Origin of the sequence: Actinocorallia sp. A-T 12471, assembly GCF_033875155.1 — a bacterium.
Lineage (GTDB): Bacteria > Actinomycetota > Actinomycetes > Streptosporangiales > Streptosporangiaceae > Actinocorallia.
On record NZ_JAWZTE010000001.1, the window covers coordinates 738,326 to 795,729 of the forward strand.

Consider the following 57,404-nt stretch of genomic DNA (forward strand, 5'->3'; position numbering starts at 1 on the left):
CTGACCGTCAAGCTCGGCGGCCAGATAGCCGTGGAGAACGCGATCAACACGCGCGTCTCCAGCGACATCGCCCGTGTGGACGCCATATCCCTGCCGATCCTGCTCGTCCTCCTGCTCGTCATCTTCGGCGGCGTCGTCGCGGCCTCCCTTCCCCTCGTCATAGGCGGCATCGCCATCCTCGGCTCCTTCACCGCCCTGCACGTCCTCACCTACCTCACCGACGTCTCCACGTTCTCCATCTCCATCACCACGTTCCTCGGCCTCGGCCTGGCCATCGACTACGGGCTGTTCATGGTCTGGCGCTTCCGCGAGGAACTCGCCCGCGCCGACGGCGACGTCGAGACGGCCACCGCGCGGACCATGACGACCGCGGGCCGTACCGTCATCGTCTCGGGCGTCACCGTCGCGGTCTCCCTCGCCGGGCTCCTTGTCTTCGAGCAGAACTTCCTGCGGTCCATGGGCATGGGCGGTATCGGCACCGTCGTCGTCGCGATGCTCGCCGCGGTGGTCGTCCTGCCCGCCCTCATGGCGGTGCTCGGCCCGCGCGTCAACGGTCGGCGGGCCCGGCGCGCGAAGGCGGGCTCGGGCGAGCGCTGGCGCAGGCTCGCCGATGCCGTGATGCGGCGGCCCCTGCTCGTCGCGGTGCCGATCGTCGTGCTGCTGCTGGCCCTCGGCTCGCCGTTCCTGCGCATCGCCTGGGGCGGCGTCGACACGAGGGTGCTGCCCGAGGGGACCGAGAGCAGGGTCGTCACCGAGACGCTCCAGGCCGGCTTCGCGGGCGGCGGCGTCAACCCCGTCGAGGTGGCCGTCCAGGGCGCGGACGAGGCTTCCGCGCGGTCCTACCTGACGGCCCTCACCGGGGTGCCCGGCGTCACGGGAGGCCAGGTCGTGGGGACGTCGGGAGACGTCACCCACCTCCGGCTCACGTACGCCGCCGAGCCGTACTCCGACCAGGCGCGCGACCTGGTCGAACGGGTAAGAGAAGTCCCGGCTCCCGGCACGACGTACGTGGGAGGCGTGTCGGCGACCCTTGACGACCAGTTGACGAGCCTCGCCGAACGGCTCCCCCTCCTCGCCGGAATCGTCGGCACGGCGACGTTCGTGCTTCTGTTCCTCGCCTTCGGGTCGATCCTCCTGCCCCTCAAGGCGATCCTCATGAACCTGCTGTCACTGACCGCGACCTTCGGCGCGATCGTCTGGATCTTCCAGGACGGGAACCTGTCCGGGCTGCTGGACTTCACCGTCACCGGCGACATAGCCCCCGCGATGCCGATCCTCATGCTCGCGCTGCTGTTCGGCATCTCCATGGACTACGAGGTGTTCCTCCTGTCGCGCATCCGCGAACAGTACGACCTCACCGGAGACAACACGCTCGCTGTCGCGACCGGCCTCCAGCGCACGGGGTCGATCATCACCACCGCGGCGCTGCTGTTCATCGTCGTCGTCGCCGCGTTCGCCACCTCCGGCATCACGTTCATGAAGCTCACCGGCGTCGGCATGGTCATCGCGATCGTGGTCGACGCGACGGTCATCAGGGCGCTGCTCGTCCCCGCGACGATGCGGCTGCTCGGGGCGGCGAACTGGTGGGTGCCCAAGCCGCTCGCCGGGATCTACCGCAGGTACGGCATCCGGGAGGAGGGCGAGCCCGTCCCCGTTCGGGAGCCTGCGCCGGTCTGAGGCGTCAGGGCGTGGCGGCGGCGTCCGGGGAGGCGGGCGCCGTCGTCGCGGGCGCGGCCGGGCCCGTGGGCGCCGGGCGCCGGTGGGGGCCTGGCCTGCGGGCGCGGGGGACTGGGCGAGGGCGTCGGGCGTCGTGGCGCGGAACGCCTCGGCCACCTTCGTCACGAGGTGCTCGGCGGTCTCGATGCCGTAGCCGTGCGACGGGTTGTGCTTGGTCATGACCGCGACGAGCAGGTCGTGGCCGTGGCCCTCGATCCTGCCCACGCTGTTGACGGCCCAGCGGTCCCCGTCGCGCTCGTGCGTCATCCAGCCGTTCTTGACGTACAGCGCGTCGCCTTCCAACGCGCCTGCCTCAAGACCCCAACGCTGGTCCTCCTGCACCGCGCCCATCTGCTCGAGGACGAACGCCCTGCCCTTCTCGTCAAGGGGGCCGGTGAACAGGCGCTGGAGCAGCCTGACGCGGTCGGCGGGGGTCGTCGTGGTGAGGCTCCAGCACAGCAGGTCGAGGCACGAGGCGTCGATCGCGGTGGTGTCCTTCAGGCCGAAGCGCTTGCCCGCCGCGTTCACGCCGGTCGCGCTCCCGGCCCGCACGAACGAGCGGTCCGCCGCCTCGTTGTCGGACTCGCGGAGCATGATCTTGAGGTCGTCGCGCTCGGCGGACGACAGGGCGTCGCCCGCCTTCTGGCGGCGCAGCAGCAGCGTCATGGCGATGTCGAGCTTGGCGACGCTCGCGGTCACGAACTCCTCGCCGGACCGGAACGCGTAGGACTGGCCGGTCACCCTGTCGACGACCATGACCCCGGCGGCGCTGGCCCGTCCGGACAGGTACTTCTTGAAGTCCGCGTCCAGCGCGCGTGAGTCGAGCTTGAGCGGCGGGGGCGGCGTCGTCACCGCGAGGGTCGGCGCGGCGGAGGAAGCGCCGGGCGCGGCGCGCTCCGGCGCGGGCCGTCCGCAGCCCGCGGCGAGCGCGAGGACGAGCAGCGCGGCGGTCGCGCGGCGGGCTGTGATCATGATCGCCTATCTCGCCGTTCGGGCGGGGAGCCCGCTCACCCGCCCTCGGGGAGCGGGCCGTGCCACCGGGCCCCGCGCAGGTCAACGCGGTCTTCCCCGCGCAGCGGGGTGCCCTCACGAGAGTACTCGGCCAACGCGCGCCGCTCGTGACCCGGCAGCAGGCGTCCGTCGGCGCGGACCACCCGCCACCACGCCACCGCGCCGCCGGACGTCGCCATGACGCGGCCGACCTGCCTCGGCCCGCCCGCGCCCAGGTACTCCGCGACGTCGCCGTAGGTCATGACGCGCCCGGGCGGGATGCGGTCGACCAGATCCAGGACCAGATCGGCATAGGACGGGGCGGCCGGGCCGTCCTCGTCGCCCCCGCGCCGGTCGTCCACGTGTTCGGACATTCTCCGATCCTTCCACGTCAGCGGCCGGGCGGGCGAAAAATCTGGGCGGCGGAAAGTACTTGACGATGTGGAAAGTGGAATGTACTTTCCTAAGTGGAAAGTAGTTGCGGTGCCCGCGGGCGCCGCCCCCCCAGGAGGTATGTGATGAGCGGGATCTCCCCGGAAGAGGCGCTGGCCCAGATCGGGCGCACGCAGCAGAACGCCTACACCAGGCAGCAGCTGCCGCTGTGGTACCCGGCGGGTTTCGCGGCGCTGATGACGCTCAGCCAGATCGGCCTGGACGACGAGTTCGGCTGGCGCTTCTTCGTCCTGGGCATCGGCGGGCTCGCCGCGATGGGCGCGCTGGTGTCCTTGCTGCTCAACCGGTGGGCCAAGGTGCGCTGGACCAAGGAGACCTGGACCCCGAGCGCGTCGATCACCTACGTCGTCTGGCTGCTCGCCGCGGCGGGCCTCGCCCTGGGCGCGCACTTCCTGGTGTTCGACGGCTTGGCCGAGCCGGGCCGCAAGCTCGCGGCGGGCGCGGTGGCCGTGGTGTACCTGCTGGCCACCACCCGGCCCGCCGAAGCCCTCATCATCCGGCTCAGCAAGGCGAAGGTGGTCTCATGAGCGCGCTCGACCCGGTGATCCACGCACCCGTCAGGCTGCAGATCATGTCCGTGCTCGCCGCGGCGCAGGAGGCCGAGTTCTCCTTCGTCCGGGAATCCGTCGAAGTCAGCGACTCGGTGCTGTCCAGGCAGGCGGCGGCCCTGGAGAACGCGGGCTATGTCGTCATCCGCAAGGGGCACGTCGGCAAACGGCCGCGCACCTGGCTGTCCCTCACCCCGGAGGGGCGCACGGCCTTCCGCGACTATGTGTCGGAGCTCCAGCGGATCGTCGGGCAGCCGCTGCCCGCCGCGCAGGACGGCGTCCCCTGAAGAGAGCTCGCGTGCGGGTGGCTGAGAATGCGAAGAGCCCTGCGGGAAGTACTCCCGCAGGGCTCTGTCACCTCGCCTTTGTCGGTGGCCGCGTCGGCTGCTTCATCGGCCGCCGGATGGGCCACCGGGTGGGCGCGGCGGTCGAGGCCGCGCCCGGGGCCGTCAGTAGGACGGCAGGCTCGGGTCGATCTGGCGCACCCAGGCGAGCACACCGCCGCCGACGTGCACGGCGTCGGCGAAGCCCGCGTTCTTCACCACGGCCAGCGCCTCGGCCGAGCGCACACCCGACTTGCAGTGCAGCACGATCTTCCGGTCCTGGGGCAGCTTCTCCAGCGCGTTGCCGTTGAGGAACTCGCCCTTGGGGATCAGCGTCGCACCCGGGATGTTGACGATCTCGTACTCGTTCGGTTCGCGCACGTCGACGAGGAAGATCTTCTCGTCGGCGTCCTGCCAGGACTTGAGCTCCTGCACCGTGATGGTGGAGTCCTGCGCCGCGTCGGCCGCCTCCACCGAGACCGCGCCGCAGAACGCCTCGTAGTCCTCGAGCAGCTCGGTGATCGTGGCGTTCTCACCGCACAGCGGGCACTCGGGGTCCTTGCGGACCTTCACCGAGCGGTACGTCATCTCCAGTGCGTCGTAGATCATCAGCCGGCCGACCAGCGGCTCGCCGATGCCCGCCAGCAGCTTGATCGCCTCGTTCACCTGGATCGAGCCGATCGAGGCGCACAGCACGCCGAGCACGCCGCCCTCGGCGCACGAGGGCACCATGCCGGGGGGCGGGGGCTCGGGGTACAGGCAGCGGTAGCACGGGCCGTGCTCGGCCCAGAACACGCTCGCCTGGCCGTCGAAGCGGTAGATCGAGCCCCACACATAGGGCTTGCCGAGCAGCACCGCGGCGTCGTTGACCATGTAGCGGGTCGCGAAGTTGTCGGTGCCGTCGACGATCAGGTCGTACTGGGCGAAGATCTCCAGCACGTTGTCGCGGTCGAGCGCGGTGTTGTGCACCACGAGCTCGATCAGCGGGTTGATCTCGCGGACGGTCGCCGCCGCGGACTCGGCCTTGGGCAGGCCGAGCGTGGCCTGGCGGTGGATGATCTGCCGCTGGAGGTTGGATTCGTCGACGATGTCGAAGTCGATGATGCCCAGCGTGCCGATGCCGGCGGCCGCGAGGTACATGAGCGCGGGCGAGCCGAGGCCGCCGGCGCCGACGACCAGCACCTTGGCGTTCTTCAGGCGCTTCTGCCCGGTCATCCCCACATCGGGGATGATGAGGTGCCGCGAATAGCGGTTCACCTCGTCACGGGTCAGGTCGGCCGCAGGCTCGACCAGCGGTGGCAGGGACACGTTTCACTCCAATGCCGGGATGGGGCGCGCTGTTCGTCCTGGCATAACCGAGGCATGGGCCGGGACATTCCCAATCTACCGGTGGGGCGCGGCGGCCCCTCCGAGCAGGGCCGCGCCGAGCAGCCCGGCCCGGTCGCCGAGGGAGGCGCGCACGATCTCCACGGGCCGGTGGTAGGTGGTGCGGGCGGTCACCAGGTCGCGCAGCGGGCTCAGCAGGGTCTCGCCGCTCTGCGCGAGCCCGCCGCCGATGACCACGCGCGCCGGGGCGCAGATCGTCATGTAGGCGAGGATCGCGGTGGCCAGCGCCTCGACCGCGTCGGTCCAGACGCCGAGCGCGGTCGGCTCGCACGCCTCGACCAGCGCGGCGACCTCGTGCGCCGCGGTCCTGGCGCCCGCGCGCTCGGAGTAGCGGCGGCCGACGGCCGAGGCGGAGGCGACGGTCTCCAGGCAGCCGCGCGAGCCGCAGCCGCACGGGTAGCCGCCGGGGTCGATGAGCATGTGGCCGATCTCGCCGCCGTAGCCGCCGCCGCTGAACGGGCGTCCCTCGAGGATCATCGCGCCCGCGATGCCGGTGCCCAGGGCGAGGAAGAGCAGGTCGCTCTCGCCCTTGCCTGCGCCGAGCACGGACTCCGCGAGGCCGCCAGCGCGCACGTCGTGGCCGATCTCGACGGGCATGTCGGTGTGGGCGGTGAGGTGGTCGCGCAGCGGGAAGTCGGTCCAGCCGATGTTGGCCGAGGAGCGCACCACGCCCTCGGCCTCGTCGATGATGCCGGGGATCACCACGCCCGCGCCGGTGGGGCGCAGGCCGTGCTCGGCGGCCTGCCCGCGCAGGTCGCGGACCGCGCCCACGATCCGGTCGGTCACCGCGGCGGGGCCGTCCGCCCGGCCGGTGTCGTACAGCCGTTCGGCGATGATGCGCGCGTCCGGCCCGACGAGCCCGGCTTTCATCCGCGTGCCGCCCACGTCAAGCGCGACCACGCACGACTCACGCGACTCCGGCATGCAGGACTCTCCCCTCGCTTGTGGGGCGAACCGCCCCCGGCGCATCATGCCCTGTCCCCGATGACGGCCGGTAATCGGAGCTGCCGTGGGCCGCCTCGCCGGGCAGGTGGGCGGTTCATATCCCCGATCCAGAAGGGAAGATCCGGCGTCGTAAGGGGGTGAGACGCCCAGGTCGGATGTTTCCGGATGGCGGCCCAATACCGATGGGTTGGTGCGATCATGCGTCCTAGCCTCGGGGAGGAGAGTGCGATGACGGACGGGGTGGTTCTCGGCGGCCGGTACCGGCTCGGCGAGCAGATCGGCAAGGGCGGGATGGGCCAGGTCTTCAAGGCCGTGGACACCCGGTTGGAGCGCGAGGTCGCGGTCAAGGTGCTGCCGCAGGCCCCCGACCAGGACTCGGTGGGCGTCGCGAGGTTCCTGCGCGAGGCGCGGCTGGCGGCCACGCTCCAGCACCCGGGCATCACCGTCGTGCACGACATCGACGTCGACGACAACGTGCTCTACCTGGTCATGGAGCTGCTGAACGGGCGCGACCTGCACAAGCTGCTTGAGTCGCGGCCCGGCGGGCTGCCCCTCGACCAGGCCGTCGACCTCGCCGTCCAGATCACCGACGCGCTCGGCGCGGCGCACGCCAGGGGCGTGGTGCACCGCGACCTCAAGCCCGCGAACGTGATGATCGTGGAGGGCGGCCGCGCGAAGCTGTGCGACTTCGGCATCGCCAAGCACCTGTCGTCGGCGACCGGGCTCACCGGCAGCGGCGTCCTCGGCACGCCCGTCTACATGGCCCCGGAGCAGTTCCTCGGCCGTGAGATCGACGCGCGCACCGACATCTACCTGCTCGGCGGCATGTTCCACGAGCTGTTCTGCGGCAAGCCGCCCTTCCCGATCGACGAGGGGCTCGAGGAACTCGTCCAGGGGCACCTCAGGTACCAGCCGAAGGGGCCGCGCCACCACAACTCCGCGGTGCCGCACGAGGTCGACCGCATCGTCCTCGACATGCTCGCCAAGGACCCCGCCGAGCGGCCCGCCGACGCCGCCGAGATCGTCCGGCGGTTGAAGGCGCTCGGGCCTGTCCAGGCGGGCCCGCCGAACGCGGGTCCGGCCGCGCACCACGCGGTGGCCGCGCCGTCCGTGCCCTCGCTGCCTTCCATGCCGCCCGTGCCCTCGGGGCCGTCGACGCCGCCGGCCCCGTCGTTCCCGCAGATCTCCTCGCACACGCCGCCGCCCTCGCCCTCGGCCGAGTACGACCAGCTGCACAGCCGCGCCGCGCGCTACTGCCACGAGGGTCGGCACGTTGAGGCGATCGGCGCGGCCGAGCAGGCGTCCAACGGGCGCGCCCAGCTGCTCGGCCCCGAGCATCCCGACACGCTGAGCAGCAGGAACATCCTCGCGTCCGCGCTCTACCTTGCCGGGCGGGGGCAGGAGGCCGAGGCCGTCGCGCGGACCGTCGCCCAGGCGCGCGCCCGCGTCTTCGGCAACGAGCACCCGCGCACGCTGCGCAGCTGGCTGCTCGTCGCGAAGATCCTCTACACGGTCGGGCGGCCGCTCGAGGCGCTGCCGATCGCCCAGGGCGTCGCGCGCGACCGGGGCCGCATCTTCGGCCCGGAGAACGCCGAGACCCAGGAGGCGCGCAACACCGAGGGCTGGGCGCTGCACGCGCTGGGCCGCCACCCCGAGTCCCTCGGCGTCGCGTTCGACACCGCGACGGCAAGGGGCAGGCTGCTCGGCAACGAGCACCCCGACACTCTGGAGACCCGGCTCCTGCTCGGCCTCGCCAACCAGGCGGTCGGCCAGTTCCCCCGTGCGCACGCGATCGCGACCGCGCTCAAGACCGACTGCCACAAGGTCCTCGGCCCCGCCCACCCCCTGACCGCCCGCGCTGAGTCCCTATGGACCTCCCTCAACACCCCCACCCCAACCCCCTACTACCGCTGACCCCCCACCCCACCACCCCGCACCCCTCCCACCCGAAACACGGCCAGCGGCCCAGAACAACGCACACTCCTGCCCCCGGCCCGGAACCCGGGCGGCGGGGCCGAGCGCGCCGCGCTGCCGCGCCTGGCCTGGAACCCGGGCGGCGGGGCCGAGTGCGCCGCGCTGCCGCGCCTGGCCCGGAACACGGGCGGCGAGGACGAGTTCGCCGCGCTGCCGCGTCCGGCCCGGAACCCGAGTGGCGGGGCCGGGCGACGCGCACTCTGCCGCGTCCGGCCCGGAACGCGGGCGGTGTGCCGGGTGTGACGCGCTCTGCCGCGTTCGGTCGGGAACGCGGTGGTGGGGATGGGTGTGATGCGCGCTGCCGCGTTCGGTTAGGAACGCGAGAGGTCGGGGCGGGTGTGACGCATGCCGCCGTGCCCGTCCTGCTGAGCGCGAGAGGTCGGGGCGGGTGTGACGCATGCCGCCGTGTGCGTCCTGTGGAACGTGGGAGGTCGGGGTGGGTGTGATGCGGGACGCTATGCGCTGGCTGGGGTGGGTGTGATGTGTGGCGTCGCGCCTGGCCCGGAGGGCGGGTGGACGGGTGGGGTCGGCTTGGGGGCGTGTGTGGCGGGGTCGTTGGGGTGTTGGGTGGGGTGCTTCTGTCCGGGGGGGCTGCGGGGTTTTTCGTGGTGAAGGTCGGCTCGTCTGTGCACATTGGCCAAATGAGGGTGGATCTTCTGCTTGAGTTTCCAGGGTGGTCTCCTCTCCCTACCGGCTCGTGCGTCGCGGTGGTCCCGACGCCGGTCGGGCACGGTCGGAGGCGCCCGCGCTCGACGCGGCGCAGCGCGCGGTCGTCGCCCATGCCGGTGGGCCGCTGCTTGTCCTGGCCGGACCGGGCACCGGCAAGACCACGACGATCGTCGAGGCCGTCGTGGACCGGATCGAGCGGCGCGGCGTCGACCCCGAGCGGATTCTCGTCCTCACCTTCAGCCGCCGCGCCGCCGAGGAGCTGCGGCAGCGGATCACCGGCCGGCTCGGCGTCACCACCCGCTCGCCGCTCGCCCTGACCTTCCACTCCTACGCGTGGGCGCTGCTGCGCCGTCAGGCGGTGCTTGACGACGTCGAGCCGCCGCGCCTGCTCACCGGCCCCGAGCAGCTGCTCGAAGTGCGCAGGCTGCTGGAAGGCGAGGTCGACGACGGCGCGAAGGGCTGGTCGGACAGGCTGCTGCCCGCCCTGAACACCAGGGGTTTCGCCGAGGAGCTGCGCGACTTCGTCTCCCGCGCCCAGGAACGCGGCATCGACCCCGACAGGCTGTACGAGCTCGGCATCGAGAACGGCCGCGACGACTGGACGGCGATCGCCGGGTTCATGGTCCGCTACGACCAGCGGTTCGCGCTCGACCCCGTCCAGTCCTACGACTACGCCGAGATCATCCGCGAAGCCGCAGGGCTGCTCACCCACGACGAGGACGTCCGGCGCAGCGAACGCGCCGCCTACGACGCCGTCTTCGTGGACGAGTACCAGGACACCGACCCCGCGCAGGAGGCTCTGCTCCAAGGGCTCGCCGGAGGGGGCCGCGACCTGGTGGCCGTCGGAGACCCCGACCAGTCCATCTACGCCTTCCGGGGGGCCGACGTGCGCGGCATCCTCGACTTCCCCGTCCGCTTCCCGCGCCGCGACGGCTCTCCCGCGCCCGTCATGCCGCTGAAGGTCTCGCGGCGGATGCCGGACAAGCTCCTCGAGGCGAGCCGCCGCGTCGCCCGCCGCCTCCCCGGCCCGGCCGAGCACCGCGCGCTCGTCCCCGCCGAGGAGTCGCCCGAGGGGGCGTCGGAAGGCGAGGCGCACCCCGGCGAGGTGCGCGTCGTCGTCGCCGACGGGGCGAGCCAGGAGGCCGCCGTCGTCGCCGACGAGCTGCGGCGCGCGCACCTGCTCGAAGGGGTCCCGTGGTCGCGGTGCGCGGTGCTGGTCAGGGGCGCGCACCAGGTCGCGGGCCTGCGCAGGGCCCTGCTCCAGTCGGGCGTGCCGGTCAGCGCGTCGCCCGAGGACGTGCCGCTCTACAACGAGCCCGCAGTGCGGCCGCTGCTCCTTGTGCTCAGAGCGGCGCTGCGGCCCGGCCACCTCACCGAGCGGGTCGCCGACGAACTGCTCACCGGCCCGCTCGGCGGCGCGGACGCCCTCGGCATGCGAAGACTGCGCCGCGCCCTGCGCGATCTCGAGGAGCTCGCCCACGGCACCCGCAGTAGCGCTGAGCTGCTGGTCGCGGCGCTTGAGGACGCCCGCGAGCTGATCTTCGTACACGAGAAGGTCAGGGCCCCGGCCGAGCGCGTCGCCGCGCTGATCCAGACCGCGCGCGAGACCGGCGGCACCGCGGAGGACGTCCTGTGGGCGGTGTGGGAGCAGTCGGGCCTGGCCGAACGCTGGCTCGCCGAGAGCCAGCGCGGCGGCGCGCGGGGCGCGGCGGCCGACCGTGACCTCGACGCCGTCGTCGCGCTGTTCGACCGGGCCGCGAGGTTCGTGGACCGGCTGCCCAAGGGCGGCCCGCTCGTCTTCGTGGAGGACCTGGCCGAGCAGGAGATCGCCGGAGAGACCCTCGCCGAGCGCGCCCCGGACGGTGAGACCGTCAAGATCCTCACCGCGCACCGCGCCAAGGGCCTCGAGTGGGACGTGGTCGCCGTCGCCGGGGTCCAGGAGGGCCTGTGGCCGGACCTGCGGCTGCGCGGCTCGCTGCTCGGCGTCGAGGAGATGATCGAGGGCCCCGACCTCCTCGACCCCGTGTCGGGCGCGACCCTGGCGGCCAAGATGATGGCCGAGGAACGGCGGCTGTTCTACGTGGCCGTCACGCGCGCGCGCAAACGCCTCGTCGTGACGGCCGTCGGAGGCGAGGACACCGAAGACAGGCCCTCCAGGTTCCTCAACGAACTCGCGCCCGGAGGCGGCGAGCAGGTACGGCCGGAGGAGAAGACGCGCTGGCTCTCGCTGCCCGCGCTCGTGGCCGACCTGCGCTCGTCCGTCGCCGACCCGGGCAGGCCGCTCGCCATGCGCCGTGCGGCAGCCGCCCACCTTGCCCGGCTGGCACGCGCCGGCGTACGCGGCGCGGGACCTGACGGCTGGTACGCCATCACGCCCCTGTCCGACCCCGGTCCGGCCTTCCCGGTCGGCGAGCAGATCGCGGTGTCGCCATCGCAGGTCGAGACGTTTACCACCTGCGGCCTGCGGTGGCTGCTCACCTCCGCCGTAGGCGCGCAGGAGGGCAGCCCCGGCGAGTACAGCACGATGGGCAAGGTCATCCACGCCGTCGCCGAACTCGCGGGCTCGGTGCCCGAGGTCACCGAAGGGCACCTCGCGCAGCGGCTTGACGAGATCTGGTCCGAGCTCGACTTCCGCAGCGCCTGGTACGGCGAGAAACAGCGCGCGCAGGCCGCCGAGATGGTGGACAAGTTCCTCACCTGGCACCGCGAGAACCCCAACGAGATCGTCGCCCTCGAGGAGTCCTTCAAGGTCGACCTCGGCAGGGTCGTCATCCGGGGCAGGATCGACCGGGCCGAACGTGACGCGCACGGCCGCGGCGTCATCATCGACATCAAGACCGGCGGCCAGCCCGTGCCGCCCGACCAACTCGCCCGCAACCCCCAGCTCGGCGTCTACCAGTACGCGGTCATGCTCGGCGCGTTCGCCAGGCACGGCCTGCTTGAGCCGGGCGGCGCGAAACTCGTCCAGGTCGGCAAGGCGGCCTTCACCCGCAAGGCGCGCGAGCAGGCGCAGCCGCCGCCGTCCGACGATCCCGATCCGGCGTGGCCGAAGAAGCTGGTCGAGATCGTCGCGGAGGGGATGTCGTCGCCGGTGTTCCAGGCGACGGTCAACGACAAGTGCCGGACGTGCCCCGTCAAGTCGTGCTGCCCCGTCCACGAGAGCGGCGGCGAAGTCGGCTCCTAGCGCGCTGTGAAGTGCGCGAATACCGGCGCGATCTGTCAGACCCGTCGTGTTGACTCTTCGTCAAGCCGCCCGGCCGGGCCTGTGGATAACTTTCCGCGGAGGTCGGCGCGGGGGTGTTGAATCGGGGTCAGCCGGTCGCGGTGGCCGGTGGACGCGGAAGGGGGTGAGCGGTGTGATCACGCCGGGGGAGCTGGCGCGGCGGCTCGGGCTGCCGGAGCCGACGGACGAGCAGGCCGCGGTCATCCGCGCGCCGCTCGGCCCGATGGCGGTGGTCGCCGGGGCCGGGTCGGGCAAGTCCGAGACGATGGCGGCGCGCGTGGTGTGGCTCGTGGCGAACCGGCTCGTGCGGCCGGAGCGCGTCCTCGGCCTCACCTTCACGCGCAAGGCCGCCGCCGAACTCGCCGCCCGTGTCCGCAGACGGCTCGACGGCCTGCGCGAGCATCCCGATCTCGTGGAACCCGAACTGCTCGACGGCGAGCCCACGGTCTCCACCTACCACTCCTACGCCGCGCGGCTGTTCGGCGACCACGCGCTGCGCGAGGGGCTGGAACCGACGCTGCGGCTCATCTCGCCCGCCGTGGCCTGGCAGATCGCGACGCGGGTCGTGGACTCCCACGACGGCCCGATGGACCGCGTCGACTGGACGCCGGACACCGTCACCCGCGCGGTGATCGACCTGTCCGGCGATCTCGCCGAGCACCTGCGCGGCGTCGAGCACGTCAGGCGGGTGGGGGAGTGGCTGCACCAGCGGTTCGACGCGCTCGCCAAGCCGCTCGCCAAACAGCGCGAGGTGCTCGACAGGCAGGCCGCGCGCGAGCAGCTGCTTCCGCTGATCGAGGCGTACGCGCGGGCCAAGCGGCGGCGTGAGGTGGTCGACCACGGCGACCAGATGTCGTTCGCCGCGCGGATCGCCGAGCGGCATCCGGAGGTCGGCGTGATCGAGCGGTCCCGCTATCCGGTGGTGTTGCTTGACGAGTACCAGGACACCGGGCACTCCCAGCTCGTCCTGCTCAAGTCGCTGTTCGGCGGCGGGCACGCGGTCACGGCGGTCGGCGACCCCTGCCAGTCGATCTACGGCTGGCGGGGCGCGTCGGCGGGCAACCTCCTCGGCTTCCCACGGGACTTCCCAGCGCCGGGCGGGGGCGAGTCGCCCATGCGGGAGCTCACCCGCAGCTTCCGCAACGGCGAGCGCATCCTGGACGCCGCGGCCAGGGTGCAGGCCGAACTGCGCGCGGAGATGCGCAGGGTGTCCCCGCTGCGCCCGGCCGAGTCGCGGATCGGGCGCGGCAGGGTCGAATGCGCGCTGCTGCCCACGGTCGAGGACGAGGCCGAGCGGATCTCCGCTCGGATCGCGGCGCTGCTCGCCGCACCCGACCCGGAGACCGGCGAAAGCCTCAAGCCTTCCGATATCGCTGTCCTCGCCCGCAAACGCGCACAGTTCCCGCTCATCCGGCAGAAGCTCATCGAGCGGGACATCAAGGTAGAGGTGGTCGGGCTCGGCGGGCTGCTCACCGTCCCCGAGGTCCAGGACGTCGTGGCGACCCTGCGCGTCATGCAGGACCCGTCGGCGGGCGCGTCGCTGGCAAGGCTGCTCACCGGGCCGCGCTGGCGGATCGGCCCGCGTGATCTCGTGGCCCTCGGCAGACGCGCCCGCGACCTCGCCAGGGAGGCGCGGCGCGACATCACCCGGGACGACCTGCCCGAGCCCGAGGCCCCCGTCGCGGACGCCGATCCGCTGGCCCAGCTCGTGCGGGAGCTGGGCCAGGAACAGGGCAGCCTTGTCGACGCGCTCGACGACCCGGGCCCGGCCGAGGACTACTCGCCAGACGGCCTGCGGCGGCTGCTGCGGCTGCGCGAGGAGCTGCGGTACCTGCGCAGGCAGGTCCACCTTCCGCTGCCCGACCTGGTGACCGAGATCGAACGCGTCCTCGGCCTCGACATCGAGGTCGCCGCGCGGTCCGGGCTCGATCCCGTCACCGCCCGCGCCGACCTTGACGCCTTCGTGGACGCGGCCGCGTCGTTCGCCGGAGACAACGAGGACCCCACGGCAGGGGCCTTCCTGGCCTACCTCGCGGCGGCCGAGACCGAGGAGTTCGGCCTTGAGGCGGGCCGGGTGAGCGAGGCCGAGAGCGTCAAACTGCTCACCGTGCACGCGTCCAAGGGGCTGGAGTGGCCCGTGGTCTTCGTGCCGGGACTGTCGTTCACGCCGCTGAAGAACGGCAACCCGGGCAAGGGCTCGGTCTTCCCCACGCCGCCCGCGGGCTCCACCCGCTGGACCACGAACCCGCGCATGATCCCGTTCCCGCTGCGCGGCGACCACGCCGAGCTGCCCGCGCTGCCCGGCCTGGAGAAGGCGGATCTCGAGGCGTTCGACGCGGCCTGCGGGGAGCGGGACTTCCGGGAGGAGCGGCGGCTCGCGTACGTCGCCGTCACCAGGGCGAGCGAACTCCTCGTCGCCACCGGCTACCGGTGGGGCGGGTCCGCGAAGCCGCTCGGGCCGTCGCCGTTCCTCGAGGAGATCAAAGAGGGCGCGGACGCGGTGTGGGAGTGGGCTCCGCAGCCCGAGGAGTCGGCGCACAACCCACTGCTCGCCGAACCGAAGACCGAGAGCTGGCCCGCGCCTCCGCTCGGCGAAGGGCCTCTGCTGGAGGGCGCGCGGTTCGTCCGGGATGCGATGGTCGGCCGTCCCTCGCCCTGGACGTCGACCGCGGATCTGGAGGGCGAGCACCGCGCAAGGCTCGGCGCGTGGGCGCGCGACGTCGAACTGCTCCTCGCCGAGCGGGACAAGGGCAGGGGGGTGAACGGCCTCACCGTCGAGCTGCCGGGCAAGCTCACCGTGACCTCGCTGGTGGAGCTCGCCGCGGATCCGGCGCAGCTCGCGGCGCACATCCGGCGGCCGATGCCGAAGCCGCCGGCCCCGTTCGCCCGGCGCGGCACCTCGTTCCACAGGTGGCTGGAGACCCGCTGGGGCCAGCAGCGCCTGGTCGACCCCGACGACCTCCTCGGCGCGGCCGACGACGACCTTGAGGACGCCGCGCTCGACGGCGACGCAAGGCTCGCCCTGCTCAAGGCGCGCTTCGAGGAGTCGGAGTGGGCGGCGCGCGAACCCGTCGACGTGGAGATCCCGTTCGAGACCCGGATCGGCGACCGTCTCGTCCGGGGCCGGATGGACGCGGTGTTCCGCGACGGCGACCGCTACGAGGTGGTCGACTGGAAGACCGGCTCCCCACCGCCACCCGAGGCACGCAACCACCTGGTCATCCAGCTCGCGGCCTACCGGCTGGCCTGGGCCGCGCTCGCCGACGTCCCGCTCGACCGGGTGTCGGCGGCGTTCCACTACGTGCGCGCCAACAGCACGCTCCGGCCGACCGGCCTTCCCGACGCCGAGGCGCTCGCCGCCCTCTTCACCGCCCTGCCACAGGCCCCACCCTGACCCCGCCCGACGCGGATCAGACGGGCGGGGTGAAGGGTGATCCTTATCACCGGGCTAGCTTTCAGGGGACGGTTCGGGGCATATTCCTCTGAACGACCAACCCGGGAGGCGGCGTGACGGTGATGAGCGAGGGGACGGTCTCGGGGGCCGTACGTGAGTTCTGCGGGTACGCGGAACCGGAGCTCGACCTCGAGGACGTCTGCCTCGAGGTGCGCGCCGGCGCGGCCGACGTCGCGCGTGCGCTGGCCAGGCGGGTCAGGCACATCACCGCGCTCGACGAGTCGGTGGACGCGCTCGCCGAGGGCAAGCGCTGGGCCGACCGCGAGGCGCTCACCAACATCACGTTCCAGCGGGGCGACGCGGCGGCGCTGCCCTACCTGGACCGCACGTTCACGCTGCTGCTCTGCCACGACGCGCTCGGCACGGCCGCCGACCCCGGTGCGGTGCTGCGCGAACTCGTCAGGGTGAGCCGTCCTGGCGCGGGGATCGTCGTGTCCGATGCCGATCTGTCCGAGACCGACCTGTGCGCGCTGGTCGTCGCCGCCGGGGGCGAGATCAAGCGGTCCAAGACGTCCGGGTCGCGGGCTTTTGTCCATGCGGCCGCGCACTGATTCCTCGAACATACGGTTGAAAGGGCGAACCCGTGTTCGATAAGGTTTCGAACATGGGTTCCCCTACGTCCCCCTCGCCCGCCGCCCTCGCCATGCGGATCGGCGTCGTCGCCGCGGAACGCGCGCTGAGCACGCTGCTGCACAATGTGGACTTCGAGCAGGCCGCCGAAGAGGGCTACGACCTGCGCGGCTTCATCGCCCCCGAAGACTGGCCCGTCTTCTCCCTGGTCCTCGACACCCTCGCCGCCGCCACCCCCGGCGACCCCCGCCCCTTGGACGAACGCCGCGCCCAGGCCCTCGTGGACCTCGCCCGCCTCTGCCGCGCCGCCCGAGACTCCACCCTGGTCGCCTAACCCCACCCACCCTCCCCACCCACACCCCGACCACCCCACCTCCCCGCCCCGCTCCACCCCTGCGCGCGGGCCTAGCACGCCCTGCCTCCCCGCGCCCGATCGCTGTGTGCAGGCCCCGGCCGCCCTGCTTCCTCGCCCCCGCTTCGCCGCTGCGCGCTGCCGGACATCCGGCCCCGCGCTCGGCACGCTCTCGACCCGCCCTCCGCATTCCCGCGCTCGGCACTTTGGGGGAGGGGGTTTTTGGGGTGGGATGGGGGTGGGGAAGATGTGGGGGAGTTGGGGAGGGGTGGGGTGGGTGAGGGAGGTTGCTGGGAGGGTTTTTGTGGGGTTGGAGGGGGGTGGGGAGGTTCGGGGGGTGGCTGTGGAGTTGGCGGTTTTGGTGTTGGAGGAGAGGTGGGGGTGGAGGGTTGATGGGGAGGGGGCGGCGGAGAGGCTTTTGGTGGGGGAACTGGATGAGGAGGGGGTGCGGGAGGCGGCGGGGGAGTTGTTGGGGGAGATCGGGTTTGTGCCGGGGTTTGCGGTCGCGGGGTGAGGCGGGGGCGTTGGAAGGGGCCCTGGAGGTTGTGGCGCGGGATGTGAGGGCGCAGGGGTTGGGGGAGGAGGTGTCGGTGCGGTATCGGGGGGAGGGGGATGAGGTGGCTTATGTGTGTTACGGCGGGATGGCGCAGGGGGTGGGGTTGCGGGCCGTGGAGATGGACGCCGACGGGTGGTTGTGGGGGGGTGGCGGACGCGTTGCAGGAGGCGGTCATGGTGCGGGCGTGGCGAGTTTGGCCGGTGTGTGCGGAGCACGGGGTTGGGCTGCACCTGGAGACGGCGTCGGAGTCCGTGTGGGGGCCCGGGGAGGACGGGGTGTTCTGGCGCTGCCGGGGCGCGGGCGGACACCGGGTGGCGGCCGTCGGGGAACTGCCGCGGACGGGTTCCGTGCGCGGCGGGCGGGCCCGGCGGGAGAAGGGCTAGAGGGCCGCCAGGTCTTCTACGGGTGCCGTGCGCCCCTGCGTCGGTCGTGTCGGCCGGCGGGAGGGGGGTGAGAGGCCGCCAGGGCTTCTACGGGTGGCGTGTGCTCCTGCGTCGGTCGCGTCGGCAGGAGGGAGGGGGGTTAGAGGGCTGCCAGGTTCTTTGGGGGAAGGCCGCGGCGGATCTGGTCGCGGGGGACGTTGGCGCGGACGGCGGCCTCGATGAGGGGGAGGTTGCGCACCGGGGCCTTGAGGGTGAAGTAGGTGTTGTCCTCGAGGTGCAGGATGAGGCGCTTGCCCGGCGTGAGGTAGGCGAGCTTCACCGACGCCCAGGGCAGCGGGGTGAGGCCGTCGGAGGCGGCGTGCACAAGGCCGTCCTCGAACAGCGCGACCGACGACGTCGCCAGCGCGCGCCGCCGTGCCGCCTGCACGCCCGCGTGGCCGAGCAGCGCCAGGATCAGCACGGCCCACAGGGCCGCGATCGCGATGTGCAGGGTGGGCGCGAACGCCGCGCCGACGCCGAGCACCACCACCGCGACAAGGTCGACGGCGATCATCAGCAGCAGGGTGCGGCGGCGGGGGTCGGGCTGGTCGGCGAGGGGTTCACCCAGCTCGGCTCCGGCCTCCAGCACGTCTTCGGGGAACTCCGCGGTGACCTCGCTCATCCCTCTGATCTACCGCAAGTGACGGCAAAGCGCCACCCGATCACCGATCCTGGAGTATCCGGTGCTTGACCTTGCCGGTCGTGGTACGGGGAAGTTCGGGGACGAAATGGATGTCTCGCGGCACCTTGTAGCGCGCTAGGCGGGCGCGTACGTGGGCTTTGAGGATGTCGGCGGTGACGTCGGCGCCCGGTACCGGCACGACCCAGGCGGCGAGGCGCTGCCCGAACTCGGGGTCGGCGACGCCGGAGACGGCGACCTCGGCGACCGCGTCGTGCGCCTCGAGCAGGTCCTCGACCTCGCCGGGGAAGACGTTCTCGCCGCCGGAGACGATCATGTCGTCGGCGCGGCCGTCGATGAAGACGCGGCCTTCTGCGTCGAAGTGGGCGAGGTCGCCGGTGTCGAGGAGGCCGTCGACGCGGTTCCGTACGCCGCCGCCGGTGTATCCGGCGAAGTCGAGTCCCGCGTCGAGGTGGAGCGCGCCGGTCTGGCCGGGAGGCAGGTCGTTGCCTTCCGGGTCGAGGACGCGGGCGGTGACGCCGAGGGTGGGCCGGCCGACGGTGCCGGGGGCGGCGCGCAGGTCGGCGGGGGTGGCGATGGTCGCCCAGCCGGTCTCGCTGGCCCCGTAGGCGTTGTACAGGACGTCGCCGAACCGTTCGCGGAAGCGTGTCGCGAGGCCGGGGTGCAGGGCCGCTCCGCCGCACAGGACGACGCGCAGCGCGGCGGGCCTGCGCCGTTCGGGTTCGGCGAGCAGGCGCGACAGCATGAGCGGCACGGCGACCAGGACGGCGACGGCCCGCCTGTCGAGGGTCTTGAGCACGTCGGCGGGGTCGAACCTGCGGCGCAGCACGAGGGGCGAGCCGAGGCCGAGCGCGACGGCGAGGTAGGTGAAGCCGAGCCCGTGGAACAGCGGCGGCGCGACGAGGATCGGGTCGCCCGAGCGCAGCGGGACGCGCATGAGGTGCCCGAGGCCCTGGGTGACCAGCGCGGTGGGCCCGAAGGTGTGCGCCGCGCCCTTGGGCGGCCCGGTGGTGCCCGACGTGAGCAGGACGATCCGCCCGGTTCTGGGCGCGACGACGGGTTCGGCTGGCCCGTCCGCGAGGTCGTCGAGGGTGGGTTCGGCGACGGGCCCGTCGTGCCAGGCGACGACGCGCGCGCCCGCGTAGCCCGACTCCTCGACGGCTTCGGCGAACTCGGCGTCGTACACGAGCACGCCGACGTCCTCGGCGGTCAGGACCGGCCCGAGCTGCGGCCCGGAGAAGTCGGTGTTCAGCAGGACGACGTCGTGCCCGAGCCGCGACCCGGCGAGGACGGCCTCCACGAACCCCCGGTGGTTGCGGCACAGAACGCCGATCTTGGCCTCCGCCCCGGCGTCGGCGAGCATGCCGCGCAGCGCGGTGGCCTGGGCCGCGGCGCGCGCCTCGAGCTCGCCGAACGTGACCGCGCCGCGCTCGTCCACGACGGCTATGCGGGCGGGGAACCGGAGCGCGGAGGCGGCTCCGGCGAGCGCGGGGGACGCGCCGAACCTGGCGGCCTGCAGGGGCAGCCGGGCGAGGCCGCGCGGTCCGATCGGGTGGAGCGCGCCGACGTCGCGGACCACGCGCACGGCGTCGGCGAGCAGGTCGATGGTCGGACGGAACTGCGCGAACACGGTCGGTCCCCTCGACGGCGCGGCTGCCTCTTTCCGGTTTCTACCCTGCCATACCCTGACGGACAGTGCATGAGGCGTTCATCTCCGCTTAAGCCCCCATCGGATTGGGTACCGGGACATAGCGCGCGGCCCGGTCGGGGGAGCGCGTCCAGCGCGTCAGCAGGTTGGCCTTGCCGGGCAGCGGGCTCCCCTTGAGCAGCTCGGTGAGCCTGCGATGGGCGGGGAGCTCGCCGAGGATGGTCCGCAGCCTGTCCCAGAGCTCGCGTTCGCAGGACGGGTCGCGGTCGGCGAGCGCGGCGGCGATCTCCGCGAGGTGGTTCACGAACAGGCAGTACGCGACGCGCTTCCACCCGCGTTCCTCGTCGTAGGTGACCGACTCCCGTACGGCGGGCTCCAACTCCCGCAAGGCGGGCCCTGGAAGCAGCTTCGTTCCTTCGAGGTCACGGAAGACGGCACGTGACGGAATGCCCGAGGCGTCGTGCAGGATGAGCACGTTCTGGAGGTGTGGTTCGAGCACCACGCCGTGGTCGAAGAAGAGCCGCAGAGCGGGCAGCGCGACGGCCCGCGCGTACGCCTCCCAGTACTCCAGCGGGTCTACGCCCTCGGGAAGGAAACCCGCCCACGGGTCGGCCAAGGCGGCGGCCACTACGGCGTCGGAGGGAGCGGCCTCACGGAGGATGACCCCCAACCCCTCGTACAGGTTCCGGTCGGCGAGCGCGACGGTGCGGTAGGCGGGCTCGCCGAGGAGGTCGGCCCCAAGGAGCGGCTTGAGCAGCCGGGTGAGGGCGGGCGCGGACGCCAGCTCGTACCAGGCGTTCTTGCGGACGCAGTTGGTGATCCGCACGTCGAGGCTGAACTTGGCGAAGACCTGCGCGCCGCCGGGCCCGGTGAGCAGGGTGCGCACCGACGACGTCGGCGCGGCCTCCGGCCCGGGACCCGCCTCGCGTACCAGCCCGGTGGCCAGCGCGCGGCGCAGCACCGGGTTGCCGCTGAGCAGCCGCCACTGCCACGGATGCACCGGCAGCAGCCCTTCGGCGGCGAGCGGGCCGAAATCGCCCTCGCCGCACAGCAGGCCGGGATCGGCGGCCAGCAGCCCGAGCCGGAACCGCGCGCCGGTCTCCGGCGCGTACCGCAGCCAGGTCGCCGGCGTGCCCTGCCGCGCCTTGGGCGACGGGTGAAAGCGGTGCCCGGCGATCAGTGACTGCTCGGAGGCCAGGAGCGGGCTTGCCGGAGCCGTCTCGCGCGCGCGCAGGATCGCGGTCATCGCCTGGTGGCTGCTCACGACCTGGCCGAGGAACTCGGGGTTGGCGACCCCCGTCCACTCGCGCAGCTCGGCCGCGACGAGCTCGGCGACCTCGTACCAGCCGATCTCCTCGCCGTCGCGCAGGAACGGCCCGGCCAGCCGCGGCGAGGGCCCGTGCGACGGTCTGGGCAGCCGCGCGGTCAGCGTGGTCCGCCCGAGCCGGACGGTCAGCCTGTCGCCGTCGGCGGTGGCCCGTCCCGCGGGTCCGCTGACCTCGCGGACGAGGCAGTTCAGCAGGGCGGTGGCGGTCGCCTCGTCCGCGTCGGCGGGGTTCGTCCCGGTCGGTGCGGTCGGTGCGGTCGCGGTCAGCGGCACGGAAGCTCCCTCAGGTAGTTGGGGCCCGGCGGGCCGTAGTGTTTGTTGACGTCGGCGGAGCCGGTCCGCGCCTTGGGCACGAGGGTTCCGGCCGTGAGCATCGCCTTGGTGGGCAGCCGGGGGGCGTCGAGGGTGCGGGCGCGTAGGAAGGGGTCGGTGACGGCTTCGTCCAGGCGATCGCGGACGAGGCCCAGGGCTTCGGGCAGAGGCAGCAGCCCGCGTTCGGCGAGGCCGAAGGCGACGGCTCCGGCGCACAGGTGCAGGGTGATGGTGACGAAGACGCGGGCGCGCGCCTCCCTCCCGCCGACCATGCGGGGGTCGTCGAAGTCGCCGGAGGCGAGCATGGCCCCGTCGTTGTCCTTCAGCAGGAGCTCTCCGCGCGGAGTAACGGACACGTTCTGTTGATGCGCCTCAAGTGCGATCCCATGGCGTTCGAACAGCGCGACGTTCCACGCGAACAGGACGCGCAGGTAGGCGTCGAAGAACCCTCGGAGGTCCCCGGACGACACCTCCTCGATGACGTAAGGGCCGTCGGGCGTACGCGCGAGAAGGGCGGCGACGGGTACGGCGTCCGCAACGGGCAGCCTCCGGACGAGGAAGGCGAGGTTCGCGTCGTGGGCGTGCCCGTAGGTCTGCTCGTCGGCGAGGAGCACGGGCAGCCCCTCGGCCTCGGCGATCCGGCTGAGGAGGCGTTGGACGCGTGCCCCGTCCAGCAGCGTCCCCGGCTTGATCGAGCGGACGTTCCGACGGCCGAGCGTGGCGGTCGGCAGAGGCACCTTGACGTGCTCGACGGCGGTAACGGCGAGCGTACGCATCGACAAGGTAGGGCTGACAAGGCCCCGACGCTCCCCGACGGTAGGGACAAGCCCCCGTTCAGCCGTCAAAGGATGGACGGGAAAGGGCACCGCGTCCTCAGGCAGCCCAAGGGAGCCGGGAGAAGGCCACCAGGAGGGAAGCCGCCCTTCCAGGACGGGCCCTGTGACGCCCGTCCACGCGAGCTCGAACGTCGGCTGGTACTCCGGCGCGTACGCCGCCACCTCTGACGCGGACAGTCCCGCCTTGGCCCTCCCGAGCGGATGCACGGGATGTCCGAGGCGCGCCGCGAGCGCGTCATAACGGGTCGGCCCGGGCCGGACGTCGGGCAGCGCGGTGGTCTCGGCGAGATACGCCTCGCGGCATTCGGCGAGGAACCCTTCGACGTCGTCGTCCTCGGCGGCGCGGGCGCGGACGAGGGCGGCGACGTCGGCGAGGGTGACCCCGCCGAGCACGCGGAGGTCGGACTGGAAGCCGTCGGGCGCGGTGGCGGCGTGGGCGGGCGCGCGGACGTAGCCTTCGCGGACGAGCGCGGTGATGACCCGTGCCGCGAACTCGGCCTCAGTCAACGGCCCACGTCCGGGCCCGCCGGAACCGGGTGACGGCCGCGTCGACCGAGGCGCGGTCGGGGCCGACGAACTGGACGGTCCCGAGATAGTCCCGGTTTGTATTGGTCTGGATGATCACATCACCAATATTCCGCTGTGGCCGGTAGGTAACCGAGACGCCCCTGTCCACAACCGTCCCCGGAGCTGGCGCGGCGGTCAGGGTGCCCGACCTGTCCGCGACCAGGTAATCCACCGTCGCCGCGCCCGACGGCACGGGCTCGAACGCGACGGGCTGACCGAGATGGGTCAGCAGCACGTCGGCGAAGACGTCGCGGCCGAGGAGTTCGGCGAGAAGGAAGTCGCAGTGGTCGCCGATGATCCGGTAGTTGACCTCGATGATCCGCGCGCGCCCCTCGTGCACCACGAACTCGGTGTGGCACGCGCCGAAGCCGACGCCGAGGGCGTCGAGCGCGGCGAGCACCTGCGGGGTCTCCGGGGGCGGCTGCGCCCAGTCGAGCCGCTCCTCGATGAAGTAGGGCTCGGGGGAGAGCGTCGTGGCGAACGAGCCGAGCACCCGACCGTTCAGCGTCTCCAGGGTGTGCAGGCTCCCGCGCAGGTACTCCTCGGCGACCATGGGACGCCCGGTGTCGGGCAAGGCGGCGAGTTCGCTGGGCGTCCGCACCAGGACGACGTCTTCGCTGGCCACCCCTTCGCGGGGTTTCACGACGAGCGGGTACGGCGCGTCGTCGGGGACCGGGAACGGCGACGCCCACACGTCGCCAAGGTGGCGGCGCATAAGGCTCTTGTTCTTGCAGCGCAGGGTGGCCTTCCAGTCCTTGCCGGGGAGGCCGTAGAACTCGGCGGCCAGCGCGGTGGGCGTCTGGAGGAAGTCGCCATTGGAGAAGTAGGCGTCCGGGCGGCCGTGCTGGACGATCTCGCGGAAGTCCGAGACGTCGCAGGCGATGACGGCGCGGCCCGGGTACTGCCCCGGCCGGTCGGTGAGGACCGTGACGTCGAGGCCGAGCCGGTCGGCGGCGGGCAGGAAGCCGTCGAGCACCGAGTCGGTGGCCTTGCCCGCGATCACGAAGAGCCGCACCCGTCCCCCTTCAGGCGTGGCCCACCCCGTCCACCGGAGACGGAAGGGGAGGTCATCCCCGCTTAGGTAAGCCTTGCCTAATTCTAACGAGCGGGGTCGGCCGCGCGTGGGATATTGACCCGATGGATCTCCTTGAGCGGTGGACGGCCCTCGCCGGCCCCGAGACACGCCCCCTCGGCGAGGACCTGCTGGCCCGCTACGCCGAACCGCACCGGCACTACCACACGGCCGCGCACCTGGCGGCGGTCCTCGACCTCGTCGACGAGCTCGCAGGGGAGGCCGCTGACCCCGACGCGGTACGCCTCGCCGCCTGGTTCCACGACGCCGTCTACGACCCGCAGCGCGACGACAACGAGGAGCGCAGCGCGCGCCTCGCCGAACGGATGCTCGCCGACACCACCTTCGAGCCGTCCCGCGCCGCGCACGTGGCCGCGCTGGTCAGGATGACCAAGACGCACGACCCGCAGGACCCCGACGGCAAGGTGCTCTGCGACGCCGACCTCGCGATCCTCGCCTCCGACCGGGCGTCTTATGACGCGTACACGGCCGCCGTACGGGCCGAGTACTCCTTCGTCCCAGGCGACTACTTCGCTCTCGGCCGCACAGCCGTCCTCGAACAGCTCCTCGGCCTCCCCGCGCTCTTCCACACCGAGACCGCCCGCGCCCGCTTCGACGCGCCCGCCCGCGCCAACCTCGCCGCAGAACTCACCGCACTACGCCCCTGACGCCCGCGCGCCTAGTTCCGCCCGCGCCCGCTCCGCCGCCCGCGCCCGCGCGCCGAGCGCGCCGCGCTGCGCCCTGACGCCCGCTGACGTCCGCGCGGCGCCCTGACGTCCGCGCTGACGCCCGCGCCGCGCGCCTACTTGCCGCCCAGCGGGATGCCTGCTGCGCCGCCCGTGAACTTCGGGCGTCGGAGGCCCGAGCGGCGGAGGTGGCCGAGCAGCTCCTGACAGCTGACCTCGCGTGCGCCGAGCCGTACCGCGCCCGCGTACGCCTCCTCAGGAAGGTCGTAGTGGTCGCGTTCGAAGGCGCGCCGGGGAGCGCCGAGCCGGTAGGCGAAGTCGTGCAGCTCCTCGAAGGAGACGTCGCTGATGAGGTGGGACCACAGCAGGCCCCGTCCGCGCCAGATGGGAGGGTCGATGTAAAGAGCCACCTGCCCAGCGTAGACACCCCCGGGCTGGCGCTAGGTTTGTTGCGGCTTTAAGGAGTTGGGGACATGACGCTGGGGTGGCTGGCACTTGCCCGCGGTGACATCGATCGGATGGCCGAGCGCAGGCGGGACGAGGACTGGGTGGCCGCTGCCTGGGCGGGGTCCCGCGTCCTCGTCGTCGACGACAAGGGCAGGGTGCCGGTCCGGCTGACCGACCGTCCGGAGCTTGTGTACGTCCCGTCAAGGACCGCCCCCAAGGGCGAGCGCGTCCTGTTGGGCATAGACGAGGACAAGATCGCCTACTTCGCCGTCTGCGCGCCGATCCCCGACGGCATCCCCGACGCCGAGCCGACCGGCCTGCGCCGCATCGGCGCGCTGCTGGCCGACGTGGAGTCCACGCTGATGACGCAGGCCGTCGCGATGGCCGCGTGGCACGGCGCGCACCGGTTCTGCCCGCGCTGCGGCGCGCCCACCAAGGCGATCGCGGCGGGCCATGTGCGGGTGTGCACCGAGGACGGCGGCGAGCAGTACCCGCGCCTCGACCCCGCGGTGATCATGCTGGTGGCCGACGCCGACGACCGCGTCCTGCTGGCCAGGGGGGTGTCGTGGCCCGAGCGCAGGGCGTCGGTGCTCGCCGGGTTCATCGAGCCGGGCGAGTCGATGGAGCAGGCCGTCGCGCGCGAGGTCAAGGAGGAGGTCGGCCTCGACGTCGGCGAGGTCACGTACATGGGCAGCCAGCCCTGGCCGATGCCGCAGAGCCTGATGCTCGGCTTCTCCTGCCGCACCGACGACGTCGCCAAGCTGAAGCTCGACAAGGCCGAGATCGCCGAGGCGTACTGGTACACGCGCGACGAGCTGAAGGCCGCCGCGCTCAACCGCGACGTGCTGCTGCCCGGCCGGGTCTCGATCGCCCGCCAGCTCATCGAGCACTGGTACGGCGCTGATCTTCCCGGCAGCTGGGGGCTGTGACGGGCGGGCGCGCACCGCGCCCGCCGCGCGTCACAGCTCAGCGGGGGTCAGGCCGCGCCGATCAGGCCCTTGAGGGTCTTGGCGCTGGGGTTGGTGAGGACGTGCTCCTCGCCGTCGGGGGTGATGGCGATGACCGTCGGCACCGTCATGTTGCCGCCGTTGACGCTGGCGACGAACTCCGCGGCCTTCGGGTCGCGCTCGATGTCGATCTCCTGCATGGGGATGCCGTCGCGGGCGAGCTGGGCCTTGAGCCGCTTGCAGAAACCGCACCACTGGGTGGTGTACATCGTGAGCTGGCCGGTGGCGCTCATCGGAGTCCTTTCTTCGGTGGGGGATCGGGGGCCGGGGAAGGCCCGGGACATCCTGCCAGACGCCTGAACGCGCCGGAGACCTGCGGAATTCCTGCCCGGCCTGCCCCCGGGTGCGGGAGCGTACTGTCGGTACCTGCTGGAAGGATGTGACGCATGGACGCGCGACGGGTGCTGGCAGGGCTCGACCCCGAGCAGCGGGCGGTCGCCGAGGCCGTCCGCGGGCCGGTGTGCGTGCTGGCGGGCGCGGGCACGGGCAAGACCCGCGCGATCACGCACCGCATCGCCTACGCCGTCGTCACCGGCGCGGCGCAGCCGCAGAACGTGCTCGCGGTGACGTTCACCACAAGGGCGGCGGGCGAGCTGCGCGGTCGCCTGCGCGCGCTGGGCGCGCCCGGGGTGCAGGCGCGCACCTTCCACGCCGCCGCCTACAAGCAGCTGCTGTACTTCTGGCCGCGCACGGTCGGCGGTGAGCCGCCCAGGCTCATCGAGTCGAAGTTCCCGCTGCTCGCCGACGCCGCCCGCGCCTGCCGCCTGAGCACGCTGGGCCGCACCGAGCTGCGCGACGTCGCGGGCGAGATCGAGTGGGCCAAGGTCACCCAGACAAGGCCGGAGGACTACGCGGCGGCCGTCGCCAAGTCGGGCCGCAGCCCCGGCGTCGACGTGGTGGACATCGCGCGGCTCTACGTGATGTACGAGGAGTTGCGCCGCGAACGCAACCTGCTGGATTTTGAGGGGATGCTGGAGCTCACCGCGGGACTGCTCGCGGAGTTCCCCGAGATGCGGCGCGAGGTGCACGGCCAGTACCGCTCGTTCGTCGTCGACGAGTACCAGGACGTCAACCCGCTGCAGAAGCTGCTGCTCGAGGCGTGGCTCGGCGACCGGCGCGAGCTGTGCGTGGTCGGCGATCCGAGCCAGACCATCTACTCCTTCACCGGCGCGACCCCCGATTACCTGCTCGGCTTCACCCGCGAGTACCCCGACGCCGAGGTGGTCCGCCTGGTGCGCGACTACCGGTCGACCCCCGAGGTCGTCGGCCTGGCCAACGAGCTGCTGAAGGGCTCGCGGCAGCGGCTCGAACTCGTCGCGCAGCGCCCGTCGGGCCCGGCCCCGGTCCACGTGTCCTACGCCGACGAGCTCGCCGAGGCCGAGGACGTCGCGCGCCGCGCCGGCGCGCTGATCGAGTCAGGTGTCCCGGCCCGCGAGATCGCCGTGCTGTTCCGGATCAACGCCCAGTCCGAGGTGTTCGAGCAGGCATTCGGAGACGCGGGCGTGCCGTATGTGCTGCGCGGCGCGGAACGGTTCTTCGAGCGTCCCGCCGTCCGCGAGGCGGTGGTGCGGCTGCGCGGCGCGGCCCGCTCGGGCGGCGACGCCGAACTCGACGGCCTCGGCCTGATCCACCAGGTCAGGGCGGTCCTGGCCGGATGCGGCTTCACCGAGCGGCCGCCGGAGGGGCGTGGGCCCGTCCGGGAGAAGTGGGAGTCCCTGGCGGCGCTGGCCCAGCTCGCCGAGGACATGGCGGTGTCCGAGCCGGACGCGGGCCTCGCCAGGTTCGTCGCGGAACTCGAGGAGCGGGCGGCGGTCCAGCACGCGCCGCCGCTGGAAGGCGTCACGCTCGCCTCGCTGCACGCGGCCAAGGGCCTTGAGTGGGACGCGGTGTTCCTCGCCGGTCTCGCCGACGGCACCCTCCCGATCGTCTACGCCGAGACCCCCGAGCAGGTCGAGGAGGAACGCCGTCTGCTGTACGTCGGGGTCACCCGGGCGCGCGAGCACCTCACCCTGTCGTGGTCGGCCGCGCGCTCGCCCGGCCAGCGCGGCCACCGGCGCGTCAGCAGGTTCCTCGACGGCATCGCCCCCGGCACCGTCACCCCGATGCCGCCACGGGTGGAGCGCGCCGCGCGCCAGGCGCGCTCGCGCGGCCCGCAGCCGTGCCGGGTGTGCGGCAGGTCGCTGCTGCGCGCGGTGGAGCGCAAGCTGGGCCGCTGCGAGACATGCCCGGCCGAGGTGGACGAGGCGCTGCTCGAGGCGCTGAAGGAGTGGCGGGCCGAGACGGCCAAGGTCCAGAAGGTGCCGCATTACGTGGTGTTCACCGACGCCACGCTCCAGGCGATCGCCGAGCGCAAGCCGGGCAGCAGGGCCGAGCTCGCCGGGATCGGCGGGGTCGGCGCGGTCAAGCTCGAGAAGTACGAGAGCGCGGTGCTCGCCCTGTGCCGGGGCGAGACCCCGGGTGAGACATACGTCGCGCCCCCCTGAGGGGCGGGAGGCCCGCCGGGTTTGCCACACTGGCGGGGTGAACACCGCGCTCAAGAACCTGCTGGACATCCTCGACCTCGAACAGATCGAGGACGACATCTTCCGCGGCAGCAGCCCCGAGGACCGCCAGCAGCGGGTGTTCGGCGGCCAGGTCGCGGGCCAGGCCCTGGTCGCGGCGACGCGCACGGTGCCGGTCGCCAGGCAGGTGCACTCGCTGCACGCCTACTTCATCAGGCCAGGCGATCCGCTGGTCCCGATCGTCTACACCGTCGACAGGGTGCGTGACGGAAGGTCGTTCTCCACCCGCAGGGTCGTCGCGGTGCAGCACGGCAAGGCGATCTTCACGCTGTCGGCGAGCTTCCAGGTGCCCGAGAACGGGCCCGACCACCACACGCCGATGCCGGAAGCGCCGGACCCCGAGACGCTGCCGACCGGTTTCGACAGGTTCGCCAAGCTCTTCGGCACCAAGATCGCCGAGCAGTTCATGGCGCACCGCCCGTTCGACCTGCGGCACGCGACCCCGCTCACGTGGGAGGCCAAGGGGAAGCCGGAACTGGCCACGCCGGAGTCCGTCGTCTGGCTCAAGGCCAACGACAAGCTCCCCGACGACCCCACCCTGCACGTCTGCCTCATGACGTACGCCTCGGACATGACGCTGCTCGACACCGTCCTGGTCAACCACGGCCTCGCCTGGGGTGACAACCGGACTGTCGGGGCAAGCCTGGATCACGCGATGTGGTTCCACCGGCCGTTCCGCGCCGACGAGTGGCTGCTGTACGTGCAGGAGACGCCGTCGGCCGGCGGGGCGCGCGGATTCGCGCGCGGCCAGGTCTTCACCCAGACCGGCGACCTCGTCGTCTCCGTCGCCCAGGAGGGCCTCGTCCGGGTCACGGATCTCTGAAAAACCCCAGCTCAAAAATAGGTTGAAGAGTTTCGAGTACTTCTCGTAGGCTCATCGCAGCACTGAACCAGCCCGCGCCCGGCGCGTGGGCCCAGACCTCTGAAGGGGGGTGGCGACCGTCATGTGGAGCATCAGCAAACTGCCCATCGGCAACCCGAACGGCACTTGGCCCATGACCGATTTGATCATCGGCATGCCCGCTGACGCCGCCGCGTTCCCGAAGTCCGTCTGCGCCCAAGCCGCCCGGCATGGTGAGCAGTTCGGCTACGGATCGACCCTCGGCGGTGAATCCGTGCTGACGCGTGTCCGTGAGGACAAGTTCGGTGCACAGGCTCCGTGTAGCTGGAGGCCACCGGTCTAGCAGACCGAGTGCGAGCTTTCAGGCCGCGGAATCCGAGCACCGGATTCCGCGGCCTTTTCGCTGTCTGGAAGCTCCTTCCACCAGGGAACGGCCGCCACAAACCCCGACGACAAAGACGTTGAGATCCAACGAGAGGACTGAGGGTGAACCTCATCCAGGGGCCCCAGCCGACCTTCGCGGCCATCGACGAGCTGCCCTGCCGCACCGACCCCGAGCTGTTCTTCGCCGAGGCGCCCGCCGACGTGGAGCTGGCCAAGTCGCTCTGCGGGGACTGCCCGGTCCGCAAGAGCTGTCTCGCCGGCGCCGTGGAACGGCGTGAGCCGTGGGGCGTGTGGGGCGGCGAGCTGTTCGTGCGCGGCGAGATCGTCGCGCGCAAGCGCCCGCGTGGCCGTCCGCGCAAGAACGCCCAGACCGAAGTGGCCGCGTGATGTCCGGCCGACCGAACGACCTTCGCGCTGCCCTGCGCGACGCGAGGCGGGCGCCGGGTCTCCGCCCGGCGCCCGCCCCCAGATACGGAGTCCAGATGACCTTGCTTCACGAAGAACTCAGCAGAGACCGAATACGTGCCCTCCAAGAGGAGGTCGCCGCGCTCCAGTGGGCCGCGGAGGTGCGGCGCTCGCGCCGCGCGGCCCTGCGCCAGGCGGCCGCCGACACCGGCCGCGCCACCCGCGAGGAGGCGCGGATCAGGATGGGCCGGCTGCGGTCCCTGATCGGCCGGTGACGAAGACCGGGGCGCCCGTCTCCTGCGACGGGCGCCCCGGTGCGTCGGTGGCCCGACCCCGCACGGGGGCGGGGTCGGGGTCAGTCGGCGGACGGTTCGGCGGTCGGTTCGGCGGACGGGCCGCCGGTGGCGGCGTCCTCCCCGGTGGGCTCGCCCGGCGCGAACCCCTTGACCCAGCGGATCGCCTCGGCCCGGAACGGCCCCTCGCACTCGAGCTGGCACAGCACCCCGGTGCCGAGGCCGATCGTGCGGTGCACGAGCACGTAGTCGTTCGGCAGGTTCAGGTACCTGACGACGTTGTCGGGCCGCAGATCGGTGACGCGGGCGGCCTGGTCGCGCAGCCACTCGCGGGTGAACTGGAACGTCTCGGCCTTCATCGGCACCGCGAGCGGCTCGATGAACGCCGCGAGCGCTTCGCCGTCGACCTCGACGCCGTCGCGGATGATCCCCTCGGTGCGGCACGCCTCGATGATCTCCTCGGGGGAGCCGAGGGTGCCGATCCGCATGAGTTTGCCGATCTCCTCCTGCATGCCGCCTTCGAGGCGGTCGACCGCGCCGAAGTCGATGACGCCGAGGCGGCCGTCCTCCATCAGCCGGAAGTTGCCGGGGTGGGGGTCGGCGTGCAGGTGGCCGCAGCGCGCGGGCGCGGAGAACAGGAAGCGGGCGAAGAGCAGGCCAGCCCTGTCGCGCTCGGCCTTGGCGCCCTTGGCGATGATCTGCGACAGCGGGGTGCCGTAGATCCACTCGGTCACCAGGACGGTGCCGGACTGCGCGACGACCTCGGGGACGAGGAAGTCGGGGTCGTCGGCGTAAGCCTTGGCGAACGCGGACTGTGAGGCGGCCTCGACGGTGTAGTCGAGCTCCTCGCGGACCCTGACCTTCAGCTCCTCGAGGATGCTCTTGACGTCCGCGCCGGGGAACAGCACGCCGACGAGCTTGCCGACCCTGGCCAGCTGGTTGAAGTCGCTGATCAGGGCCTTGCCCGCACCCGGGTACTGGACCTTGACGGCGACCTCCCTGCCGTCCTTCCACACCGCCTTGTGCACCTGTCCGATCGACGCGGCCGCGGCGGGCTTGTCGTCGAAGGACCGGAACTCCGCGCGCCAGTCCGCGCCGAGGCTCTCGGCGAGCACCCTGTGCACGGTGGCGACGGGCATGGGGGGAGCCGACTCCTGGAGGCGGGTGAGGGTGGCCCGGTAGGGGCCGGCGATCTCGGGCGGCAGCGCCGCCTCGAAGATCGACAGCACCTGGCCGAACTTCATCGCCCCGCCCTTGAGCTCGCCGAGCACCTTGAACAGCTGCTCGGCGGTGCGGGTCTGGATCTCGTTGGCGACGGCTTCGGCGGACCGCCCGATCGTCTTCTTGCCGAGTCCCAGAGCGGTGCGGCCGGCGAAGCCCAGGGGGAGGGCGGCCAGCTTGGCGGTTCGCGTCACGGCGCGCAGGGGTAGGTCGCTCACGGCTTCATTCTCCGCGATCCCGCCTCGTTCCCGCCACAACGTGACGGGGAAGGCGTAAGTATTGGTTTACCTCGGTGGCGGGGAGTGTTGTATATCACGTTTAGTACCTGGCCGTCCGCTGGCTTGTGGAAAACTCTGGGCGCTCCGAGGCATTTGTCAGGTTTTACCTGGGCAAACAGGGGTCGGGCCCTGTGGAAAACGGAAAGTTTCGGCTACGGTTCTGCCTGTGCCCCCCAACGTCGAGGTCCGCCGCAGCGCCCGACGCCGGAGAACAGTCTCGGCCTACCGCGACGGCGACAAAACGATCGTGCTCCTGCCTTCCCGCCTGACGAAGGCCGAGGAGGAGTACGAGATCGCCCGCATCCTGCAACGCCTGGAAGGCCGGGAACGCAGGTCGCGTCCGCCGTCCTGCGACGACGAACTGCTGGACCGTGCCAGGCGGCTGTCGGCCCAGTACCTCGACGGCGAGGCCGAGCCCGCCAGCGTCCGCTGGGCCGCCAACCAGCGCAGCCGCTGGGGCTCGTGCACCCCCGACGACGCCACCATCAGGATCTCCACGATGCTGCGCGGCATGCCGGGCTGGGTCGTCGACTACGTGATCGTGCACGAGCTCGCGCACCTGCTCGAGCCGTCGCACAACGCCTACTTCTGGGACCTGGTCAACCGCTATCCCAAGACCGAGCGGGCCAGGGGCTATCTGGAGGGCGTGGCCGCGGCCCCGCACCTCCAGGCCACCGGCTGACCCGCCGTCGGACGCGCGCTCAGCGGACCTCCGAGAGGGCGACCGCCCGCGCGACGAGTGAGCGCAGCGCGGCGTCGGTCACCGCGGGCAGCTCGTCCACCGGGAACCAGCGCAGATCGTCGGACTCGGCGCTGATCTCGTGCCGCGCCCCCTCGGGCGCGACCGCGAGGTACTGCACGTCAAGATGCCATGAGCCGCCCGGGTGGCAGGGCACGGAGTGCCGGTCGAGCTGCACGGGGGCCGCCGACAGGGCGAGCCCGCCGATCCCCGACTCCTCGGTCGCCTCACGCAGCGCCGCCGCCGCGAGCGTGGCGTCGTCGCCCTCGCAGTGGCCGCCCATCTGGAGCCACATCTTCAGCTTCGCGTGCAGCGTGAGCAGCACCCGGGAGCGGTCCGCGCTCAGCACGAGCGTGCTCGCGGTCAGATGGCCGGGCGCGCAGGCACGCCACATGCCGTCCGGATACCGGGACAGATGCCCCAGGAAGTCCGCGCGCAGCGCGTCCTGGGCGGGCTCGGGGGCCCGCCAGGCCGACAGCACCCGGACGGCGTCGGCGTGCAGCGCGCTCACGCGGGCCCTTCGCCCTTGCCGTCCTCGCCCTTGCCGTCCTTGTCCTTGCCGTCCTCGTCTTCGACGGCCTTGCCGTCGCCGCCCTGGTCCTCGGCCGGGGGCAGGCCCTCAAGCTGGGACAGGTCGAAATCGTCGCCCGAGGAGTGCAGGAACGCGTCGGGGTCCTCGAGGTCGGCGGCGGTCGGCATCAGGTCGGGGTGGCTCCACAGCGCGTCGCGGCCGTCGACGCCCTTGAGCGCGGTGAGCGACTGCCACAGCGTCTCGGCCTCGCGCAGCCGGCGCGGTCGCAGCTCAAGGCCGACCAGCGCGGCGAAGGTGTGCTCGGCGGGGCCGCCGGTGGCGCGCCGGCGGCGGATCGCCTCGGCGAGCCGGTCCGCGCTCGGCAGCCGGTTCGCCGACGCGGCCGCGACGGCCACGCCCACCCAACCCTCGACCAGCGCGAGCAGCGTCTCGAGGCGGGACAGCGCGAGCTTCTGCTCGGGCGTCTCCTCCGGGGTCAGCTGGATCTCGCCGCCGCCCAGCGCCTCCTGGAGCGCGGCGGGGTCGCTGAGGTCGAGGCCGGAGATCTTCTCCTCGAGCCCGGAAAGATCGACGCTGATGCCGCGCGCGTAGTCGCCGACCGCGCTGAGCAGGGCCGAGCGCAGCCACGGCACGTGCGCGAACAGCCGCTGGTGGGCGGCCTCGCGCAGCGCGAGGTACAGCCGCACCTCGTCGGCGGGGATCTCCAGGCCCTCGGCGAACGCCGCGACGCCGGACGGCAGCAGCGCGCCCACGCCCTCGGGCGCGAGCGGCAGGCCGACGTCGGCGGAGCCGATGATCTCCTTGGCCAGCGCGCCGAGCGCCTGCCCGGCCTGGCCCGCGACCATCGCCCCGGCCATCTGCCTGACCATGCCGATCAGCGGCCCGGCCATCGCGGCCATCTCCGGCGGGATGTTCTCCCCGCCGCCCAGCGCGCCGCCCATCGCCTCGGTCATCCGCTCGGCGATCGGATCGACGACCTTCTCCCAGACCGGAAGGGTCGCCTCGAGCCACTCGGACCTGCTCCACGCCTTGGGGGAGCGGATGCCGGCGGGCAGCGTGGTGCCCTCGTCAAGCCACAGGTCGGCAAGGCGGAGCGCGTCCTCGACCTGACGGCGCTCGGCGTCCACGACCGACGGGTCGCCCGCCTCCACCACAAGGTGGCGCGCGATGTTGCGCACCATCTCCCAGTTGACGGGTCCCGACCCGCCCGAGCCCATGCCGCTGAGCATGTCCGCGAACTGGCGCAGCATGTCGGCGAACTGCCGCATGTCACCGCCGGGGGGCATACCGGGCATGCCGAAACCCATGCCGAACGGGTCGCCGGGCTTGCCGTCTCCGTCGTCGTCGCCGGGCCGGTTGAAGCCGAAAGGAGTGTCGCCCATCAGAATCGCCTTAGGCTGCGGGGAAAGGCCATAACCTCAAAGGTAGTCGCTTTCCGGAGCGAGCCGTGGCCGCATAGGGGGACGTTCGCCATGAGCACAGGGGACCGACGGACCGTCGCAGTCACGGGAGCGGCGTCCGGAATCGGACAGGCACTGACCGAACGGCTCGTCGCGTCCGAGCGGTTCGCGAGGGTGATCGCGCTCGACGGGACCCGCGGCGAGGTGCCCGGCGCGGTCTGGCGGGTGGTCGACATCCGCGACCCCGCCCTGGCCCGTCGCCTGTCGGACGTCGACGTGCTCGTCCACGTCGACGTGGACCGCTCACCGGAGAGCGACCCCAAGGAACGCCGCACCTACAACGTGCGCGGCGCGCAGACGGTGATCGCCTGCGCGGCGGGCGCGGGGGTCAAGGACGCGGTCCTGCTGAGCTCGGCCGCCGTCTACGGGGCCGCCGCCGACAACCCGGTGCCGCTGCCGGAGAACGCGCCGCTGAAGGCCGAGCCGGACACCTCGGTCGCCGGTGACTTCCTGGAGATCGAGGAGCTCGCGGGCGGCAGGCTGCACCCGGGGCTGCGGGTGACCGTCGTGCGGCCCGCCGCGCTGGTCGGGCCCGGCGTCGACACCGTCGTCACCAGGCACTTCGAAGCGCCGAGGCTGCTGCGCGCCAAGGGCGTCGAGCCGCGCTGGCAGTTCTGCCACGTTGACGATCTCGTCGCGGCGCTTGAGCTCGCGGCGCTCGGCGAGGTCTCCGGGGCGATCGCCGTCGGGTCCGAGGGGTTCCTCACCGGCGAGGAGGTCGAGCGGATCACCGGCAAGGCGGGGTTCGAGCTGCCCGCCTCGCTCACCTTCGGCACCGCGCAGCGCCTGCACCGCCTGGGCCTCACCCCGGCCCCGGCCACCGACCTGCACTACGTCGTCTACCCGTGGGTGGTCGACTGCGCGAAGCTGCGCGCCTCAGGCTGGAAGCCGAGGCACGACAACGAGATGGCCCTCCAGGCCCTGCTCGCCGAGACCGCCGGACGTCACGCCGTCGTCGGCCGCAGGGTCGGCGGCAAGGAGGCGACCATGGCGACGGCGGCGGGCGCGACGGTCGCCGTCATCGGCGCGGCGGCCGCGGTCCGACGCGCCCGCAGACGCCGCAGGCTGTGACGGTATTTTCGTCACGTGAGCGCTATCCGACTGCTTGACATCCGCGAGACCCCGCTTTCCGTCGACGAGGTCGTCGCCGCCGTGCAGGACGCCGCGGCGGGCGGCACCGCGTTCTTCGCGGGCACCGTGCGCGACCACGACCGCGCCCAGGACGGCGCGGAGAGCAAGGCCGTCACCGCCCTGTCCTACAGTGCCCACCCCTCGGCGCTGGAGCGGCTGCGCGAGGTGATGGAGAAGATCGCCGCCGACATCCCCGTCGTCGCGCTCGCCGCCGTCCACCGGGTCGGCGACCTGGCGATCGGCGACCACGCGGTGGTCGTCGCGGCCGCCGCGCCGCACCGGGGCGAGGCGTTCGAGGCGTGCCGCAGGCTGATCGACGACCTCAAGCACGAGGTGCCGATCTGGAAGCACCAGCACTTCGCCGACGGGACCTCGGAGTGGGTCGGCGCCTGCTGAGGTGCCCTTAGGCTTGCGCGCATGGTCTCCAATGTCGTCCGGGGTCTACGTGAGCGCGTCCCCAACAGGCGCGCGCTGACCCTGTCGGTGGTCGCGGTGCTCGTCCTGGCCCTGGCGCTGGCCGGGGCCGTCATGCCGGTGCCCTACGTCTCGCTCCAACCGGGCCCGACGATGAACACGCTCGGCGTGAACCCGGAGACCAAGAAGCCGCTGATCGAGATAGTCGACGCCCAGACCTACCCGGACGACGGCCACCTCAACTTCACCACCGTCGCCTACACCGGCGACCCGTCGAACCCGCCGACCCTGTACCGGGCGCTGCGCGACTGGATCAACCCCGAGCGCGCGGTCGTCCCGATGGACACGATCTTCCCCGCGGGCGAGACCGCCGAGCAGGTCGAGGAGGCCAACACCGCGCTCATGGCCGACTCCCAGCAGACGTCGGTCGCCGCGGCCCTCACCCAGATGGGCCGCCAGCTGGGCAGCGAGACCTACGTCGGACGCGTCCACAAGGGCCTGCCCGCCGACGGCGTCCTCAAGTCCGGCGACCAGGTCCTCGCCGTCGACGGCACCAAGGTCGACAAGGCCAGCGAGGTCACCGGCAAGCTCAAGGACTACGCGGTCGGCGACGAGGTCACCCTGACGATCAAGCGCGATGGCAAGCAGGAGAAGGTCACGCTCAAGATGGGCGAGACCACCACCGACGGCGCCAAGCGCGCGGTGATCGGCGTCGAGCTCGTCGACAAGTTCGTGCTGCCGATCGAGGTCAAGATGAACGTCGGGGAGATCGGCGGGCCGAGCGCCGGCCTGATGTTCTCCCTGGCCATCTACGACATGCTCACGCCCGGCAGCCTCACCGGCGGCAAGTTCATCGCCGGGACCGGCACGATCACCGTCGACGGCCAGGTCGGCGCGATCGGCGGCATCCAGCAGAAGATGATCGCGGCCAAGAACGCGGGCGCGACCGAGTTCCTCGTCCCGCCCGGCAACTGCGCCGAGGCCGCCGACGCCGCCCCGGACGGCCTGCGCCTGATCAAGGCCGAGTCGCTCGACAGCGCCGTCAAGAGCCTCGAGGGGCTCCAGGCCGGGAAGAAGGACCTCCCGGCCTGCTGACCGCGCCCCCGCCGCCCCTGCTCAGCCCTCGTCGGGCAGGAGGGTGCCGGCGAGCGCGTCGGTGACGTCCGGTACGAGGTCGTCGGCGGAAAGCAGTTCCTCCTCGTGGCTGCGTATCCGCAGCACCGCGTGCCGTGAGCCGTCGCGCAGCACGCCCGCGACGATCCGCAGCTCCTCGTGCCTGGGGTGCGCCAGCGCCCACGCGACGGCGTCGCCCTCGGCCGGGATCTCGTCCTCGATCTCCGGCGGCAGCGTCACCCTGACCATCGCCAGCGCCGCCCCCGCCACGTTGTCCGGCCACACGATGCCCGGCAGCAGCGCGCCGACGTCGCCGTCCTCAAGATCGCCCTGGTCGACCGCGGTGATCGCGTCGTCGGCGGAAAGCCCGAGTTGCTGGGCCAGGTCCGGCTCTGCCCGGATGAGTTCCGCGGTCTCCACGAGCGCGAACAGCCGCGGCGCACCGTCCCATCCGGTCTGCGCCTCGATGCTCCGCACGGTCTCTTCGAGAGGGGTCATGCCCGTCATTCTTCCGTTGCCGAGCCGATGCCTGGATCGGGAACCGCGCGGGATGTCGGTAAGTTGCTCCTAGTGCTGGCTGGAACTTGAGGAATCGGAGGGAAGCGGTGAGCTTCCGAACCCCACGCCCGGGCGGGCGACGCGTCCCCGATGGGAGACCGCGGCTACTCGCCCCGGTGTTGATAACGCTGGCGGTGCTCGTCGCTGTCTTCTTCATCGTGACGGGCTTCTGGACGGACCTTCTTTGGTACCGCTCCCTCGGCAACGGCTTCTCCGGTGTCTTCACCACCCAGCTCCGCACCAGGGTGCTGCTGTTCGTGCTCGGAGGGCTGCTGATGGCGGCCGCCGTCGGCGCCAACATGGTGATCGCCTACCGGCTGCGGCCCGCCTACCGGCCAGTCTCGGTGGAACAGCAGGGCCTCGAGCGCTACCGCGCCGCGGTCGACCCGCACCGCAAGGCCGTGTTCTTCGCGCTGCTCGGCGCGCTCGCCCTGTTCACCGGGCTGTCGTCGGCCGGGCAGGTCGGCACGTGGCTCGCCTTCATGAACCGGACGAGCTTCGGCGAGAAGGACGCGCAGTTCGGCATGGACGTGTCGTTCTTCGTGTTCACCTACCCGTTCCTGCGGCTGATCCTCGGCTTCCTGTTCGTCATGGTCGTGCTGTCGGCGATCGCCGCGGTGGCCGTCCACTACCTGTACGGCGGACTGCGGCTCCAGGGCCCCGGTGACAAGGCGTCGCCCTCGGCGCGCGCCCACCTGTCGGTCCTCGTCGGCCTGTTCGTGCTGCTGAAGGCCGTCGCCTACTGGTTCGACCGCTGGGGCCTGGCCTACTCCGAGCGCGGCAAGGTCACCGGACCCGGCTACACCGACGTCAACGCGGTGCTGCCCGCCAAGACGATCCTCGCGGCCATCGCGTTGATCTGCGCGATCCTGTTCTTCGTCAACATCTGGCGCAAGGGCATGATGCTGCCCGGCGTCGGCTTCGGCCTGCTCGTGCTGTCGGCGATCCTGATCGGCGGCGTCTACCCGCTGCTCATCCAGCAGTTCCAGGTCAAGCCGAACGAGCTCGCCAAGGAGCGCCCCTACATCGAGCGCAACATCGAGGCCACCAGGGACGCGTTCGGCGTCTCCGGCGTCGAGGAACAGAACTACACGCCGAACAAACAGCCGGACGCCGAACAGGTCGAGAAGTACTCCGAGACGATCCCCAACGTCCGGCTGCTCGACCCGATGCTGCTGTCCCCGACGTTCCTGCAGAACCAGCAGCTCCAGGGCTACTACACGTTCGGCAACCCGCTCGACATCGACCGCTACCCCGACGCCGACGGCAAGATGCAGGACACCCTCGTCGCCGTCCGCGAGCTGACCGGCCCGCCCGGCACCCAGTCCGGCTGGGTCAACGAGCACCTGACCTACACGCACGGCTACGGGTTCGTCGCCGCCCCCGGCAACACCGTCGACCCGCAGAGCAAGGGCCCGGTCTACACCGCCTCCGACATGCCCCAGTCCTGCGAGGTGAAGACCAAGGGCGGCCAGTGCCAGTTCGCCATCAAGAAGCCCCAGGTGTACTTCGGCGAGCAGTCCCCCGCGTACTCGATCGTCGGCGTCCAGGAGGAACTGGACTACCCCAACGGCCCCCGCACCACCTACGACGGCACCGGCGGCGTCCGCATGGACTCCTTCTTCAACCGGGTCGCCTACGCGCTGAAGTTCCGCGACCGCAACATCCTGCTGTCGGGCAACATCAAGGAGCAGTCGCGCATCCTGTACGACCGCAACCCGCGTGAGCGCGTCCAGAAGGCCGCCCCCTGGCTGACCGTCGACGGCAACGCCTACCCCGTCGTCGCCGACGGCCGCATCGTCTGGATCGTCGACGGCTACACGACCTCCAACGGCTACCCGTACTCCGAGCGGATCAACCTCCAGGACACCACCCGCGACTCCAACACCGAGCGCCCCGCCGTCGGCCGCCAGCCCGGCTCGGAGGTCAACTACATCCGCAACTCGGTGAAGGCGACGGTCGACGCCTACGACGGCACCGTCACGCTGTACGCCTGGGACGAGAAGGACCCCGTCCTCAAGACCTGGCAGAAGGCGTTCCCCGGCACCGTCAAGACCAAGGCCGACCTCGAGAAGAACCTCGGCGGCGAGGTGTTCGAGCACGTCCGCTACCCCGAGGACCTGTTCAAGGTGCAGCGGAGCGTCCTGCGCAGCTACCACGTCACCGACCCGTCGGCGTTCTACGACGGCCAGGACGCATGGGAGATCCCCGTCGACCCGACGGAGACCACCATCACCGAGCCGCCGTTCTACCTGACGCTGCAGATGCCGTCGCGGGACGACAAGTCCGAGCCGGAACAGCCGGGCTTCTCGCTCACCACGACATATGTGTCGCGCAACGGTAGGAACCTGACGGGCTTCCTCGCCGCCAACAGCGACCCGAACTCCGACAACTTCGGCGAACTGCGCCTGCTCCAGGTCCCACGTGAGGTGTCGATCCTCGGGCCGGGCCAGATGCAGAACACGTTCAAGGGCAACGACAAGGTCGCGCCCGTGCTGAACCGGCCCGCGGGAAGCACCACACAGGTCGTCTACGGCAACCTGCTGACGCTCCCGTTCGGCGGCGGATTCATGTACGTCCAACCCGTCTACCAGCAGTCCGCGACCGGCGCGAAATACCCAGTCCTCGGCTGGGTCCTGGTCAGCTTCGGCGACCAGATCGGCTTCGCCACCACCTTCGAGGACGCGCTCAAGCAGGTCCTGCAACCCGGCACGAACGTCCCCACCACCGGCGACGACACCCCGACGCAGCCGACCACACCCGGCTCGTCCCCATCCGTCCAGCAGGCCATCGACGCCGTCAAGCAGGCGTTCCAGGAATCCCAGGACGCCCTCAAGAGCGGCGACCTGAAGAAGTACGCCGAAGCCCAGGACAAACTCAGCCAGGCGATCAACAACCTGGTCGAAGTCCAGGCCAAGGCCGAAGACGCCGAACCAGCGGCAACCCCGAGTCCCACGCCCACCAACTGATTTGCGTAACCCCGCTCCACCCCATAGTCTTTAAACACAACGACGCGGGGTGGAGCAGCTCGGTAGCTCGCTGGGCTCATAACCCAGAGGTCGCAGGTTCAAATCCTGTCCCCGCTACCAAAGGTCCGAGGGCCGCCATGGTCAGCCCCCTAACGGGGGCTTCCCATGGCGGCCCTTCGGCTTATACGGGGGGCGACCCCCGTAGGCCCCCGATGTGGGGGGCTGCGCCCCCCACGCCCCCCGCTGCGGTGGTGCCGCTGGTCGCGGGGCTGGGGTGGAAATTTTTGGGTGGCTGGGGAGGGGAATTTCTTGGGGGGCTTGGGGGAGGGGATTTTTTTTTTGGGTGGGGTGGGGGTGGGGTTTTTTAGTTTTTGGGGGTGTTGGATTCTTCGGCTTCTACTTGGGCGTTCCAGGATTGTTTGGTGGATTGCCAGCCGTCTTCGGTGGTGCCTTGGCGCCAGTAGCCGGAGATGGAGAGTTGGGAGAGGGGGAGTTGGCGGGTTTGGCGGAGGTTGCGGCGGATGGAGCGGACGAGGCCGGCTTCGCCGTGGATGAAGGCTTGGACGTCGTTGTCGGGGAAGTCGAGGGCTTCGATGGCGGTTGTTAGTTTTTGGCCTATGGGGGTGCCGTTGCGGTGGAGCCAGGTGGTGGTGAGGTTCGGGTGGGCGGGGAGGGGGAGTTCGTCGGCCTGGGAGGCGACCTCGAGGATCGCGATGGCTTTGGCGTTGGTGGGGAGTTGTTCTAGGGAGGCGGCTATGGCGGGGAGGGCGCTCTCGTCGCCGGCCAGGAGGTGCCAGGAGGCGTCGGGGGAGGGGCGGTAGGCGCCGCCGGGGCCCGCAAGCCAGAGGACGTCTCCTGGGGCCGCTGAGGCGGCCCAGGGGCCTGCTACGCCGGTGTCGCCGTGGACCACGAAGTCGAGGGTGAGTTCGGCGGAGGCCGGGTCCCAGGCGCGGACCGTGTAGGTGCGGGTTATGGGCCAGCGGTCTCGGGGGAGGGTCCGGCGGATCTCGGCCGGGTCGAACGGCTCGGGGGAATCGGGTCGGGGCAACTGGAGTTTGACGTAGTGGTCGGTGTAGGCGCCCGCGGTGAAGCGTTGTTTGAGGTCGTCGCCGCCCAGGACCACGCGGATCATGTGGGGGGTGAGCTGTTCGGTGCGCAGGACCGTGGTGCGGTAGGGGGCGGGGATGCGGCGTTCGGCCATGTGGGGCCTCCCTGTGAGGCGGTCAGATTCGATAGGTCAACGATGTTATAGCGATATATCGACGATATCTGACGTGTCAAGGTGCGGGCCCTCTTGGGGAGGGCCCGCGCGTCGGGGGCCGTGAGCCGGGGTGTCAGGCCGGGTCTAGGACGAAGACCGGGATCTTTCGGTCGGTCTTCTTCTGGTAGTCGGCGTAGCCGGGCCATGCCTCGACCGCGCGCTGCCACCACTGGTCGCGCTCCAGGCCCTCGGCGAGGTGGGCGCGGTACTCGCGCGGCTCGGGGCCGTCCTGGAGCATGACCAGGGGCTCGGCGAGGATGTTGTGGTACCAGACCGGGTTGTCGGGGGCGCCGCCCTTGGACGCGACCACGGCGTAGCTCTCGCCGTCCGTCACGCGCATCAGCGGGGCCTTGCGGATCTTGCCGGTCTTCGCGCCACGGGTCGTGAGGATGATGACGGGCTTGCCGCCCATCGTGTTGCCCTCCTCGCCGCCCGTGCTCTCATACAACTCCACCTGCTCGGCGGCCTGGGTGTACGGGCTCGGCACGTACTCGCCTTCCAGAGGCATGGATGCTCCCTTGCTGTAGCGGTCGCCCGCGTTCCGACGGGTCTTGGACGGCTTCCACATTTTCATGTGACGCCCGCCTCATTTCACATCGGGGTGGCGGATCGTGTTTGGCAGATCTCGGAACGGTTACTTAATACACATGGTTACGATTTTGTGGCTTATTGCAGTGGTTCTGGTGATTTACGGGATCTACGTCCTGATCGCCCAACGCAACGTGCTGCTGGGCATCGTGCTCATCGTCCTGGGGCTGCTCGTCGGCCCCGGCGGGGTGAGCATCTTCAACCCGTAAACGCTGCCCCGACCAGCCGGTCGGGGGTCTTCCGACCCCCGGCCGGCTCAACCCTGTCTCCGAGCATAAACGCCTCGGCGGGTGGGAGGGGAAAAAGCGCGTCAAAGCAAATCAGCGGTAGATTTCCGGTTAATCCCGCAGGAGATTTCCGTGCTCACGGGAGCCTGTCCGCGACCCGCATGGCCGCCTCGCGCAGCGGCTCGGGCAGCGCGTCGAGCCGGTGGTCGAGGTCGTCGCGGAAGCTGTGCCTCGGCAGGTCGGCGGCGGGCCGCGCCTCCGGCATCCAGGCCGCGTGGATCATGAACGGGACAGTCCTGCCGGGAGGTGGGGCGAGGCTCGCGACGGGCCCGCGCGCGACGTCGGCGGCGTCGAAGAGGTCGAGCCGGAACCTGTCGTCGTTGTGCACGAGGACGAGGAGATGGCCGTCGTGGCCGCCGGGGGAGGTCCCCGAGTACCGGGAGCGGCCTTCCGCGCCGGGTGAGCGCGGGATGAAGACCGGCGAGGTCGGGTAGTCGTCGGCGGCGAAGGTCCACTCGTGCAGCGCCTTCAGCGACTCACGGTCGTGTGTGACGAGGATCGCTGGGGTCTCCTCGGCCGGGAACGCGGCACGGTCCACACGGTCGCCGTAGTTCGCCAGGGCGCGCTGGTTGACCGCCTCAGGGTGGAACCCGAGATAGACAAGATGGTGGACGGTCGGGGCGGTCTGACCCTCGAGCGACCAGTCGATCGCCGACAGCTCCGCCTGCCAGTACCGTTCCGGGTCCTGGACGCGGGCGCGTTCGGTGATCCGTCCCGTCGCGGGGTCGAAGCGCAGCAGCGTGATGACGGTCGGGCTCATGCCGTGGCAGTACATGCCGCGCAACGCGGGATCTATCGGGCGGCCGAAGGCGTCGAGGTCGTCGGCGCGCAGGTACATGCCGATGTCCACGCCCGGCGCGTGCTCCATGAGGATCTCGACGCCGTCGGAGTCGTCATAGCGCGCATAGAAGTGGTTGACCTCGGGGGCGATCCTGAACTCGCGGCACCTGACGCTCGGGCGGCCCGCGACGAGGTCGTCCTTGCGGATCAGCAGCACCGGGCCGTCGGGGTTGTTGGCGCCGGTGCGGTCCGCGCCGAAGATCTCCTGGACGTCGACCTTGTAGGCGGTGTCGGCGAGCACGAGCCAGTCGCGCGTCTGGGTGATCGTGTGGGTCGCCTGCGGCAGCGACGCGCCCTCCACGAGCCAGCGTTCGACGCGCGAGCCGGTCCCGTCGTAGCGGATGACGCAGACGGCCCCGGAGAGCACGTCGCGGCTCACCGACCACAGGCAGCCGCGCTCGGGGTCGATGACGGGATGCGCGGTCGTGGAGACCAGCGGCAGGACCGGCTGGTCGAGCGCGGGCGCCCAGTCGTCGCGGTGCCCGACCTCGCCGAGGAAGTCGAGCGTCACCGGATCGACCTCGACGGGACGACCCGCGTCCCACGTCGCGAACAGCCTGTCGCCCCACGGCAGCGGCGCGGTGTTGGCGGCGTTGACCATCCCGAACGGCGAACTCGTGCCGACGGGCCCGGCGACGAACAGGTCGGGGCAGGCGCGCCGCAGCAGCACCGACGGGGTCTCCACCAGCCTGGGCCGCCAGGGGAAGACGCCGTCCGCGTCGGGTCTGAGCGGCATCCGCACGAGGATCCCGTCGCCGAAGAACGCGTGGATCGGGTGGGTGCGCTGGTCGGCGGAGCTGACGACGAAGTGCCCGCCCACGTCCGAAGGCCACGTCCCGGACACGACGGTGAGGTCGAGGTCGGCGGGGTCGTCCTTGGCGAGGATCGAGCGGGGGATCGGCATATCCGTCACACAACTCCTCATCGGACGTGCCGTCAATGACCGTGAAGGTGGTGGTACGGGCCCGCGCCACCGCGTTACTTCCTGGTTTCCGGCCTTGACGGACGGTCCCAGCCGATCATTAATGGTCCCCACGCGCCCGCCACGACCGACGTCCGCGTCACCTAGAGGATCAGAGGCCGGTTTGACACTGGAAGAGCTGCGCGTCGCCGCCGACACCGGGCGGATCGACACGGTCGTCATCGGGTTCACCGACATGCAGGGGCGGTTGCAAGGCAAACGCCTGTCAGCGCGCTACTTCCTCGACGAGGTGGCCGGGCACGGCTCGGAGGGCTGCAACTACCTCCTGGCCGTGGACGTCGAGATGAACACCGTCGACGGCTACGCGATGTCGTCCTGGGAGCGCGGGTACGGCGACTTCGTCCTGCGCCCCGACCTTTCCACCCTGCGGCCCGTGCCCTGGCAGGAGGCGACCGCGCTCGTCCTGGCCGACCTGCACTGGGAGGACGGCGCGGAGGTCGTCGCCTCGCCCCGGCAGATCCTGCGCCGCCAGCTCGACCGGCTCGCCGCGCGCGGCTGGCGCGCGTTCGTCGGGACCGAGCTCGAGTTCATCGTCTACACCGACACCTACGAGGCGGCCTGGACGCGCGGATACCGCGACCTCACCCCCGCCAACCAGTACAACGTGGACTACTCGCTGCTCGGCGGCGCGCGCGTCGAACCGCTGCTGCGCCGCATCCGCAACGGGATGACCGGCGCCGGCATGTACGTCGAGTCGGCCAAGGGCGAGTGCAACCTCGGGCAGCACGAGATCGCCTTCCGCTACGCCGAGGCGCTCGAGACCTGCGACAACCACACCCTGTACAAGACCGGCGCGAAGGAGATAGCGGCGCAGGAGGGGATGTCCCTGACGTTCATGGCCAAGCCGAACGAGCGCGAGGGCAACTCCTGCCACGTCCACCTGTCACTGCGCGACGAGTACGACATCCCGATCATGGCGGGAGACGGGCCCTACGGGCTGTCGGAGATAGGGGAGAGGTTCATCGCGGGACAACTCGCCTGCCTGCGCGACCTCACCCTCCTGCTCGCCCCCAACATCAACTCCTACAAGCGCTACCAACCCGGATCCTTCGCGCCCACCGCGATCAGGTGGGGCATCGACAACAGGACGTGCGCGCTACGGCTCGTCGGGGCTGGGCCCTCGCTGCGGGTGGAGAACCGGGTGCCGGGGGGCGACGTCAACCCCTACCTCGCCGTCGCGGCCCTCATAGCCGCCGGGCTGTATGGGATAGACGAGGAGTTGGACTTGGACGAGCCCTTCGAGGGGAACGCCTACGCCAGTGACGGGCCCACCGTCGTGCGGACGCTGCGCGACGCCGTCGCGGACTGGTCGGCGAGCCCGCTCGCCGCGGGGATGTTCGGCCGTGAGGTCGTCGAGCACTACGCGAACTGCGCGCGGGTGGAACTCGACGCCTACGACAGGGCGGTCACCGACTGGGAACTCGTCAGGGGCTTCGAAAGGCTGTAGATGCAGGTGCTCAACCCGGCGACCGAACAGGTCGTCGCCACGGTCCCGGCCGCCTCGCCCGAGGAGGTCGACGCCGCCGTCGCCAGGGCCCGCGCGGCGTTCCCTGCCTGGCGCGCCGTCGCGCCCGGCGACCGGGCCAGGCTGCTGCGGGCCTTCGCCGAGAAGATCGACCTGCACGCCGAGGAACTCGCGCTCCTCGAGGTCCGTGAGGCCGGCCATCCGATCGCGCAAGCGCGCTGGGAGGCGGGCAACCTTCGGGACACGCTGTACTACTACTCGGCCGCGCCCGAGCGGCTCACCGGGCTGCAGATCCCGGTGGCCGGGGGCGTCGACCTGACCTTCAAGGAGCCGCTCGGGGTCGTCGCGGTGATCGTCCCGTGGAACTTTCCGATGCCGATCCTCGGCTGGGGCGTCGCGCCCGCGCTGGCGGCGGGCAACACCGTCCTGGTCAAACCCGCCGAGTGGACGCCGCTCACCGCGCTGCGCGTCGCCGAGCTCGCCCTTGAGGCCGGGATACCCGAGGGGGTGCTCCAGACCGTCCCGGGAGAGGGTCCGGTGGCCGGGCGGCGGCTTGTGGACCATCCGGACGTGCGCAAGGTCGTCTTCACCGGGTCGACCCGGGTGGGCAAGGAGCTGATGGCGGCCTGCGCCCCGGACGTCAAACGGCTCACCCTCGAACTCGGCGGCAAGAGCGCCAACATCGTCTACGCCGACGCCGACCTCGAGCGGGCCGCCGCCACCGCGCCCTACGCGGTCTTCGAGAACGCGGGACAGGACTGCTGCGCGCGCTCCCGCATCCTCGTCCAGCGGTCGGTCTACGACAGGTTCATGGAACTGCTCGAACCCGCGGTCGCGGGCGTCGTCGTCGGCGACCCCGAGCAGGATCGGACGGAGGTCGGGCCGCTGATCAGCGCGGCGCACCTGGCCAAGGTCCGCTCGTACGTGCCCGATGACGCGCCCGTCGCGTTCCGGGGCGAAGCGCCAGAAGGGCCCGGATACTGGTTCGCGCCGACGGTCCTCGCGCCCCCCGACATCGGGGACTTCCCCGCCTGGCACGACGAGGTCTTCGGACCCGTCGTCACCGTCGCGCCGTTCAGCGACGAGGCCGAGGCCGTCGCGCTCGCCAACAGCACCGCGTACGGCCTGTCCGGGTCGATCTGGACCCGCGACGTCGGCCGCGCCCTGCGCACCGCACGCGCCATCGAAGCCGGGAACCTGTCTGTGAACTCCCACTCGTCGGTCCGCTACTGGACCCCGTTCGGCGGGTACAAGCAGTCAGGACTCGGCCGCGAACTCGGGCCGGACGCCCTCGACGCCTTCACCGAGACCAAGAACGTCTTCCTGTCCACCGAGCCCTAAGCCAGCACCCCGAGGGAGCACAAGCCCGCATGCAGCGCCTCGCAGACCGCGTCGCCGTCATCACCGGAGCGGCCTCCGGCATCGGCCTGGCCACCGCCCGCCGCTTCGCCGCAGAAGGCGCGCGCGTCGTCGTCGCCGACCTCGACGAGACCGGCGGCAAGGCGGCCGCCGCCGAGGTCGACGGGATCTTCGTCAACACCGACGTCACCGACGAGGAAGCCGTCCACGCCCTCTTCCAGACCGCCTGGGACACCTACGGCCGCCTCGACATCGCCTTCAACAACGCGGGCATCTCCCCGCCCGACGACGACTCCATCCTGGAGACCGGCATCGAGGCATGGCGACGCGTCCAGGACGTCAACCTCACCAGCGTCTACCTGTGCTGCAAACACGCCATCCCGCACATGCGCGCCCAGGGCAAGGGCTCCATCATCAACACCGCGTCCTTCGTCGCCCGCATGGGCGCGGCCACAAGCCAGATCTCCTACACCGCCTCCAAAGGCGGCGTCCTCGCCCTGTCCCGCGAACTCGGCGTCCAGTTCGCCCGCGAAGGCATCCGCGTCAACGCCCTCAGCCCCGGCCCCGTCAACACCCCCCTCCTCCAGGAACTCTTCGCCAAAGACCCAGAACGCGCCGCCCGCCGCCTCGTCCACATCCCCGTAGGCCGCTTCGCCGAACCCGAGGAGATCGCCGCCGCCGCGGCCTTCCTCGCCTCCGACGACGCAAGCTTCATCACCGCCGCCGAGTTCCTGGTCGACGGCGGCATCTCCGGCGCCTACGTCACCCCCCAGTAACCCCCGCCCCCGTAACCGATTTGCCTAAGCCCACCCCACCCCATAAGCTAATAACACAACGACGCGGGGTGGAGCAGCTCGGTAGCTCGCTGGGCTCATAACCCAGAGGTCGCAGGTTCAAATCCTGTCCCCGCTACCAAAGGTCCGAGGGCCGCCGTGGTCAGATCCCTAGCGGGATCCTTCCACGGCGGCCCTTCGGCCTATACGGGGGACGACCCCCGTAGCCCCCCGATGTGGGGGCTCCGCCCCCACGCCCCCGCTGCGGTGGTGCCGCTGATCACGTGGCTTGGGTGGAAATCCGCTGCCTTGGCCCGCTGCTCGCTGCTCGCTGCCCGCTGGTTGTGGGTGGGAAGGGGGACGCCCTCAGGGGTGGGCTGGGGGCGTCGTGGGGGGTGGGGGTTATTTGTAGGTGGGGCGGGTGGTGAAGGCGGTGCCGGCGGGGGTGGGGGTGCCGTCGGGGCGGAAGAGGCCGGTTTCGGACTGGGTGGTGGGCATGGCGAACCAGGCGTAGCGCTTGATGTAGGGCTCTTTGGCCAGCATCTTGGTGGCTTCGCGGAGGAAGGCGGCCTGTTGCTTGGGGGTGGGGTAGCGAGGGGCGCCCTGGGTGAAGTCCGTCAGGGCGAACTCGGTTAGCCAGATGGGCTTCTTGTAGCGCTTGTGGACGGCGCGGAGGTACTGGCGGAGCTGGAGGGCGGCGGGCTTGGCGCGGAAGTCGGCGCCGTACCAGTGCAGGGTGATGAAGTGGACCGGCATCTTGCGGGCTTTGGCGCCCTTCATGAAGCGGTCGAGCCAGCCGCCGGGGGTCGCGCCGCCCGTGGCGACGGAGGGGCTGCCCAGGGTCTTGCCCGTGGCGACGAGGCGCGGCCACAGGTCGAGGGCCTGGTCGACCGACATGTTCGCCTGCGCGCCGAGATCCGGCTCGTTGAAGCCGAGCAGGTACTTGCTCTTGGCCTTCTTGGCCTTGGCGACGTCGCCGATCGTGGCCGCGCGGTGGATCATCGGGACGAACTCGACGCCCTTGGGCGCCTTCACCCCGGCCCGGTCCGCGCCCCACGTGTAGAACCAGCAGGCCCGCGACTTCTTCATCGACTTCGCCGAGTTGGCGACCGCCCACGTCGCGACGCCCTTGAAGCACGCCTTCTTGGCCTTGGCCTCGGCGGCCGCCTGCGTCGGGGAGGGGGCCGCCGACTTCGCGACGGGCTCGGGCACCTCCATCAGGGGGCCGAGCGCGAGCACCGGGTCGTCGGTGAACGCGGGGAGCGACGGCATCACGGCGGGCGCCTGCTTGGGCAGGGCCGACGGCAGCGCCTCGGCGTCGGCGCTGACGGGCGGGGCAGCGGCCACCTGCCCGTCGGGGCCGTCGTTCTTGGTGTCGAAGTACGCGAATCCGGCGAGCCCGACCAGTGATGCGGTGCACAAACCGACCGCCACCGCCTCGATGGCCCGGCGATTCCTCTGCGAGGGGGTCACGGCAGGCACTCTCTCACGGATCAGGGTGATCCGTCTGCTCTCCTGCCAATCCCGAACCAGGACACCAATCCGCCCAGCAGGCACACACCGGCCGCTACCAGCATCGCCGTCGGATACCCGGCGGCGAGGGATTTCTCCGCCCCCGAGACGAGCGGCAGGATCGCGACCGCGAGCAGTCCCGCGATCCGGGAGACCGCGTTGTTGGTGCCCGAGGCGACCCCGGCGTACGCGTCCTCGACGGACGCCATCACGGTCGCGGTCAGCGGCGCGACGGTGACGGCCATGCCGAGCGCGAACACCAGCATTCCGGGCAGGACCCCCACCGCGAACGACGTCCCGGGCCTGGCCAGCGCGAGCAGCCCGACGCCGACGCCGGCGAGGACGGGCCCGACGGTCAGTGGAAGGCGCGGCCCCGTCTTCTGCGCGAGCGCCCCCATCTGGCCGGACAGCAGCAGCATCACCACGGTGAGCGGCAGCGTCGCGAGGCCCGCTTCGAGGGCCGAGTACCCCATCGTCTCCTGGAGCTGAAGCGTCAGCAGGAACAGCCCGCCGGAAAGCGCTGCGTAAACCGCCAGAGTGGTCAGGTTGACGCTGACGAAGACCCGCGAGCGCAGCAGCCGCGGCGGAAGCAGCGGATCGGGCTGGCGGCGCTCGATGACCGCGAACGCCACGAGCGCGAGCACCCCGACGACCCCCGCCGCGATCGTCAGCGGATGCCACCCGCGCACGGGCCCCTCGATGAGCGCGTAGATCGACCCGCCGAGCCCCGCGGTGACCGCGACGGCCCCCGGATAGTCGAGCCGCCGGTCCTTGGTCGACGTCTCCGGCACCTTCGCGAGCGTGACGGCGAAGGCCACCGCCGCGATCGGCACGTTGATGAAGAAGACGAACCGCCACGAGGCGGCGTCCACCAGCCATCCCCCGACGAACGGCCCCAGAGCGGTCGAGACGCCCGCGAGCCCCGCCCAGCGGCCGATCGCGCGGCCCCGGTCGTCGGGGTGCATGGTCGCCTCGATGATCGCGAGGCTGCCGGGGACCATCAGCGCGCCGCCCGCGCCCTGCAGGAGCCGCGCGATGACGAGCGACTGGGCGTTCCACGCGATCCCGCACACGCACGAGGCGACGGTGAACGCGACGAGCCCGATCGCGAAGACCTTGCGGTGCCCGTACCTGTCGCCGAGGGCTCCGCCGAGAAGGAGGAGCGACCCGAGCGTGAGGAGATACCCGTCGAGCACCCATTGGAGGGTGGACAGGCCGCCGCCGAGTTCGCGCCCGATCGCGGGCAGCGCCACGTTGACCACCGTGCCGTCGAGGAAGGCGACGCCGCTGCCCAGGACGGTGGCGAGGATGATGGACCGGCCAGTGGCCGAATCGAGCCGGACCCCGTTCACGCGTGTAGGTTACCGATCGGGAACTCCGGAGGAAGGGTGCTAAGTGCGGGTGTCGGTGCCGGCCGCCATCGGAGTGGCGGCTCTCCTCACCCTCTCCATCGACGTCGCGGTCGTGGCGGGGGAGTGGAACCAGGCGCGTTATGTCGATCTTGAGGTGTCCGACGAGGTCGCGCACATGCCCGACGAGGCAGAGACGATCACCGTCGCCCCGCTGAAGAAGCGCTACACCCCGCATCTGCTGATCGCCGGGACCTCACCCCTGCCGGAGGACGCCGCGGGGAAGGTCCGCGAGGTGAAGGGCGTCAAGGTCGCCGAGGTGGTCGACGGGGCGCGCACCCAGGTCGCGGGCCGTCAGGTGGGCCTGCTGGGCGTCGATCCGTCCTCGTTCCGCAACCTCGCGCCGAAGGAGTCGGCGAAGCTCGACGGCCTGTGGCGCAACGTCGCGGGCGGCGACGTCGTCATCTCGTTCACCGGGCCGGAGCTGGGCACCGTCGTCAAGGCGGGGGCGACGGGCCTGGGCGCGAGCGCGCGGATCGGCGCGGTCGCCCCGATCGGGGTGCCGGGCGTGCAGGCGATCGTCTCGCGGGACCAGGCGCGGCGGCTCGGCCTCGCGTCGGGCAACGCGATGGTGGTGAGCGCGCCGGGCTCGGACCTGAAGAAGCTGAGCGCGCGGCTGAAGAAGGTGCTGCCCAAGGGCGTCAAGGTGACGGTCCTGCCGCGCCAGGCGTCCGGAACCGTGAAGGTCGCGGGCACGGCGAGTTCGCCGCTCACCGGCACGGTCGGCTGCACCCCGCACATGCAGGCCGTCCGCAACGAGCTCGACGCGCTGTTCGGCCCGTTCCCGGTGATCGGCTGCATGCGCCCGGGCGACCCGCAGGACCACGGCAGGGGCAACGCCACCGACTACATGCTGAGCGGCGGCGGCAGCATGCCGACGCAGGCGTGGATGACGGTCGGCGACCGCACCGCGAACTACGCGATCTCCAACTGGCAGCGCCTCGGCGTCAAGTACGTGATCTGGCGGCAGCACATCTGGAACCCGAGCGTGTGCCGGTGCTGGCGGCTGATGGGCGACCGCGGGTCGATCACCCAGAACCACTTCGACCACGTGCACATCTCGGTGAACTAGCGCGCTGGATCGGCCCCCGACCGCTGATCAGGACGCGGCCTTTACCCGGTCTTCTGGGCGCGGTTGCCGGGCCGGGGAAGGGGTGGGGCATGACTGTTCCGCCGATGCCGCCGGGGCCGTTGCCGGAGCCCGAACCGACGCCCCTGCCGCCGCCGATGCCGGTCAGGCCGCCGCGTCCGCCGGGCCCGCCGATCCCGACGCCGCCCCCGCAGCCGCCGCCCGGCCCGCCGAGCCCGGAGCCGGAGCCAGAACCCGAGCCCGCGTGAGCCCCGGATTCTGTCGGTGCCGCGTTCTAGGGTCGGGACATGACCGAGACCGTGCCCGACAAGCCGAGAACGCGGGACCGCGCGACGCCCGCCGACCTGATGCCCGTGGCCCACGAGCTGTCCGCCGACCAGGCGCGGCGGATCGCGCTGCGGGCGCAGGGCCTGATGGGCACCCCGGACAGACGCGCGGGCGTGCCCGGCGTGCTGCGTTCGCTCGGCGCGGTCCAGCTCGACACGATCTCGGTGCTGGCCCGCTCCCACGAGCTGATCCCCTACGCGCGCCTCGGGCCGGTCGGCCGCGCCTCGGTCGAGTCGGCCTACTGGGACGGGTCGGCGTTCGAGTACTGGTCGCACGCCGCGTGCGTGATCCCGATGGAGCTGTGGCCGCTGTACTCCTTCCGGCGGCGCGCGTACGTGGCGCGCGGCCACCGCTGGCACCGCCTGGAGGATCTCGACGGCGCGGCCCGCAAGCTGCTCGACAGGCTGCGCGACGAGGGCCCGATGACGTCCGGCGACTTCGGCGGCGCGAAGAAGGGCGGCCCGTGGTGGGACTGGTCGGAGTCCAAGGTCGCGATGGAGTGGCTGCTGGACATCGGCGAGGTGGCCTGTGTGGAGCGCAGGGGCTGGCGGCGGGTGTACGACGTGGCGTCCCGGGTCGTCCCGGCCGAGCTGCTGGACGCCGCGCCGGACGACGCCACGTGCCTGACGGAGCTGGTCCGCCTTGCGGGCCGTGCCCTGGGCGTCGCGACGGTGAAGGACCTCGCCGACTACCACCGGCTGCGCCTGGCCGAGGTGCGCGGCGTGCTGGAGGCGTCGGGGCTCGTGCCGGTGCAGGTGGCGGGCTGGAAGGATCCGGCCTTCGCCGACCCGGCGGCGCTGGAGTCCGAGCCGCGCGGCAGGCACCGCACGACGCTGCTGTCGCCGTTCGACTCCCTGGTGTGGGACAGGGCGCGCACCGCGCGGATCTTCGGCTTCACCCACCGGCTGGAGGCGTACACCCCGAAGAAGGACAGGGTGCACGGCTACTTCGCGATGCCGCTGCTCACCGGGGGCAGGCTCGTCGGACGGGTGGATCCGGCGCGCGAGGGGAGCACGCTGGTGGCCAGGCGCGTCACGCTGGACTCGGCGCGGCACGCCGAGGCTGCGGCGCGGGCGCTGGCCGAGGCCGCCAGGTGGGTGGGGTGCGCGGAGGTGCGGGTGGAGCAGGTGGTGCCGCAGGAGTTCGCTCCGTTGCTGCACAGGTTGTCAAAAGCGGACGAACCAGGGCCTGTCGATCTACCTCACCGGTGAGTAACATCCGGAGCCATCGCATCGTTACCCTACGGTCCGGTAAGTACGCGGCACCCCCCGTGGACCCCACTCCCTGCACTTGCGGAAGGACCTGTCGATGACCTCGTGGCTCCGGGACTGGCTTGACGAGCCCCACCCCGATCGCGGCGTGTACCTGGCGACCGAGGAGGGCGCCTGGGACTACCGCTCCTACCCGGAGATCGCCGCGTCCGCCAAGCGGGTCGCCGCCGCGCTCGAGGCCGAGGGCGTCGGCACCGGCGACGTGGTGTGCGCGATCATCCCGACGGACTACGAGCTCATCCACACCTACTTCGGGGTGTGGGCGTCCGGCGCGGTGATGTGCCTGATCACGCCGCCGCTGTTCCAGACCGGCGACGAGTACGTCGAGCACGTCGCGGCGATCCTGCGGCAGGCCAAGCCCAAGCTGACGATCGCCTCGCCCGACCTTTCGCCGCTCACCAGGCAGTGCATGGAACGTGCCGGGATCGAGGGCGAGCCGTGGGTGCCGCGTGAGGCCGACAAGGAGGCCGAGCTCAAGCCCGCCTCGGAGCTGGCGCTGCTGCAGTTCACCTCGGGCTCGAGCGGGGAGCCGCGCGGCGTGCGCGTCACGTGGGAGAACCTCGAGGCCAACACCGACCTCATCGCGCGGTTCGCCGAGTTCGAGGACGGCGACGAGGTCAACTCGTGGCTGCCGCTCTACCACGACATGGGCCTGATCGGCGCGTTCCTCACCCCGGTCACCCGGCAGGGCACGCTGCACCTGATGCGGCCCGACCAGTGGATTCGCGACCCCAAGCGCTGGCTCGACCGCTTCAGCCGCGCCCAGTTCGCCGGGTGCCCGCCGTTCGCGTTCACCTACATGGCGCGCCGGCTGAAGAAGGACCAGCTCGAAGGGCTCGACCTGTCCGGCTGGAAGAGCGTCATCGTGGGGGCAGAGCCGGTCGATCCGGCGGGTCTCGCGGCGTTCGCCGAGCTGCTGAAGGACACCGGGTTCCGGCCGACGGTCTTCCGGCCCGCGTACGGCATGGCCGAGACCACGCTGTGCGTCACCATGTTCGACGGCAGCCAGTCGCCGCTCGCGGTCCGTCCCGATCCCGACTCGCTGAACTTCGGCGAACTCGTCAGGATCGCCGACGAGCACCGCGTGGGCCCCGCGTCGCTCGGCGACAAGGCGGGCTGGATGGTCGGCTGCGGCGCGCCCGACCCCGCGCTGCCGGTCCGCATCTGCGACGAGCACGGCAAGCCGCTCCCCGAGGGACATCTCGGCGAGATCGTCGCGGGCGGCGCGTCGGCGTGCGACGGCTACTACGCGGGCGCGGAGGGCAAGTCCACCCGCTTCACCGACGGCGAGGTCTGGACGGGCGACGCGGGCTTCCTCTACAAGGGCCAGCTGTTCGTGCTCGGCAGGATGGGCGACAGCCTCAAGGTGCGCGGCCGCTCGGTCTACGTGGAGGACCTCGAGGCCAAGCTGTCGGAGGTGACCGGCCTGCACAAGGGCAGGATCACCGTCGTCGCGGTGCCGGGCGTCGGCAGCCGCGGCGTCGCGCTGTTCGTGGAGGCCGACGAGGGCGACTGGACCGCCGAGGCGCGCAGGTTCCTGTCCCGTCGGCTCGACGACGCCGACCTGACGATCGTCACCGGCCCGCGCGGCCTCATCGAGCGGACGTCGTCGGGCAAGCCGCGCCGCCGCTACATGTACGAGCGGCTGCGCGCGGGCACCCTCGACGGCATCCGCGTCCTCGCCTGACCGGCGCGTGTCACGGGCGTCCTTCGGCCAAGCCGTCGGACGCCCGCGGCATGTGCGCCTAGAGTGAGGGAAAGGGCCTCCTCCGGTACTTGACCCCGCGTACGTTGTAAGTCAAGACTTACCACGTACGGCGTACGTCAGCAGGAGGTAGGAACATCATGGCCTTGCTCGCGCCCGCACCCGAGGGGACCGGCCTCAAGCCTGTCCCCGGTGAACCGGGCCTGCCCTATCTCGGATTCATCCTCCAGCAGACGCGCGACCCCGTCGGCTTCGCCAAGGGCCGCCGCGCGAAGTTCGGCGACGTGTCCTGGAACAACTTCCTCGGCCGCCGCGTCGTCACCCTTCAGGGCCCAGAGGCCGTCCGCGAGGTGCTCGCCAACAAGGACAAGGCGTTCGCCAACGGCCCGGCCTGGGGCTTCTTCATCGGCCCGTTCTTCGAACGCGGCATCATGCTGCTCGACTTCGACGAGCACCTGCACCACCGCCGCATCATGCAGCAGGCGTTCACCCGCGACAGGCTCGTGTCCTACCTCGACATGATGGCCCCCGAGGTCGCGCGCGGCATCGCCGGGTGGCGGCCAGGCCCGTTCGAGGTGCTGCCGCACATGAAGAAGCTGACGCTCGACCTCGCCCTCGAGGTCTTCGTCGGCGTCCAGCTCGACCCGCGCGAGCGCGACGAGGTGAACACCGCGTTCGTGGACGCGGTCCGCGCGGGCCTGTCGATCGTCCGCTTCCCCGTCCCCGGGCTGCGCTGGAGCCGAGGGCTCAAGGCGCGCAAGAAGCTCGAGTCCTTCTTCTACAGGAACATCGCCGCCAAGCGCGCGGAAGGCGGCGACGACCTCTTCGCCGCCCTGTGCGCCGCCGAGACCGACGACGGCCACCGCTTCAGCGACGCCGACGTCGTCAACCACATGATCTTCGCGCTGATGGCCGCGCACGACACCACGACCATCACCATGACGTCGATGGCGTACTACCTCGCCAAGCACCCCGAGTGGCAGGAACGCTGCCGCGCGCAGTCGCGCGCGCTCGGCAAGGACCGGGTGGAGTTCGCCGACCTCGACGCGCTCACCGACCTCGACCTGGTGATGAAGGAGGCGCTGCGGTTGTGCTCCCCGGTGCCGGGCCTGCCGCGCGTCGCCGTCAAGGACACCCAGGTCCTCGGGTTCCACATCCCCGAGGGCACGATGGTGAACCTCGCGACCTTCACCAACCATTACATAGACGAGTTCTGGCCCGACCCGCAGCGCTTCGACCCCGAGCGGTTCGCGCCCGACCGCCGCGAGGACAAGGTGCACCAGTACGCCTGGCACCCCTTCGGCGGCGGCGTGCACAAGTGCATCGGGCTGTACTTCGCCGGGATGCAGGTCAAGTCGATCCTGCACCAGGTGCTCCTGAACTACTCCTGGAGCGTGCCGGACGGCTACACCTGGCCGCTCGACATGACGACCCTCCCCGTCCCCAAGGACGGACTCCCCGTGAAACTGGAGCGTGTGCTGTGATCGTCGCCATCACCGGGGCCGCGCGCGGC

General features: G+C 71.5%; 50 protein-coding genes, 2 tRNA genes and 1 pseudogene (2 of these 53 running past the window's edge). 33 read left to right on the forward strand and 20 right to left on the reverse strand.

The genetic code is table 11. The features are described from left to right. On the forward strand, nt 1-1,677 hold the 3' portion of the coding sequence (locus R9X44_RS03485) for an MMPL family transporter (protein ID WP_319812470.1). 450 nt of this gene lie to the left of the window's left edge; the window shows 1,677 of its 2,127 coding nt (coding positions 451-2,127); its start codon lies off the left edge, out of view; the stop codon is at nt 1,675-1,677. A 273-nt stretch (nt 1,678-1,950) separates the two neighbouring features. Here the strand turns inward: R9X44_RS03485 and R9X44_RS35680 are convergent. Together R9X44_RS35680 and R9X44_RS03495 are read right to left on the reverse strand one after the other, a co-directional pair. Next, nucleotides 1,951-2,688 (reverse strand): annotated as a pseudogene (locus R9X44_RS35680) (serine hydrolase); the annotation flags it as partial. A 35-nt stretch (nt 2,689-2,723) separates the two neighbouring features. Then, a complete protein-coding gene (locus R9X44_RS03495) occupies nt 2,724-3,080 on the reverse strand; it encodes an MGMT family protein (protein WP_319812472.1) in 357 nt (118 codons plus the stop codon). A 144-nt stretch (nt 3,081-3,224) separates the two neighbouring features. Between R9X44_RS03495 and R9X44_RS03500 the strand changes: the two genes are divergently transcribed. Both R9X44_RS03500 and R9X44_RS03505 read left to right on the forward strand, forming a co-directional pair. Next, on the forward strand, nt 3,225-3,686 hold the full coding sequence (locus R9X44_RS03500) for a hypothetical protein (RefSeq protein ID WP_319812473.1): 462 nt from the start codon (nt 3,225-3,227) through the stop codon (nt 3,684-3,686). Beyond that, complete coding sequence (locus R9X44_RS03505) at nt 3,683-3,994, forward strand: transcriptional regulator (protein ID WP_319812474.1); 312 nt, start codon at nt 3,683-3,685, stop codon at nt 3,992-3,994. Before R9X44_RS03500 ends, R9X44_RS03505 begins: the two co-directional genes overlap by 4 nt. Nucleotides 3,995-4,156: 162 nt before the next feature. Here R9X44_RS03505 and moeZ read toward each other — a convergent pair whose 3' ends face one another. Together moeZ and R9X44_RS03515 are read right to left on the reverse strand one after the other, a co-directional pair. Further along, nucleotides 4,157-5,338, reverse strand: a complete 1,182-nt coding sequence (moeZ, locus tag R9X44_RS03510; protein ID WP_319812475.1) for an adenylyltransferase/sulfurtransferase MoeZ — start codon at nt 5,336-5,338, stop codon at nt 4,157-4,159. Nucleotides 5,339-5,413: 75 nt separating this feature from the next. Continuing rightward, entirely contained in the window at nt 5,414-6,340 is a 927-nt protein-coding gene (locus R9X44_RS03515) for an ROK family protein (protein ID WP_319812476.1), read from the reverse strand. Between the two features lie 249 nt (nt 6,341-6,589). Here R9X44_RS03515 and R9X44_RS03520 point away from each other — a divergent pair, with 249 nt between their 5' ends. The 6 genes from R9X44_RS03520 (at nt 6,590) to R9X44_RS03545 (ending at nt 17,117) form a co-directional block, all read left to right on the forward strand. Then, nucleotides 6,590-8,275 carry a serine/threonine-protein kinase gene (locus tag R9X44_RS03520; protein ID WP_319812477.1) on the forward strand — a complete coding sequence of 562 codons (1,686 nt, stop codon included), beginning with the start codon at nt 6,590-6,592 and terminating at the stop codon, nt 8,273-8,275. 733 nt (nt 8,276-9,008) lie between these two features. Next, nucleotides 9,009-12,188 (forward strand): ATP-dependent DNA helicase, encoded by a 3,180-nt coding sequence (locus tag R9X44_RS03525; protein WP_319812478.1) that lies wholly within the window; start codon nt 9,009-9,011, stop codon nt 12,186-12,188. A 172-nt stretch (nt 12,189-12,360) separates the two neighbouring features. After that, nucleotides 12,361-15,621, forward strand: coding sequence for an ATP-dependent DNA helicase (locus R9X44_RS03530; protein ID WP_319812785.1), 3,261 nt, complete (start codon nt 12,361-12,363; stop codon nt 15,619-15,621). A 122-nt stretch (nt 15,622-15,743) separates the two neighbouring features. Next, a complete protein-coding gene (locus R9X44_RS03535; protein ID WP_319812786.1) occupies nt 15,744-16,232 on the forward strand; it encodes a class I SAM-dependent methyltransferase in 489 nt (162 codons plus the stop codon). A 53-nt stretch (nt 16,233-16,285) separates the two neighbouring features. Then, nucleotides 16,286-16,585, forward strand: coding sequence for a hypothetical protein (locus tag R9X44_RS03540; RefSeq protein ID WP_319812479.1), 300 nt, complete (start codon nt 16,286-16,288; stop codon nt 16,583-16,585). Nucleotides 16,586-16,880: 295 nt separating this feature from the next. After that, entirely contained in the window at nt 16,881-17,117 is a 237-nt protein-coding gene (locus tag R9X44_RS03545) for a hypothetical protein (protein ID WP_319812480.1), read from the forward strand. Between the two features lie 564 nt (nt 17,118-17,681). On the opposite strand, the gene R9X44_RS03550 is transcribed toward R9X44_RS03545, so the two are convergent. The 5 genes from R9X44_RS03550 to R9X44_RS03570 form a co-directional block, all read right to left on the reverse strand. Next, nucleotides 17,682-18,203 carry a hypothetical protein gene (locus tag R9X44_RS03550; RefSeq protein ID WP_319812481.1) on the reverse strand — a complete coding sequence of 174 codons (522 nt, stop codon included), beginning with the start codon at nt 18,201-18,203 and terminating at the stop codon, nt 17,682-17,684. Between the two features lie 40 nt (nt 18,204-18,243). After that, on the reverse strand, nt 18,244-19,851 hold the full coding sequence (locus R9X44_RS03555; protein ID WP_319812482.1) for an AMP-binding protein: 1,608 nt from the start codon (nt 19,849-19,851) through the stop codon (nt 18,244-18,246). Between the two features lie 88 nt (nt 19,852-19,939). Further along, nucleotides 19,940-21,469 (reverse strand): IucA/IucC family protein, encoded by a 1,530-nt coding sequence (locus tag R9X44_RS03560; RefSeq protein ID WP_319812483.1) that lies wholly within the window; start codon nt 21,467-21,469, stop codon nt 19,940-19,942. Next, nucleotides 21,460-22,851, reverse strand: coding sequence for an IucA/IucC family protein (locus R9X44_RS03565; RefSeq protein WP_319812484.1), 1,392 nt, complete (start codon nt 22,849-22,851; stop codon nt 21,460-21,462). Before R9X44_RS03565 ends, R9X44_RS03560 begins: the two co-directional genes overlap by 10 nt. Further along, a complete protein-coding gene (locus R9X44_RS03570; protein WP_319812485.1) occupies nt 22,844-23,926 on the reverse strand; it encodes a siderophore biosynthesis protein in 1,083 nt (360 codons plus the stop codon). Before R9X44_RS03570 ends, R9X44_RS03565 begins: the two co-directional genes overlap by 8 nt. A 122-nt stretch (nt 23,927-24,048) precedes the next feature. Here R9X44_RS03570 and R9X44_RS03575 point away from each other — a divergent pair, with 122 nt between their 5' ends. Then, nucleotides 24,049-24,651, forward strand: a complete 603-nt coding sequence (locus tag R9X44_RS03575) for an HD domain-containing protein (protein ID WP_319812486.1) — start codon at nt 24,049-24,051, stop codon at nt 24,649-24,651. Nucleotides 24,652-24,785: 134 nt separating this feature from the next. Here R9X44_RS03575 and R9X44_RS03580 read toward each other — a convergent pair whose 3' ends face one another. Next, nucleotides 24,786-25,079: a DUF4031 domain-containing protein gene (locus tag R9X44_RS03580; protein ID WP_319812487.1), complete on the reverse strand. Its 294-nt coding sequence runs from the start codon at nt 25,077-25,079 to the stop codon at nt 24,786-24,788. Nucleotides 25,080-25,142: 63 nt separating this feature from the next. On the opposite strand from R9X44_RS03580, the gene nudC reads away from it, so the two are divergent. After that, nucleotides 25,143-26,045, forward strand: a complete 903-nt coding sequence (gene nudC / locus R9X44_RS03585) for an NAD(+) diphosphatase (protein ID WP_319812488.1) — start codon at nt 25,143-25,145, stop codon at nt 26,043-26,045. Between the two features lie 47 nt (nt 26,046-26,092). Here nudC and R9X44_RS03590 read toward each other — a convergent pair whose 3' ends face one another. After that, a complete protein-coding gene (locus tag R9X44_RS03590) occupies nt 26,093-26,356 on the reverse strand; it encodes a glutaredoxin domain-containing protein (protein WP_319812489.1) in 264 nt (87 codons plus the stop codon). 153 nt (nt 26,357-26,509) lie between these two features. On the opposite strand from R9X44_RS03590, the gene R9X44_RS03595 reads away from it, so the two are divergent. From R9X44_RS03595 to R9X44_RS03615, 5 genes are all read left to right on the forward strand, one after another. Next, nucleotides 26,510-28,606: an ATP-dependent DNA helicase UvrD2 gene (locus tag R9X44_RS03595; protein ID WP_319812490.1), complete on the forward strand. Its 2,097-nt coding sequence runs from the start codon at nt 26,510-26,512 to the stop codon at nt 28,604-28,606. A gap of 37 nt (nt 28,607-28,643) precedes the next feature. Then, a complete protein-coding gene (tesB, locus tag R9X44_RS03600; RefSeq protein WP_319812491.1) occupies nt 28,644-29,507 on the forward strand; it encodes an acyl-CoA thioesterase II in 864 nt (287 codons plus the stop codon). Nucleotides 29,508-29,616: 109 nt separating this feature from the next. Next, nucleotides 29,617-29,868: a hypothetical protein gene (locus R9X44_RS03605; protein WP_319812492.1), complete on the forward strand. Its 252-nt coding sequence runs from the start codon at nt 29,617-29,619 to the stop codon at nt 29,866-29,868. 152 nt (nt 29,869-30,020) lie between these two features. Continuing rightward, nucleotides 30,021-30,296 carry a WhiB family transcriptional regulator gene (locus R9X44_RS03610; protein ID WP_319812787.1) on the forward strand — a complete coding sequence of 92 codons (276 nt, stop codon included), beginning with the start codon at nt 30,021-30,023 and terminating at the stop codon, nt 30,294-30,296. Between the two features lie 95 nt (nt 30,297-30,391). Then, nucleotides 30,392-30,589 (forward strand): hypothetical protein, encoded by a 198-nt coding sequence (locus tag R9X44_RS03615; RefSeq protein WP_319812493.1) that lies wholly within the window; start codon nt 30,392-30,394, stop codon nt 30,587-30,589. 80 nt (nt 30,590-30,669) lie between these two features. Here R9X44_RS03615 and R9X44_RS03620 read toward each other — a convergent pair whose 3' ends face one another. Beyond that, nucleotides 30,670-32,046: an AarF/ABC1/UbiB kinase family protein gene (locus R9X44_RS03620; protein WP_319812494.1), complete on the reverse strand. Its 1,377-nt coding sequence runs from the start codon at nt 32,044-32,046 to the stop codon at nt 30,670-30,672. 220 nt (nt 32,047-32,266) lie between these two features. Between R9X44_RS03620 and R9X44_RS03625 the strand changes: the two genes are divergently transcribed. Beyond that, nucleotides 32,267-32,788, forward strand: a complete 522-nt coding sequence (locus R9X44_RS03625; RefSeq protein WP_319812788.1) for a M48 family metallopeptidase — start codon at nt 32,267-32,269, stop codon at nt 32,786-32,788. A gap of 19 nt (nt 32,789-32,807) precedes the next feature. Here the strand turns inward: R9X44_RS03625 and R9X44_RS03630 are convergent, their stop codons facing one another. Together R9X44_RS03630 and R9X44_RS03635 are read right to left on the reverse strand one after the other, a co-directional pair. Next, on the reverse strand, nt 32,808-33,356 hold the full coding sequence (locus tag R9X44_RS03630; protein WP_319812495.1) for an NUDIX hydrolase: 549 nt from the start codon (nt 33,354-33,356) through the stop codon (nt 32,808-32,810). Continuing rightward, a complete protein-coding gene (locus tag R9X44_RS03635; protein WP_319812496.1) occupies nt 33,353-34,759 on the reverse strand; it encodes a zinc-dependent metalloprotease in 1,407 nt (468 codons plus the stop codon). Before R9X44_RS03635 ends, R9X44_RS03630 begins: the two co-directional genes overlap by 4 nt. Before the next feature lie 90 nt (nt 34,760-34,849). Between R9X44_RS03635 and R9X44_RS03640 the strand changes: the two genes are divergently transcribed. The 3 genes from R9X44_RS03640 to R9X44_RS03650 are packed head-to-tail and all read left to right on the forward strand — an operon-like array spanning nt 34,850 to nt 37,477. Beyond that, nucleotides 34,850-35,908, forward strand: a complete 1,059-nt coding sequence (locus R9X44_RS03640; RefSeq protein WP_319812497.1) for an NAD-dependent epimerase/dehydratase family protein — start codon at nt 34,850-34,852, stop codon at nt 35,906-35,908. A gap of 15 nt (nt 35,909-35,923) precedes the next feature. Continuing rightward, nucleotides 35,924-36,364, forward strand: coding sequence for a molybdenum cofactor biosynthesis protein MoaE (locus tag R9X44_RS03645; RefSeq protein WP_319812498.1), 441 nt, complete (start codon nt 35,924-35,926; stop codon nt 36,362-36,364). 21 nt (nt 36,365-36,385) lie between these two features. After that, nucleotides 36,386-37,477: a PDZ domain-containing protein gene (locus R9X44_RS03650; RefSeq protein ID WP_319812499.1), complete on the forward strand. Its 1,092-nt coding sequence runs from the start codon at nt 36,386-36,388 to the stop codon at nt 37,475-37,477. Nucleotides 37,478-37,498: 21 nt separating this feature from the next. Here the strand turns inward: R9X44_RS03650 and R9X44_RS03655 are convergent, their stop codons facing one another. Further along, the gene (locus R9X44_RS03655) at nt 37,499-37,993 is read right to left on the reverse strand and encodes a PPA1309 family protein (RefSeq protein WP_319812500.1); all 495 of its coding nucleotides are present in this window, start codon (nt 37,991-37,993) and stop codon (nt 37,499-37,501) included. A gap of 176 nt (nt 37,994-38,169) precedes the next feature. Between R9X44_RS03655 and R9X44_RS03660 the strand changes: the two genes are divergently transcribed. Both R9X44_RS03660 and R9X44_RS03665 read left to right on the forward strand, forming a co-directional pair. Then, nucleotides 38,170-41,022, forward strand: a complete 2,853-nt coding sequence (locus tag R9X44_RS03660) for a UPF0182 family protein (protein ID WP_413774897.1) — start codon at nt 38,170-38,172, stop codon at nt 41,020-41,022. A 43-nt stretch (nt 41,023-41,065) separates the two neighbouring features. Then, nucleotides 41,066-41,142, forward strand: a tRNA-Met gene (locus R9X44_RS03665). 244 nt (nt 41,143-41,386) lie between these two features. On the opposite strand, the gene R9X44_RS03670 is transcribed toward R9X44_RS03665, so the two are convergent. Next, a complete protein-coding gene (locus R9X44_RS03670) occupies nt 41,387-42,223 on the reverse strand; it encodes a siderophore-interacting protein (protein WP_319812502.1) in 837 nt (278 codons plus the stop codon). Nucleotides 42,224-42,356: 133 nt separating this feature from the next. Then, nucleotides 42,357-42,791 (reverse strand): nitroreductase family deazaflavin-dependent oxidoreductase, encoded by a 435-nt coding sequence (locus tag R9X44_RS03675; RefSeq protein ID WP_319812503.1) that lies wholly within the window; start codon nt 42,789-42,791, stop codon nt 42,357-42,359. A 139-nt stretch (nt 42,792-42,930) separates the two neighbouring features. On the opposite strand from R9X44_RS03675, the gene R9X44_RS03680 reads away from it, so the two are divergent. Next, complete coding sequence (locus R9X44_RS03680) at nt 42,931-43,080, forward strand: GPGG-motif small membrane protein (protein ID WP_319812504.1); 150 nt, start codon at nt 42,931-42,933, stop codon at nt 43,078-43,080. Nucleotides 43,081-43,234: 154 nt separating this feature from the next. Here the strand turns inward: R9X44_RS03680 and R9X44_RS03685 are convergent, their stop codons facing one another. After that, nucleotides 43,235-44,902: a carotenoid oxygenase family protein gene (locus R9X44_RS03685; protein ID WP_319812789.1), complete on the reverse strand. Its 1,668-nt coding sequence runs from the start codon at nt 44,900-44,902 to the stop codon at nt 43,235-43,237. Between the two features lie 121 nt (nt 44,903-45,023). Between R9X44_RS03685 and R9X44_RS03690 the strand changes: the two genes are divergently transcribed. From R9X44_RS03690 to R9X44_RS03705, 4 genes are all read left to right on the forward strand, one after another. Then, nucleotides 45,024-46,427 (forward strand): glutamine synthetase family protein, encoded by a 1,404-nt coding sequence (locus tag R9X44_RS03690; protein ID WP_319812505.1) that lies wholly within the window; start codon nt 45,024-45,026, stop codon nt 46,425-46,427. Beyond that, nucleotides 46,428-47,786, forward strand: coding sequence for an aldehyde dehydrogenase family protein (locus tag R9X44_RS03695; protein ID WP_319812506.1), 1,359 nt, complete (start codon nt 46,428-46,430; stop codon nt 47,784-47,786). 29 nt (nt 47,787-47,815) lie between these two features. Further along, entirely contained in the window at nt 47,816-48,580 is a 765-nt protein-coding gene (locus tag R9X44_RS03700; protein WP_319812507.1) for a 3-oxoacyl-ACP reductase, read from the forward strand. Between the two features lie 62 nt (nt 48,581-48,642). Next, a tRNA-Met gene (locus tag R9X44_RS03705) sits at nt 48,643-48,719 on the forward strand. Nucleotides 48,720-48,979: 260 nt separating this feature from the next. On the opposite strand, the gene R9X44_RS03710 is transcribed toward R9X44_RS03705, so the two are convergent. Further along, on the reverse strand, nt 48,980-50,050 hold the full coding sequence (locus R9X44_RS03710) for a glycosyl hydrolase (RefSeq protein ID WP_319812508.1): 1,071 nt from the start codon (nt 50,048-50,050) through the stop codon (nt 48,980-48,982). 20 nt (nt 50,051-50,070) lie between these two features. Beyond that, nucleotides 50,071-51,441, reverse strand: coding sequence for an MFS transporter (locus R9X44_RS03715; protein WP_319812509.1), 1,371 nt, complete (start codon nt 51,439-51,441; stop codon nt 50,071-50,073). 43 nt (nt 51,442-51,484) lie between these two features. On the opposite strand from R9X44_RS03715, the gene R9X44_RS03720 reads away from it, so the two are divergent. The 6 genes from R9X44_RS03720 to R9X44_RS03745 form a co-directional block, all read left to right on the forward strand. Then, entirely contained in the window at nt 51,485-52,570 is a 1,086-nt protein-coding gene (locus tag R9X44_RS03720; protein WP_319812510.1) for a hypothetical protein, read from the forward strand. Between the two features lie 89 nt (nt 52,571-52,659). Next, entirely contained in the window at nt 52,660-52,836 is a 177-nt protein-coding gene (locus R9X44_RS03725) for a hypothetical protein (RefSeq protein ID WP_319812511.1), read from the forward strand. Nucleotides 52,837-52,875: 39 nt separating this feature from the next. After that, nucleotides 52,876-54,126: a winged helix-turn-helix domain-containing protein gene (locus R9X44_RS03730; RefSeq protein ID WP_319812512.1), complete on the forward strand. Its 1,251-nt coding sequence runs from the start codon at nt 52,876-52,878 to the stop codon at nt 54,124-54,126. Nucleotides 54,127-54,223: 97 nt separating this feature from the next. Next, nucleotides 54,224-55,873: an AMP-binding protein gene (locus R9X44_RS03735; protein ID WP_319812513.1), complete on the forward strand. Its 1,650-nt coding sequence runs from the start codon at nt 54,224-54,226 to the stop codon at nt 55,871-55,873. Nucleotides 55,874-56,031: 158 nt separating this feature from the next. Continuing rightward, nucleotides 56,032-57,375 (forward strand): cytochrome P450, encoded by a 1,344-nt coding sequence (locus tag R9X44_RS03740; RefSeq protein ID WP_319812514.1) that lies wholly within the window; start codon nt 56,032-56,034, stop codon nt 57,373-57,375. After that, on the forward strand, nt 57,372-57,404 hold the beginning of the coding sequence (locus tag R9X44_RS03745) for an SDR family oxidoreductase (protein WP_319812515.1). Its footprint extends 753 nt past the window's final position; only the first 33 of its 786 coding nucleotides appear in the window; the start codon lies at nt 57,372-57,374; the stop codon falls past the right edge of the window. Before R9X44_RS03740 ends, R9X44_RS03745 begins: the two co-directional genes overlap by 4 nt.

Bases quoted from the DNA above. Each gene is read 5' to 3' on its own strand.
- R9X44_RS03495 (WP_319812472.1), bottom strand. From the start codon at position 3,080: ATGTCCGAACACGTGGACGACCGGCGCGGGGGCGACGAGGACGGCCCG.
- R9X44_RS03500 (WP_319812473.1), top strand. From the start codon at position 3,225: ATGAGCGGGATCTCCCCGGAAGAGGCGCTGGCCCAGATCGGGCGCACG.
- R9X44_RS03505 (WP_319812474.1), top strand. From the start codon at position 3,683: ATGAGCGCGCTCGACCCGGTGATCCACGCACCCGTCAGGCTGCAGATC.
- R9X44_RS03515 (WP_319812476.1), bottom strand. From the start codon at position 6,340: ATGCCGGAGTCGCGTGAGTCGTGCGTGGTCGCGCTTGACGTGGGCGGC.
- R9X44_RS03520 (WP_319812477.1), top strand. From the start codon at position 6,590: ATGACGGACGGGGTGGTTCTCGGCGGCCGGTACCGGCTCGGCGAGCAG.
- R9X44_RS03535 (WP_319812786.1), top strand. From the start codon at position 15,744: ATGAGCGAGGGGACGGTCTCGGGGGCCGTACGTGAGTTCTGCGGGTAC.
- R9X44_RS03540 (WP_319812479.1), top strand. From the start codon at position 16,286: ATGGGTTCCCCTACGTCCCCCTCGCCCGCCGCCCTCGCCATGCGGATC.
- R9X44_RS03550 (WP_319812481.1), bottom strand. From the start codon at position 18,203: ATGAGCGAGGTCACCGCGGAGTTCCCCGAAGACGTGCTGGAGGCCGGA.
- R9X44_RS03575 (WP_319812486.1), top strand. From the start codon at position 24,049: ATGGATCTCCTTGAGCGGTGGACGGCCCTCGCCGGCCCCGAGACACGC.
- nudC (WP_319812488.1), top strand. From the start codon at position 25,143: ATGACGCTGGGGTGGCTGGCACTTGCCCGCGGTGACATCGATCGGATG.
- R9X44_RS03590 (WP_319812489.1), bottom strand. From the start codon at position 26,356: ATGAGCGCCACCGGCCAGCTCACGATGTACACCACCCAGTGGTGCGGT.
- R9X44_RS03595 (WP_319812490.1), top strand. From the start codon at position 26,510: ATGGACGCGCGACGGGTGCTGGCAGGGCTCGACCCCGAGCAGCGGGCG.
- R9X44_RS03615 (WP_319812493.1), top strand. From the start codon at position 30,392: ATGACCTTGCTTCACGAAGAACTCAGCAGAGACCGAATACGTGCCCTC.
- R9X44_RS03635 (WP_319812496.1), bottom strand. From the start codon at position 34,759: ATGGGCGACACTCCTTTCGGCTTCAACCGGCCCGGCGACGACGACGGA.
- R9X44_RS03640 (WP_319812497.1), top strand. From the start codon at position 34,850: ATGAGCACAGGGGACCGACGGACCGTCGCAGTCACGGGAGCGGCGTCC.
- R9X44_RS03650 (WP_319812499.1), top strand. From the start codon at position 36,386: ATGGTCTCCAATGTCGTCCGGGGTCTACGTGAGCGCGTCCCCAACAGG.
- R9X44_RS03655 (WP_319812500.1), bottom strand. From the start codon at position 37,993: ATGACCCCTCTCGAAGAGACCGTGCGGAGCATCGAGGCGCAGACCGGA.
- R9X44_RS03670 (WP_319812502.1), bottom strand. From the start codon at position 42,223: ATGGCCGAACGCCGCATCCCCGCCCCCTACCGCACCACGGTCCTGCGC.
- R9X44_RS03675 (WP_319812503.1), bottom strand. From the start codon at position 42,791: ATGCCTCTGGAAGGCGAGTACGTGCCGAGCCCGTACACCCAGGCCGCC.
- R9X44_RS03680 (WP_319812504.1), top strand. From the start codon at position 42,931: ATGGTTACGATTTTGTGGCTTATTGCAGTGGTTCTGGTGATTTACGGG.
- R9X44_RS03685 (WP_319812789.1), bottom strand. From the start codon at position 44,902: ATGCCGATCCCCCGCTCGATCCTCGCCAAGGACGACCCCGCCGACCTC.
- R9X44_RS03690 (WP_319812505.1), top strand. From the start codon at position 45,024: ATGGTCCCCACGCGCCCGCCACGACCGACGTCCGCGTCACCTAGAGGA.
- R9X44_RS03695 (WP_319812506.1), top strand. From the start codon at position 46,428: ATGCAGGTGCTCAACCCGGCGACCGAACAGGTCGTCGCCACGGTCCCG.
- R9X44_RS03700 (WP_319812507.1), top strand. From the start codon at position 47,816: ATGCAGCGCCTCGCAGACCGCGTCGCCGTCATCACCGGAGCGGCCTCC.
- R9X44_RS03725 (WP_319812511.1), top strand. From the start codon at position 52,660: ATGACTGTTCCGCCGATGCCGCCGGGGCCGTTGCCGGAGCCCGAACCG.
- R9X44_RS03730 (WP_319812512.1), top strand. From the start codon at position 52,876: ATGACCGAGACCGTGCCCGACAAGCCGAGAACGCGGGACCGCGCGACG.
- R9X44_RS03735 (WP_319812513.1), top strand. From the start codon at position 54,224: ATGACCTCGTGGCTCCGGGACTGGCTTGACGAGCCCCACCCCGATCGC.
- R9X44_RS03740 (WP_319812514.1), top strand. From the start codon at position 56,032: ATGGCCTTGCTCGCGCCCGCACCCGAGGGGACCGGCCTCAAGCCTGTC.